This window comes from Peteryoungia aggregata LMG 23059 (assembly GCF_030814435.1).
In the GTDB taxonomy this organism is placed as follows: Bacteria; Pseudomonadota; Alphaproteobacteria; order Rhizobiales; family Rhizobiaceae; genus Allorhizobium; species Allorhizobium aggregatum.
Genome location: NZ_JAUSUW010000010.1, coordinates 1 through 53,496, shown reverse-complemented (window position 1 = coordinate 53,496; position 53,496 = coordinate 1). Strand labels below are relative to the sequence as shown.

Sequence of the window (53,496 nt, the reverse complement as noted above, 5' to 3'; positions counted from 1 at the left end):
TCACTTTGAGTTCGTTCTTGTCGGTCGCCTCTACCGAGATCTCGTAAAGAGGCGGTTTGGAAAGGACGGAGAGTTCCGCCGACAGTTCCTTGATCAGGCCGAAGGTGACGGGCTTGCCCATGTACTTCTGGACGATGGCCTCGATCTTCGGTTTGAGGGTTTCGGCGAGGAGCGCTTCACCGATGGACATCATCGGCGATCGCCTCCTCGATTGCGGTCACCGTCAGGTCATCCATGCTCTCCTCGAGGAGGTCGATGGTGACGGCTTCGCCATTGCTATCGTGCTCGATGACCTTGAACGCAGTGGCCAAAGTGCCGCGTCTCTGCATGTGGGCGAAGGCTTGCTGTGCAGCTTCGCGAGGGTTGGCGACGTCGAAGATGTCGATCTCCCAGTTGACGAAGTAACTGGGCATTCAAGCCTCCCTTGGTGCCGGCGTCACGCGCACGGCCTTGATGTCCCCGTCGTCGAGTTCGGACGAATACAAGCATTGTTCGTTGATGAGGGTCCGGACTTCACGCCTTGCTTCCGCTGCGCTCAGATGCTCCGGGACTGAAACTGTGACCAGCATAGTCACGCGCTTCTTGCGGGGCATGTCACTCCTCCTTTGCCGTGATGGTGCCGCCGCCGAGGCAAGCCGGGCAGTGAAAACCCGTGTCAGCGAAGGCGCCCAGACCCTTGCAGTCAGGGCAGGGGGACTCCCATTCCGCCGGGTCGTCGTAGTGGGCGATCTCGTCCGGCAGCGCCTGACCTGCATGCTTTGCGCGGAAGGGTACGCAGGTGCCAGCGAAGGCAGCGCCCTGGAAGGTGGCGGACTCGCATTCGATGTCGAGTTGCAGGCAGATGGCGGAGGCGAGGATGTCGGCCGTGGCCTCGACCAGCTGGGTGAACTGCAATGCAAGGGGGTGGCCGGCGTTGCAGAGAGCGTCGAGCATTTCGTCGATCTTTAGTTGGTAGGACAAGGTGGTCTCCTGTTGCCATCAGTGGCGGGTTGCAGAGGGTTAGTCGGAAATGTTGACGAGCTCGCCGAAGGGAACGGAGAGATTGTCGAAGTCCTTGGTCCGGCCATGCACGGCCCAGAGGACAGGCATGTCGGGTTCGTCGCCGTAGTCGCAGACGAAAAGGTCGGTGAGATAGATCGTCGCGACGCCGGTCTGGTACCGATCGCGGATCATCCGGAAGGTGTCGGAGAAGGCAGTGCCGCCGCCACCCTTGGGGTGAAGGTCGAGTTCGTCGCCGGCCTCGAACTCCTCGACGTGCTGCACCTTGGCGTCGGCATAGAGCACCGACATCCGATCGACAGCGCCGTCGCCAAAGGCTGCCCGGATCTCGGCAGCGAAGGCGTTGAGGATCTCGCCGTTGATGGAGCCGGAGGTGTCGACCGCCACAACCAGATGGCTGATGGAGTCGGACACGAGGCTCGGCGTGATGATGCGATGGGGGATCAGCCGGCGGTTGGGCGTCGACCAGGCATAGTCACGGGTGGCGACGCCGTCGATGAACTTGCGAAGGATCGCGCGCCAGTCAACCTTGGGCTGGAGAAGGCGATCGATGAGACGCTGAATGGAACCGGGCAGGGAGCCAGCCTGCGCACCCTCCGCCGCCATGGCAGCGCCGCGAACCTGGGCCTGCAGCTCGGCTCGAGCGTGGTTGACGGCAGCCTCGTCGCTGGGGTCACAGGCATCCTTGATGCCGCCGCAACCGCCGAGATCCGGGCCGGGTTCGGGCTCGATCTTGACGCCGCCGGCCATGGCGTGGCCGTTCTGCTCGATCTCCTGTTGCAGGTGGCGGTAGATCTCCTCCGCGCTCATCCCCTCGAACTGCGCATCGATCAGGCCACCGGCTGGCATCTTGGGCTTCACGCCCTTGGCTTCCTCGAAGGCCTTGGTGAGTTCGAGGTTGATGGCGAAGTCGCAGGCCACATTCCAAAGGCCGGGGTTGCGGTTCTGCCGGCGGAGGTGGTGCTCGAGGGCGTTGTGCATGATCTCGTGAGCCAGGACGAAGATCATCTCAGCCTTGCTCAGGGAGAGGACGAACTTGCTGTCGTAGAACAGATGCTTGCCGTCGGTCGCCATGGTGTCGACCGTTGGGTCGTCGGTGGCGTCGACCTCGAGCAGGTGCATGGAGAGGACGCCGAAGAAGGGCGAGTCCCAGAGCAGCGCGGTGCGAGCCTGGAGAATGTGGTTGGACGCGGAGGTCATGGGTTATCCTTTCAGTGCGATGGCGAGCTTGCCGGTCAGCCGGGCCGCGTTGATGTTGGCGATGTCTTCCGTTCGCAGGTGCTGCTTGAGGATGTTCGAGATGGTGTCGCCGGAGGAGACGGGTGTCGTGTCGTGCTCGATGAACATCCGCTCGTGGACGACGGTCGGCTTCCTGCTGCCGTAGATGACAGAGCCCATCGCCCTGACCTTGCGGCCGAGGCTGTCCTCGTTCTGGTCACCGTTGACCGCCGTGTATTTGTTGGTCTGCGGGTAGCACTGGAGGGTGTAGTGGCAGGTGGTGTAGTCATCGCGGATGACGATGAAGTGCCACTGCAACTTGTCGACGCGACCGTTGCTGGTCTCGAACATCGGCTTGAAGGGGCCGAGCACCTTCCTGAAAATTGGCATGGTCATCCCTTGTAGGTGAGCGCTTTCCCCAGGGCGTCGGCCACGTCCTCGTCAGTGAGGAGGGCTTTGAGGTTTTGCGCGGTGGTCTTGCGGAGATCCACGATGAACTCCGGGTGGACATGGTCCGACTTGAACAGGTCGCCGGTTGCCATCTGCTCGGCGTAGCGCTGAGCGTCATTGTGCTGGACCGTCCGGGCGACGAAGCGCCTGGTCTTGTAGTCGAAGTGGAGCTTCCAGACGTGGTGTCTGCCAGCCTCATCCGTCCCGATGAACAGCCATGACTGCCCGCCCAGCCCGAAGCCATTACGGAACGGGCCGAGCATGTGTTTGATGGTGGCGATCAGCATGGGTCACCTCTGGGTGAGGGAGATACCGATCGCCTCGGCCACGCCGGCATCACCAAGCATGGCCTCGAGCGCCTTGGCTGTGGAGCCTTTGGGCAGCATCGATCGGAGGACGGCAGCCGGGCGATAGATCTCGCCCAGCTCCTTGGCTTTCGTCTTCTCCCAGTCTTTGACGGCGAGGGAGTTGGCGGTGAAGGCCCGTGTTTCAGTGCTGAAACGCAGGCTCCAGCGGCGGAAGGTGCCGTCGTCCTCCATCCCAACGAACTCCCAGCGGCAGGCGTCGACGATGCGGCGCCCGTCCTCGAGGAGGCGCCAGGACTTTTGGTAGCCAATGGGGCCGGTGATCCAGACGACGGCCATGGCTCAGGCCCCGATCGTGACGTCGCGGTTGGCGGCGCACCAGTTGATGAAGGTCATGGTCGAGGTGAGCGAGTTGTCGTGCCGGACGGCGTCGACCATGAACATGATCTGATACTCGCGGGGCAGGCGCTTCATGTAGGTGTAGGCCGGCTCGATGGTGGAGGCGTCCACCTTGCGGGCCAAGGCTGCCGAGAGGGCGAAGCGGGCGCTGGTTTCGGTGGGAACCTCGGTCGACTCCGGCGAGCGGAGAATGCGGTCGATCGACGGCAGCGTCAGGTAGACCCGGAGGAATCCTTCCAGCTCAGCCGCGGGGCCGGGGCCGACGATGCCGGACACGGCCTGCAGCCGGAGGTGATCGTCGATGTTCAGCACCTTGGACACCTGCTCCCAGGAGCGGGGCGTGGGGAATGCCCGGAGATCCTGACCGTCCATCATGTGCAGCAGCCCGGGGCGGAAGCGGAGGAAGGCGATCAGGCGAGGGTCAATGCCGATCGAGTAGAAGTGGTCGACCGAGGTGTCGAGATCGGGCTCGATGTCGATGTGAGCGAAGCGGTTGGCGAGGGCCGACGGCATGCGCTGGGCGGCAGCCTTGTCAGACTGGCGGTTGCCGGCGGCGATGACGCGCCAGCCGGGCGGCAGGGTGTAATCGCCGACGCGGCGATCGAGGACCAGGCCGAACATCGCAGCCTGCATGGAGGGGGCGGCTGCGTTGATCTCGTCGAGGAAGAGGATGCCCTCGGGGCCATCACGTTCAACCTGCGGGAACTCGTCGGGCACCTTCCACTTGGTCGTCTCACCGTGCAGATCCGGCAGGCCCATGAGGGCGACGGCATCGCGGGTCGAGGCGCGGAAGTCGATGACCTTCTGATTGCGGTTGGCAGCGAGCTGCTCGACAAGCGAGGACTTGCCGACGCCGGGCGCACCCCAGAGCATGAAGGGGATGTCGTGCGTGAGGTAGGTGGATGCGACGATGGCTGCGGACTTGAGGTTCATGCTGGTCTCCTGTTGGTTCGCATGATTGCGGGGTTACTTGAACTTCTTCGGCACACCGATGAGCCGATAGCAGAGAAGGACGGCGGCTTGCTCGTCCGTGAGGAGGGGCAGGATCGCATCGTGGATGCGGTCCCGGGGGAAGCGAGGGTAGCAATCGCTTCGAAGGTGGGAGAGGTCATCGGGTGGCAGGAAGTCGAAGAACTGGGCCTGATGTGACGGCGCTGGGCCGTCGAATATCGGGCGCTGTCGTGTCGACATCTGGCCATTGGGAAGGATGAGGACTTCGTAACGCTTGATGTTGGCGTCGTCGTCCTTCCGCATTGGTACCCAGAATTTCAGCCTGTCCCCGGTAAACTGATGGGCATACGGCCCATAGAGAATGCCGGTTGCCATGGCTCAGCCGAGGATGGAGAGCCAGCCCCGGACCTCATCGGAACCGGTGAGGGGAGGGACGCATTCGTGCTGGAGGAAGTGCGTCCGCTTGATGAGATCGCGGACAGCCTGCTCGCCGCCTTCGTCCAGTGCTTTGATGACCGCATCGCGCGGGACGGTGTTGCCATCGGGGAAGGTGTGCGTCTCGCCCTCGTGGATGACGGTGGTGCCGGCGTCGAAGCCGCCGCCTCTGCCGAAGCTGATCTCGCAGGACAGGTGCTTGCGGTCTCGGACGAAGGGCTCGATGTTTTCTAGCTGGCCGCTGTCAACCTCATATGCTTCCGCTTCGATCGGGTCTTCGGTGGCGATCGCCTCCTTGAACAGGGCCATCGCCTCCTCGTTGGTGTCGAGGTTGGTGTCGAGCGCCAGCGCTTCGATCAATTCCTCCGCCTCTTCGATCGACTGCAGGCAGCCGCCTAGTCTCAGGTAGACAGACACTCTGTCGCCCATGGTTGTGTCCTTTCATTTCATGGTGATCGCTATGCCGATGGCCTCGGCCATGGCTTCGGGTGGGAGCGCGGCTTCCATCTCGTCAGTCCATGCGGGGGCCGGGATCATCGGGCCGTTGCCGGACCTCTTCGCTTCGAGGGTGCGGGTGCGCAGGTCAAAGACCAGGAACACCCGCTCCGTCCGTAGCCTGTCGTAGAAGGCCCACTCGATTCTGTTCGAGAACCGAGAGGCGATGTGCTGATACAGGAAGCGATCGGTCACGCGAGGAAGTCGGCGACCTGATCGAGGATGGCCTTGGCCTCGGCTGCCACGCTGCGGCGGAGGTCGGCGCTGCTGCGGAGATCGTCGGCGTCGTGCTCGGCCAGCGGCTTGAGCTTGTCGGCCATGGCTGCGAGCTGCGGGTCGCCAAGGATGTTGAGCGAGGGCAGGATGCCGATGAGATCCCGGACGTTGCCGACGAGGGAGTCGCGGAACTGGCCCTCGGTCTTGTCGCCCGGCTTGGCGGCGGGCTTGTAAGCGTTGAGCCTGTCGACCATGCGCTCGGCCACGTCATGCACCCGGCGGTAGATGTCCTTGATTGCGATCGAGGTGGCCTCGGTCACGGTGTCCTCGATCTGGCGGCGGATCAGGTCAGCCTGGGCCTCGGTCATCTCAGCGCGGAAGTCGTTCGAGGTCGGTACCGGCAGGACGTTGGTCGACATCGAGAACTTGGCGCGCAGCTCAGCCTTGGTGGGGTAGTCGTTCTGATCGAACATCGAGCCCAGCCGCTTCTTCGCATCGTTCACATGCTTGTCGTAGTCGGCGAGGAACTCTTCGACCTTGTCCTCGAACTGCGCCCGCTGCTTGCGGATCCAGCTGGTGTGGTTGAGGTAGGCATCGGAGGACATGACACGCTGCCCGTCGTCGAGCCACGGCAGGGTGCGTTCCAGGAAGCCGGAGCGCGTGGCGCTGACCACCTTGGTGATGCCGGCGAGGGCGTCGGGTGGCAGCAGCAGCTTGTTGACGCGGGAGGCGTCGGCCGCAGCGCTGTGCTTGTCGTTGACTTCCTTGGTGATCGCCCGATCGAGCCGCCGTCCGGACCACTGGCTGATGCTCAGCGAGACGAGGAGCGCGCGGGTCGAGAGGGTGGCGGAGGTCGAAACGATCTTGGTCATTGCGTTCATGGGTGCAGTCTCCTGTGTTGTGCCATGGTTGGCGGGGTCAGTTGATGAGGGTCTTGGCGATGGCCTCGGCCACCTCTTCCTGCGGGGCTAGGTCGAGCATGACCCGCAGGAATTTCTTCGGAAGGTAGGCATGCCACTTCCATGGCTCGGTGGGGTCGGTGTGATCATCGCGGCATCGAGTGCCGCCGACCTCCCGCGTGTCGCTGATCCAGACGAAGAACAAGCGGTTGCGGTAACGCCCAGCCGGGCGGAACACCCACTGCTGCATGTCATCCGCGCCGGGCACGAGGCGGGCTCTCGTCGACAGCTCCTTATTGTAGACGAGCAGTTGTTTCAGGCGCTCGTCTCTCAATAGATTGCCTCCCCGTCCTCATCGAACTTCATCTCTTCGAGATACTGGTCGATGACCTCGTCGGAGGTGAGGTGCTCGTGTTCCTCCTCGAGCAGGCCATACATCCAGTCCATGAAGCGGCGGAGGAGGTCGCTGACCTCGGTCTCGAATGCCTCGTCGTCGAGGTCGAGCTTGGTGCGGAGGCCATCGAAGACCATGTGCTGCAGCTCGTTGCCTTCCTGGATATGGATGGGCATCGGCAGGTCGATGTCGTAGCTCACGCTGTTGGAGTGATAGTACCGGCTATTGTGCTCGACCTTCACGCGAGCTTCGGGGATGAGCTGGTTGCACCGCTCGGACAGGTGGGCCAGGCCGAAGGCGATCTCGTGCAGATCGGCGTCGTTGGGGGCGTGGCCCATCACCTTGGTGAGCGAGGCGAGCGGATCTTTCTCGGGGTACCAGTTGCCCTCGAAACAGGCGCCGTCACCCTGACACCAGAAGCCGGAGAAGTAGATGGCAGGGACGCTCTTGTTCTTGCCGTTCATGAGGGGCACCTGCTTGGTGGCGATGCAGATCCCCATCATGTCGGCGATCTTGTCGAAGTCCTCGTAGCTCGAGTCCCACCAGCCATCGTCGGGGTAGTTCTGGCGGTAGTTGTCGCGGGCCTTCTCCTTGGCCCGGTCGGACAGTTCGTCGAAGCTGAGCTCGGTCTGCTTTTCCTCGTCGTCCGGGATGGCGATCGATACTGCGATGTTCATGGTGGTCTCCGGGGGCGCATGGTTGCGGGGTCAGCCGAGGTAGGCGTCGCGCGGGGTGAGGTCGAACTGCTTGCCGAGTTCATAGGTGATCTCGGTCGGGGTCTGGCCTGCCTCCATTGCGGCGGTGATGTGCTCGGGGTGGTCGGACACGAGGTCGCCGTATCCCCACTGGCGCTCGGCCTCGGCGCGGCAGGCCTTGATGTAGTCGTCGGCCGTCATCTCCTCCTTGTGGAAGAGGCGCTTGCCCGGCTCGACCGTGGCCATCTCAGCCGTGATCAGGACGTTGACCAGCTCGTCGATGTTCGGGTCGTAGCGGCCATTGTTGTACTGGTTGTCATTGAACAGCGCGTTCCAGTCGAGGTGGCGGCAAACATCGGGCACGAACTCCCAGTCGTAAGCGCCGGTGAACTCGTAGCCGAGAGACTCCATGTGCTTGAAGGCGCGGTCGCAGATGTCGCCGGCTTGGACCGCGACCATTCGCATGGCTGACCATCCGAACCCTTCGAGCAGTTCCTTGTAGGGTTCCTCGTCGCGGCTCTCGATGATGTGCTCGAACACGCAGAGGGCGCCCTCAACCTGGGCATAGTCGAAGCTCTGGGTGTCGGCGAAGCGGGCCTTCTCACCCTTGTCTGGGTAGACGTCGCCGGGCTTCACCTCATGGACGAGGCCGATCAGGTCGACCTCAGCGGCAACGTCGGCGGCGAGATCCTTGGTGATCTGGGTGGCGATGTCATGGGTGGCGGTGGTGATCTTGGCGCGGACGATAACTTCGCCGATGAACTGGGCCATGGGTGTCTCTCTTGTGCATGTTTGCGGGTAGTGGGGGGCGCTTCCCCTTGCGAGGGCAGGCAGGGAAGCGCGTTGTTCCTGCCGGTGGGCTACATGGTTCACCTCCTGTTTAGTGGGACGATAGACAGCCGCATGGGGCAACCGTGTGGGGGCACGGCTGCGGCTGAAAGGGTTAGAGCTTTTCCCAGGTGGGGCGACCGTAACGACGCGGCTTGCCGCTCTTCCAGACCACAAGGATGCCGGTGTTGCAGTAGGTGCCGGACTCTGCGAACGAGCCAGCGGGTAGGTCTGACCATTCTGCGCCGAGCTTTTCCATCAGGTCGCGGAAGGCGATCGACTTCTTCGTCTCGCGAAACTCGGTGCCCGCCGACATGATGGCGACGAGCTGGCCCTCAGGTTTCAGGAACTCGAAAGCGTGCATCACATGGTCTATGTCACGCTCGCGGTCGAACGGCGGGTTCATCACCACTCGGTCGTAAAGGCGGGACGGGTCGGGCTTGACGGTGAGGAAGTCAGCGCAGGTCACCCTATTGTAGATGCCTTCCGCCTCCAGCTGGTGGGCCAGGTGCGGCTGGATCTCGATGCAGTCGACGGCGTGGTCGAAGCGGTGGTCCTTGAACTTCTCGCGCTGCCACTCTGCCAGATCGTTGCCGACGGTGGCTGCGCGGCGGGCCAGTTGGCCGGTGCCGGCGGACGGTTCGAGGATGCGCAGGCGATCGTTGGTTGCGGACTGCCAAGTGTTGAGCTTGCGGAAGACTTCTTCGGCTGCCGCGTCCGGCGTGGGGAAGAAGCCATAACGCTTGGCGGGTGTGGTCTTCACATCCTTGAGCGGATCGGCTTCCTTGGTCATGCCATCGCCCAGCGTTTCCCCGTAGTGCTCGGCGAGGATCTTGTTGATCCTTTCCACCAGATCCTTGCGAGTAAACCAGAGGTGGGCGTTGCCGTTCATGAAGATGCGCACCTTGAAGTATGCGTTCTCATGCTCAGACCGGGCGCGTTCGAAGTTCCGCCGCTCGCGATAGATCTTATTGGCAATGCCGTAGAACCCGGCGTGATCGGCGTTCCCCTCCAGCACTCGGAACGCCCGCTCGACGTCACTCAGACGGTCGGCGCGGTCGCTCGTTGTACTGAAGTAACCGTCGCTGTTGCAGAGGTAGTCGAGGATCATGCGTGAGCCGACCTTGAACCCGTCGTGTGAGCGGAAGCGGCGGTCGAGCTTCGAGAAGACGTTGACGATGCCGCGCCGGAAGATCATCTCCGCGTCCGCCTGAAAACGTTCGAGCGTGGCATAGACATTCTCGGGGGTGACCTCGGGAAGCATGCGGTCGATCTCATCCTGATTGATGATCTCGCCATCTCGGCCGCGGCGCTCGGGGACATACCGCATCTGCGATCGAAGCTGATCCTTCGCTTCCTTGTCCATCAGGTTTTCAATGCCGGTGTGCTGGATCACATGGGTCCACACGGTAACGTCGATCAGGCGCTTGGCTGTGCGCAGGTAGATGTCGCGATCGGGCAGGCTCACCGCATTCGAGAACGACTCCACCTCCTGATTGAGGTTCGAGTAATAGCCGGGCTTGCCCGGAGCGGCCCCTTCCCAGAGCTTATGGGCTTGGCGGATGGCGTCGGACGCCTCCTCGATCTTCTCGAATGCGTTGCTGAATTGCTTGATTGCTTGGTCGCGGAAGGCGCAGATCTGCTCGACGGTTTGGCGGGTGACGATAGCGTTCATGGTCATGCCTGCTCCGAATAGGCGGAGCGCTCGGCCCACTCGATGATGTAGCCGGCGCAGGCGGCGAGGGCTGCGGCCAGGACGAGGACGAGGATCGCCACCATCAGGACGAGGGTGCGAAGCGGGGCGGCGGGCGGTGCCTTGGTCATGGGCTCGAGCCGGACGACGGTCGGGCGTCCCTCGACTTGAAGGCGGGCGGGCAGGATCTCAACAGGCATGGGTGTTTCCTCGTTTGCCATGGGTGGCGGGTTAGGCGGCGCACTCGAACAGGTCGGGTGTCTCCGGGCAGTGGTAGGAGAGGGTGCCGAGGGACAGAGCCTCTGCGAACGGGTAGAAGGCATGCGGGACAGAGGCGACGATCTCGGCGAACTCGTCGGGGTGGTTGACGCGCCAGTGTGCGACGGCCTCAAGGTCATCCTCGATCCAGTCTGCAAGCGGCTCGGCGCGGGCCTCGGTGCGCTCAGCCTCAAACTTTTTCCAGTCGACGGCGTTGCTCCAGGCGCGGTGAAACTCTGACTCTTCGGCCATGGCGGTGGCGCACTGGTTCTCGATCTCCTCGACGCCGTAGAGGGGCAGGCAGGCGGTGAGCAGGCGCCAGCAACTGTTTTGGCACCAGTCGGTCAGCGGGGAGGCCAGCTCTTCGTCGGGGTCGTGGCCGTCGTCGTCGATCAGCTCGCGCAGGCGCTTGTGCCAGTCGATGCGGGACCGGATGAAGAGCAGCTCGACCACGGGCAGGGGGATGGTCGCGTGTATCCAGTCGGTCTGGGTGGTGTAGTTGCCACGCGCGGAGGTGAAGGTCTTGAGCTCCAGCCCCACGGTGTCGCGGTCGTAGGTATGCGGCACCATGGTTTGCGTCTTGTAGCAGTAGCGGGTGCCCTCGGTCGGGACGGACAGGCCCATGGCCTCGCCGAGGATCGCGTCGAACGTCGGCACGAAATCCTTGGCGATGGCCTCGCGGGCGGCATGCTGGTCGGTGACCTTCGACAGGATCTCGTGGAGCTTTTCCGCGTCGAGGCGCAGGCGCTCGGGCCACCATGCCTCCTGCTCCTTGTCGCTCTTGTCATGGTTTTCGGTGCGGTACTCGACGAAGGAACTCTCCTCGTGGTCCAGCTCGTGCGACCAGACGGTCTCGTAGAACCCGGAGAAGGGCAGGCGCACGTCGAGGCGGGGCGCGGCGGGCGAGGTGTCGATCATGTCGGTCTCCATGGGTGCCATAGGTGGCGGGTCAGTCTGGGTCGGGCAGGCCGACCTTGGTGATTGCGAGGATCGGGACGGCTGCGGCGGGCGATGCCTGCACGGCGACCATGCGCGCGGTGATGAAGCGGTCACCGCTGCCCGATTTGACGGCCATCGCCTGAACTTGGCGATCCAAGGGGGTGCTGTGTTCGCGCGGGTCGTCGAGATACATGGTCTCTCCGGGGCGCAGAGCGGCGAGCTTCGAGGCCAGGGATGTGGGGCTCTTTGCGCGGGTCTTGGCCATGATCATGCGGCGGGCTGGCAGGCGGACGGGTAGGCGACGGCGAGCGCGGCCTCGAAGGTCAGGCGGGTGCGCTGATACTCCTCATAGGCGGCGCGCAACGGGCTGCCCTCTTCACCCTGGGCGCGGTCGGTGTAACGGACGTCACCGGCCCACTCGCGAGGGTAGGCGGCGCGGATCTCGGCCATCCAGCGCTCGTCAGCGGCGGCGTGGGCGGCGTGGGCGTCGTTGAAGGTCATGGGGAGTCCTTTCGCAAGAGTGATGCGGCGGTGCAGAGGGCGATTTGTTCGGGGGTGAGCTTGTCGATGTAGGGGCGGGCGCGCGGTCCTGTGATGGGATTGCATCCGTGCCCGTATCGGCCCGTGTAGAGGGTGAAGCCGCGATCCCGGGGGTCAAAGATGATGTATCTGTTGCTCTCTCGGTCTTCGAACCCGACGAGATAGCCGACCCTCATGTTTTCGATGGCGGTGAAGGCCATGGGTCACCGGATCGAAATCGAGAACGTGAAGGCGACGGGCTCCGCCACGCGGCCGATCGGCAGGGGGCGGGGCGTGGGCTTGCGACGGGTGCGCGGCTTGGCCGGTTTGGGGCGGCGAGGCGGCACGGGGGCGAGCTTTGGGATGTATGCGGCCCACTCGTCGACCACGGGCGCAGGCGCAGAGGCCACGGGCGCGGATTTGACGGGGTGCGGGGCGCCGAAGGGCTTGCCCGTGTCAGCGACCGTCGGGGCGGGCGCGAGGCGGACGATGGCGAAGATAATCAGCGCCATGGTCGTGATCGGGGCGGGGCGGATCACGGGCGCATCCACCGGACTTCTGACGGGGCCAGGACGCGGGTGCTGGTGCGCGTGGCGGAGGACTCGTCGCGATCCATGATGATTGCGCCGTCGGTGGACAGCATCGCGATGGCTTGGCCATTGGCGAGGGCGGAGCGGCGCATTGCGCCTTGCCATGTGCGGACACCGAGGGCGGGGGCGGCGGCTTGCCACTGGGAGATGGTGCGCACGGCGGGGGATTGCGGGTCGAGGCGGACCATGGCGCACCTCAACCGATCGAGGACAGGCGGAGGCAGGGGGTGCCGTCCTCGGCCAGAAGCGTGGCGGCATAGGCCAGCCGGTCGGATGCGCGCGGGAGGGCGAGCGAGACGAAGGCGTCGAGGTCGAGGTCGAGGCCGTCGTCATAGTGCGGATCGAGCAGGGGCGCGACCTGACGGTGACGGTCGTCGGGGGCATAGGCGGACTTCACCCGTGGCATGGGGCGGATCTCCTTTTTCGCATGGTTGCGGGTTAGCGGGCGGCGAGCGCGTAGACGATACGGGCCAGGCCTTCGGCAATGGTGCCGACGGGCGTGTCCATGAGCAGGACGAGGGCCATGATCGGCAGGCAGGCGAGGGCGAGCGAGACGGACGGATGCGGGGCCATTGGTCACCACGTCGCGGCGGCGAGGGCCGGAAGCATCCGGCGACCAAGCAGGGGCGCAATGCGACCGATCAGGTACGCACGGGCGAAGGAACCGCACACGATGCCGGACTGGCGGCGGTTCTCGACAAGCCAGCGTCGGGGCGCGAGGGGGCGGATACGCATGGGGGTGGATCTCCGTTGGGGCATAATTGCCGGGGTGGCCGTGCGGCCATGGAAAGGCGGGGCAGAACCCGCCCTTGCATAGGCGCACGAAAGGGGGCGACTAGCGCCGCCCCCCCTGTATTACCGTGAACCGGTCCCCCTTTCAGGCTGCGACCAGATCGAGCTGCGGGGCTTCCTGCGTTGCGACCGGGGCAGGCTTGGCCGGGGCCTTGGCCTTGGCCGGGGTCTTCGCCGTGGCCTTGGCCTTGACCATGTCGACCACGACGGCGCGCTTGTGGTGCTGCAAGAAGGCAGCCAGCGCCTTGGCAAGGGCGAGATCTTCCGGCGTGGCGGCTTCATCCTTGATCGTCTTCGCCGCCGCGTTTTCCAGCCGTTCCATGAGGGTCTTCGCCGTCTTGTCGCCGCCGGTCTTCGCCGCCTTTTCATAGTCGGCAGGTGCGACGGACTCCGCCCCCGGAAGATCCGACTTCTTGCCCTTGGCAAAGGCGAAAACCCGTTCCTTTGCGTCATAGGTCACCTTGCCGTAGGCCACGGCCCACAAGACCAGACCGCGCCGATAGTTGGCCGGGGTGACGGACAGAAGGCCGTTCAGGTGGACGACGTCCGAATGCTGCTCGACATGGTGAAGGCAGGAAGTCGCAAGCTGATGTTCACGTTCCTTGAACGTTTCGACCTGAGCCGCGCGGCCCTTGATAGCCGATGCAAGAGCCTTGCCGGTGATGATGGTGAATTTCGTCATTGTCGTTGTTTCCTATGTGGCATGATTGCCGGTTGAAGCCCTTGGCTTCCCTAAGCCCACGGCGCTAACCGTGGGCTTAAGACTGTCAAGGTCACCAGTTATGAGGCTTCACCCCCCTTTCATTGCAAATCCGGTTCGCTTCCCGCTTGCCGCTAACCGCGACCTTTTCCGCATTGTTGAACGCTTCCCCGGTGCAAGGTGCATCGCAGATAGTGAGAACAAAGCCGCTTTTGGTCTTGTTTAGATAACCGATCATTTCCGTTTCCCTTCGTTTCAACGCCTAAACCGCCTAACCGGCTTAGGTCTTGAAACGTGAAAGACCGGCCAGATTGCTCTAGCCGGTCTTAGAAACTTGTTGCACGTTTTGCCGATTGGTTTCCGTTCTGCTCAATTCGATACGTGCTAACGAATTGTTCACAGAACTATCTAGCCGCGGCTAGGGACTTCCCTATGTTGAAAGGCGTTTTTTCGAAACTTCAAAAGGCTATTGCCTGCCCTGTATTGCCAACCGTGGTTATCTATCTTTCCGTCAATCATCTCGCTTGTAGTTCGCATTTAGAGCGAACGTCAATACCCTGTATCTCTTCACAGGTAAGGTTGCCTATACAGTCACCGCCGTTCAGCCGGTTAATGAACCGGCCTTATCGTGTCTTCCATATAGATCTCAGATCCGGAACATTTGATAATGTGCTATTATTAAGTCATCCCGCTACATAGGGACCGCAAAGCTAACTTTGCCAATGACCGGTGCATTGATACCCAAGTATCTAACCCGCCTTTTCACTCAAGAGGAAAACCTTACGGCAAACCCCCGTCACTACATGGCGGATCTGAGACCCTGATACCTGCTTGTCAAAGAACCCAAACCGCAAGGCCGAAACCCCGGAACCGGTTTGTCAGTCACCAAAATTTCGTTTGGCTTGCCCCCTTCATAAATGCGGTATGCATTGCCGTCAATACGTTTCGCTTGAAAAACATACGTAACGAATTGACCGAGAACCTAAGCACCTGATTTGATTGAAATAAATCTGCATGCTTGCTACACCTGAAAGCCAGCCAAGCCAAGCCAGAAAAGCCAATGAAAACAGGCAGGCAATCGCCAGGTACGCTAACCGGCCTCTATTCAGATTGAATTACCCTATTCGGCAAATCACCCAAATCACCCCGCATTAGCAGGTCTAAACCCGCCGGATTTAGCGCCGTTGACGTTTCAACCGCCGCGAGTCTAAAAGCGAATCAATAACGGCGAATCTCGACTAGAAACCGCCGCCGATTCTCCCCCGACATTGCCAAGCCTGCCGCCGCATAGCGTGGCCACGGCGCACCATATCCAGCCCCTGTCGGTAACCCCGGCGGGGGAAGGGGGAAGCCGTGGCCAGATCCTGCCAGCCGACAAAGCCCCGGCGGGGGTGCCCAGAAGAGGCAGGCAATAACCCGCATAGCGTCGCCAATATCTGCCAGCCGGTGACAGCTGGCCAGCACCTGCCAGCCCTTCACAGTCCGCCGCTTGTCTCCGCCCCCCACGGGGGGAAGGAAGGGGGAAGCCGTGCCGATAGGCAGGGAAGGGGGGAAGCGTACCCCCGGCCATGTCCTGCCGCCTGCCTGCCTGCCTGCCGTCGGTCTAGCGTGGCCACGTCCTGCCAGCCTGCCAGCCTACCGCCTGCCTGCCTGCCGTCCACCCCTGCCAGCCTGCCGCCGGTCACCCCCTGCCGCCGCCTGCCGCCATGGCCACGCCTGCCGCCTGCCTAGCCTGCCAGCCAGCCCCCGCCACCCCTGCCGCCCATGGCCCGCCGCCCCTGCCTACCCCCCGGCGGCCTTAGGTTCTTCGCCCCCCAGACCCCCCGACCGCGGGCGAGCGGCAGCGCAGCATTTGAGCGATTTCGGTGTTTTCAATTTCAGGCTTCCGATTCCTGGATCCGGGGCCGGCCGGGCGAGGAATGGATTTGCTCAGATCGCGCAACGAAATGGGGTGATGCCACCGGGCGGATAGAAACGAAATTCCAATAGGCCACCGGTACCGGGGCGATCTGTAGAACAAACCGGTCGTTTGGTGGGTGGCCGGTTGCATGCCGATGGAGGGCTGAAACGTGTACGTTGTACGGAGCGGCTCCAACCTTTTGCTGGTCACCAGGATGGCTCGAGCTGCAGAGCAGTTGGCATCCCCCAGAGCGCAGCGAGAGATGTACCGGGGCGTTGTCGACGCCGGCCGAAAAATGAAGACGGTGGTCCAGAAGACGGTCACCAAGCAGATGAACCTCAAGGCCGGTCAGTACCAGTCCTATGTGGTGGCCAACACCCGGGGCGTCGGTCGGCAGGGCATCCTGGCTTACGACATCTTCTCGGTGAAGGGCGGTATCCGGGCCGAGAACTACAAGGGCCTCCGGTCGGTCGCTGTTAAGTCCAGGCTAAACAGCAAGATCCAGATCAGCGATCGAGGCTCGGTCAGGTCGGACGTCTGGAACAACCCACGCATCTTCAAGCGATCGTTCGCAACCAAGGGCGGCTTCTACATGATGCGCTCCAGGGAGGCGGGGGTGAAAGCCCCTCGAGTCCTTTGGACCCATGACAGCCGATCCTGGCAGCCTCGATCGGCAAGAGGCCGGTTCGCATCGACGGGCACCGGGCCGAAGTGGGGCAAGATCCGCCGGCTGTTTGGTCCGGCTCTCCGAGAAGAAATCCCAGATGGCGACTCCGCCTCGATCTTCATGGCGCAGGCTCCGGCCGTGCTCGAGGAGGCCGTGACGAAGCGCATCACCAAGCTGATGAGGTTCTGATGGCGAAGGCGCCAGCCCCCAAGACGAAGCCGAAGCCGAAGGCCAAGGCGGCGAAGGCCATCCCGGTTGCAGAGCAGATGCTCTCTCAGATCGACATGGCGGCGGTCCTCAAGATCTCGTCGCGCTTCCTTCGAAAGCTGCAGAGCGACGGGGTGATCACCGCCGAGAAGGGCAAGTTCCATGTGGCCAACACCGTCCGGGCCTACTGCGATTTTTTGAAGGACGGCAGCGAAAAGAAAACCGGTAGCGCCAGCATCGACAAACTCAGGGACGAGAAGACCCTCGAGATCCGGATGGCCCGTGCCCGCAAAGAGAGGGAGCTGATCCCGCTCGAGGAGGCTGACGGCGTCCTCCAGGAGATCGTGGGTGACTTCAACGCCTACCTGTCGGGCTTGCCTGCCGAGATAACAGGGGTGCCGACAGAGCGGCATAGGCTCAATGAAATCATCGATCGAGGACGGCTCCGATTGGCAGATCGCCAAATCAAACGTCTCCAAACTCTTCGAGTCGGCAGCGAGGCTTCTGAGGCCGAGACCGAGGACTAACCCGGTCCAGTGGGCGAGAGAGAACCGGACCTATCCTTCGACATCCGGCAAGCCCGGCCCGAGAGAGCCGAAGGTCACGCCCTACATGATCCCGTTCGCCATGGCGGTTCATGCCAAGACGCACAAGCGCGCCGTCATGGTTGTGTCGGCCCAGTCGGGCAAGTCTGAAACCCTGCTCGACATCATGGGTGAGCGCCTCGACACCTCGCCGGTACCGATGATCTATGCCGGCCCGTCCCGCCAGTTCCTGGTGGAGCAGTGGGCTCCGCGCATGGAAGACCTGATGCAGAACACCTGCCTGGTCGACCGGTGCGCTCCGAAGAGCAGGCAGAAGGTAACCCGCAAGCTGATCAACGGTGTGCCGGTTCGTCTGGCCCACGGTCGATCCTCGACGGCCCTCAAGTCCGACCCGTTCGGCCTGGCGCTGACGGACGAAGCCGACGAGATGATGGCGCAGCTCAACGGTCAGGGTAACCCGATCGGCCTGATCGACGCCCGCGGCGATAGCTACGCCGACTTCGTCCATGCCATCACCTCAACCCCGAGCTTGGGGAGCACCGATGTGGAGCGCGATCCCGAGAGCGGTCTTGAGTTCTGGGCCGACAGCGACCCGGAGGAAATCCAGTCGGTTATCTGGCGTCTCTGGCTGACCGGCACGAAGTACCATTGGGCATGGCCGTGCCCTCACTGCGGCGAGTTCTTCATCCCGAGGTTTCAGTGCCTGGGGTGGGATAAGCCGGTCGACGAGCACGGCAGAGAGATGCCCTCCAGCGCCTCGTTGGCCAAGCGCACGGCTCACCTTGTCTGCACCAACGGGTGCGTGATCAAGGAGAACGACCCGGTCACCGTGACCAACTCGAACTACCTCGCCAAGGAATGGATGAACGAGCACGGCGTCTACGTCGCGCCCGGTCAGAAGATCCTGCCCGGTGGGATTGTCGACGGCCTGCCGCCTGAGAGCACCACCATAAGCTTCTGGGTTTCAGGTCTCTGCTCTCCCTTTGTCTCGTGGGGTGAGCGCGCCTCACGCTACGTTGAGGCCGTCCGATCGGGTGATCCGAACGCTATCCAGTCCGTTAAAAATCAGGGCTTTGGCGAGCTTTACTCACCCGGCGGTGGAGCGGTTCCCGAGTGGGGCGAGGTCATGGACCGCGCGCTGCCGGACTACCGCATGCGGGAAGTGCCAGAAGGTGTCCGCCTCCTGACGCTCACCGCCGACGTCCAGAAGGACCGGATCTATTACACGGTTCGAGGGTGGGGAGCATTCGGCACGTCCTGGCTGATCGACGCTGATCAGCTGTACGGCCCGACCGAGGAGCTCGATGTCTGGAACGATCTGGCCCAGGTGGTCACCGGCACATACGACGGCCTGCCCATCCGGCTCGCCCTCGTCGACTCCGGCTTCCGCCCCGGCAAGAAGTTCCTGGTACCGGAACACCGCGTCTACGCCTTCGCCCGTCGGTTCCCGAACCTCGTCCGAGCGACGAAGGGTTCGTCGACCACGATGCGGAAGCCGATCGTCAGCAGCAAGATCGACGTGAAAATCGACGGCAAGGAGTTCAAGCAGGGACTCGAGCTACTCCGCCTGGACACCGACTATTTCAAGTCGTGGGTCCAGCAGCGGGTGAGGTGGCTCGACGATCAGCCCGGAGCTTGGCACCTGCCGGAGGACATCACCGAGGACTACTGCCGGCAGATCGTCTCGGAAGCCCGGACCCGTGCCCCTGGGGGCAAGGTCAAGTGGGTCCAGAAGGCGAGGGACAACCACTACCTCGACTGCGAGGCCATGCAGGGCGCAGCCCAAATGATCCTCAACCTCGGCAAGCTTCGAGACGGGCCGGCTAGACGCCGCGCGCCGGAGCCCGAGCCACAGCAACAGCAACAGTCCACTCCGCCTCCCGCCAAGCGAAAGCCTGGTGGGGGCTGGATGCAGGGCAGCGGGAGTATCTGGGGATGAGCAATCCTTTCCTCGACGAACTGTCGCCGGAAGAGAAGCAGGCGTTCCTCCGGGATCTTGCCGAGGCCTACTACTCCGGCGCGTCTCGTGTCCGCTTCCGAGAGCGTGACGTCACGTATCGGTCGATGGACGAAATGAAAGCCGTGCTGGACGAGCTGACCACAGCCGTTCGCGGGAAACGCCGCAAGCACGTCATCTTCACCACATTTTCAAGGGGGCGCTGATGGGGAATCCCCTTGATAAGCTGATCGGTTGGTTCAACCCGGAGGCCGGCGCAAAGCGCATGGCGAGCCGTCGGAAGATGGAGTTGCTGGGTGGCACCCGTGGGTACGAAGCGGCCAAGAACGGAAGGCTCAGCAAGAACTGGGGCAATTCGCGCGGTACAGCGGATAGCCACGTTGCCCGTGACGGGGCGACGCTTCGTGCTCGATCGCGCGATGCTGTCCGCAATAATCCGCTCGCGGCAAAGATCGTAACCACCCACGCCGACAACCTCGTCGGCCCCGGCATCATGCCTCGGGCCAAGACGGGGAACCCGACCTGGGACCAGTTCATCGACCAGCTCTATGCCGAGTGGGAAAAGGTGGCGCACGTTGAGGGCACCACCGGAGCCAACGGCTCGGTCTACACCCTCGCTCGAATGATGGTGCAGGACGGCGAAGGCTACCTGCGCCGCCGCCGTCGTCGCCTCACCGATGGGCTGCCGGTCCCCCTGCAGATCCAGGTGCTCGAGACCGAGTTCTGCGACTGGAACAAAAACCAGCTGCCGAGCAACGATACCAACGCGATCGTCGATGGCATCGAATACGACCGCATCGGCCGGCGCCGGGGATACTGGATGTTCCCAGCGAACCCGGAAGGCGGTCGCATGACCTACGGGCAGTCACTCGTCAGCTCCTTCGTGGACGCTGCCGACATCGCCCATATGTTCGAGCCTCAGACGGCGCAGAGCCGTGGCGCTCCTTGGACTTCTCCGGTTCTCAACGAGATCCAGGAACTCAAGGACTACGAGCTGGCTGAAAACGTGCGCAAGCGCGCAGAGGCCTGCAACGTCGGCGTAGTCATCCCCGGCGATGACGACGACCTCGGCGAGGATCCCAACATCGGCCTCGACGAGACCCAGACCGGAGACGGTGACGCCGTCCAGATGCGGGACATCTACGGCAATCCCTATGAGCGGATGGAGCCGGGCATGTTCCTGGTCGCCCATGGTGGCCGGGATGTGAAGTTCAACACGCCTGCCATCTCGGCGGGCATCGAGGCTTACATCCGCACCCGGCATCGCAGCATCGCGGCAGGCGCTCGCCTTCCATACGAGCTGATGACCGGGGATTTCAGCCAGGCCAACTTCGCATCCGGCAAGCTGGGGCTGCTCGCATACCGGCGCTTCGTCACCGACATGCAGTGGCACTTCATCATCCCGCAGGTGATGGAGAAAATCTGGGGCTGGTTCATTCAGGCAGCCAAGGAAGCCGGGAAGATCCCGTTCGACCTGGTCGTCAATGTCGAGTGGGAACCGCCGGAGTTCGACGAGATCAACCGCCTCGACGAGGCACGGGCTGATCTCCTCGAAATGCGCATGGGCAAGCGCTCGCCGCAGGAAGTGATCGGCAAAACCGGTCGCAACCCAAAGGAGGTTCTCAAGGAGTTCAACGAGTGGTTCGCGGAGGTGGACAAGACCACCTCGGGCCTCGTCTTCGACTCCGATCCTCGGAAGGTCTCAGCGCAAGGCCAAGCCCAAATCACAACGCAGAGCACAGGAGACGGCGATGCCGAAAGCTCTTGAGGAAACGATCCGTATTCCGCGGAGCTTCGCTGACGTCGAAGTTCGCAAGGATACGGTCAACGAAGCGGAGCGCACGGTCGAGGTCGTTTGGACGACTGAGCACCCTGTTCGCCGCCGCACCTGGAACGAGGGGGACTACATGGAAGTCCTCGCATGCGACCCGAAGGCGATCCGGATGGATCGGTTCCGGGGTGGCATGTCCCTCCTCGATTCCCACGACAACTGGTCTATGGCGAACCGGCTCGGAACCATCGTCCCCGAATCCGTCCGCATCGAAGGGAAGAAGGGCTACGCAACGGTGAAGTTCTCCCGGAGCGGCCTGGGCGACACCCTTTTCCAAGACCTTCTGGATGGCCACCCGATCCCAATTTCGGTGGGCTACCGGATCCACAAATTCGAGAAAGCCGAGGGCAGCGACAAAGCTCTCCCGACGTTGCGAGCAACGGACTGGGAGCCGCTTGAGATTTCCGCTGTCCCCATCCCGGCGGACCCGAATGCCTACACTCGTTCCGACGACGAGCGCAGGCGAGAAGACAGCTACGAGGTCGTCCTGATCCGTCAGGCCGATGACGAAGTCCAAGAACCCGTCCGCGAAGCGGCACCCACAAAGGAGACCCCCATGAACAAGCGCGCAGCCGCCAAGACCCTCAAGGGCAAGGAACTCGAAGTCCTCGCCCTGGGCGCAGGACTGGTCCGCAACGAGAACGAAACCGACGACGCGCTGAGCAAGCGCCTCCTCGAGGCCTACGACGAGGAAGACCGCGTCCGGGCCGAGGGCGAGGCTGCAGCTCAGCGCGCTGCGGAACTCACCCAGCAGGCTCAGCAGACCCAGCAGACGCAGTCCCGCAACGAGCAGACTCAGCCGGTCAACGGCCTGACCACTGCCGACGTCGACACTGCCGTCCGCGCTGCACAGGAGCGGGAGCGCAAGCGCGCCTCCGAGATCTCCAGCCTCGCTCGTGAAGCCGGCGTTTCCGAAACGGAAGACTTCGTCCGCACGGCCATCTCCACCGGCCAGGACACCGACGCCTTCCGTGCCGCTCTGCTCGATCACCTGATCAAGCGTGAGAACACCGCGCCGACCTTCCCGATCTCCAGCACTCGCGGCATGCGCGATGCGCAGGAAACGACCCGTGGCCTGATGGTGAACGCCATCATGCACCGCTCCGCCCTGACCCAGACGCTGATTGCCGGCGCTGAGCTTTATCGCTCGATGTCGCTGGTTGACATCGGCCGTGAGCTGCTGATGCAGCGCGGCGAAAACTGGCGCGGTGCTCCGGTCGACATCGTGAAGCGTTCGCTGCACTCGACCTCGGACTTCCCGATCATCCTCGGCGAAATCACCCGCCAGACGATGATGAACGCCTACACCCTCGAGCAGGAGCAGAACACGTTCCAGCTCATCGCAAGCCGGAACGTCATGCCGGACCTGCGTGAGGTGAAGGTGCTCGAGATGGGTAACGGCCCCGAGCTCGAGGAACTGACCGAGAAGGGCGAGTACCGCCGTGGCACGATCAAGGAAAGCCAGGAAGGCTTCTCGATCCGCCACTTCGGTAAGATCATCGGTCTCACCGAGGCCATGATCATCAACGACCAGCTCGGCGCGTTCGCGAACGTCATCGCCAACTGGGGCCGTGTCGTTGCTCGCCTCGAGGGCAACATCGTGTGGTCGGTCGTTCTCGACAACATGAAGCTCAAGAGCGACCAGCTGGAACTGTTCCACGCCAGCCGCGGCAACCTGGTCGCCGGTACCGCTCTGACCGAAGCCGCTCTTGTCGCCGGCCGCGTGGCCTTCCGCAAGATGAAGGACATCGACGGCCAGCAGATCTCGATTGCTCCGACCTACCTCTTCGTGGGTACGGACAACGAAGTGCCGGCGCAGAAGCTCATCCAGGGCATCACCTCGCCGACCACTCCCGACCAGGTCGTCCCCCAGGCGGTCAAGTCGCTGCAGCCGGTCTACGAGTCCCGCATCGACCGGAAGTCCTCCAAGGCCTGGTACCTGTTCGCGACCCCGCAGCAGACCCTCGGCCGCGGCCTGCAGTATTCGTACCTCTCGGGCTACGAAGCGCCGCGCACCATGGAGCGCTACGGCTTCGAATACGACGGCGTCGAGTACCGCCTCGACCACTACTTCGGTGCTGGTCTGACGGACTACCGCTTCGGCTACAGCAACCCGGGCAACTGATCGCCTAGCGATCGGACCTGACCACGACGCCGGCTCTCACCAGGCCGGCGTTTTCTTTTTCTTGAAACGGGAGAAACCCCCATGAAGACTTTTGTCCAGCCCGGGAAGACCCTCACCCTGACCGCTCCGGCGGGTGGCGTCGTGTCCGGCAAGTTCTACAAGATCGGCGCGTTCTTCGGCGTGGCCCATCAGTCGGCAGTCGCAGGCGCCAAGTTCGACCTCGAGTGCGGTGGTGTCTATGGCCTCGAAAAGGTGGCCGGCAACACCTTCGCGGAAGGCGCTGACGTCTACGCCACTCCGGCCGGTCTCATGACCTCCGTTGCCTCCGGCAACACCAAGGTCGGCGCAACCACCGCGGTCGCCGCTGCCGGCGATGTGAACGCCCAGGTTCGCCTGAACGACAACTTCTGATCATAGGGAGATCGCGATGGCCATCTTCGACCGTCTTGACCGCATGCTGAGCAGGACGGTCGACAGAACCAACGCGATCTCCTTCGAACTCACCCCGTATGTGTCGACCCCGAATGGTCGGCCCATGCCTGACCCGAACCGACAGGTGATCCGGGGCAAGGGGATCTTCGACTACTTCTCCACCGAGTTCGGCATTCAGCTCGGCGTCCGTAAGTCCTACCGAGAGGCGAACGACCTTCGCTCTCTGCATGCAGGCAGAGACCCGCAGCTATCCGTCGACCGCATCTATTTCCCCATCGGCGTCCAGGAGCCCAAGCAGGGCGACATCGTGTCGTTCCCTGACCGCCCGGAGCTTCCCGAGTTCGACGTGACCTCCGCCCAGCGTGACGGCATGTCGAGGTTGGTTCTGATGCTGGCACAAAGAGGAGCGCAGGGATGACCATCAATCGTGTTCTGACGCGGCTGGCAGCCGTCTGCGCCCTGAACAATTTCATGCAGGCCCCGTGGCCGACACTGGCCGGGCCGAACATCTTCGATTCCAAGATCGAGCCGGTCGAAGACATGGCAGCCGATCGCGCGTTCCCCTGTTGCGTGGTCTACACCGACTACGACAGCCAGCACTGGAACAAGGGTGGCGGCACCTTCAAGGACCGCATGCTGACGGTCACGCTCGAGCTGCTGGTGGTGCAAGCCGCCAAGGTCGAGAGCTCCGGGGAGATGGCGTCCTATTCGCTCGACTGCCCGGTCACTGACCCAGAGATCGAGATCACGCTCGACGCCTTCGAGCATCAGGCCTTGAGGGCGCTGCAGGCTGACAACCCGGCCGCGCAGCTCTTCAACCATCTGAACGTGACCTGCACCAACGTCATCTCCCGCCGTGGCGCGTCGATCGAGGGAGGGCAGCGCTTGGCAGCGCGCCAGATCACCCTGGAAATGAAGTGCCTGCGAGAGCAGGTGACGGGCCTGGTTCATCCCACCGTTGAGACCTTCCTCCAGAGGATGGAGACGTTCAGCGACTACTCCCAGACGGTCGACGATCTCCGGGGCATGATGGACTACATCACGAACGGCCCGGACGGCGAGGTCTATTCCCGGACCTTCGGCTACACCAACAGGGTGCTCGACATCCTCGGCACCCCCAGGAGCCCCGGCGGCGTCCTGCCCCCGAACATCGTGTTCCTGACCCCGACGGGAGGGACACCCTGATGTCGGAGGCGCTTTTCGCTCAGCTGATCAAGCGCCTTGTCCACCTCGAGCGTGTCGTCCAGCGCCAGCAAATGCGGATCAACAATATGATCCGTGAGGCCAAGGTTCTGGAAGTGGACCCAGCCACCGGCATGGCGATCGTGGACGCCCACGGTGTCGTGTCTCCCCCGATCCCATGGCTGCAGCAGGCAGGGGACGTCGTCGACTGGGAGCCGCCCGCGGTTAACCAGCGCATGATGATGTTCTCGCCGAACGGCGACATGGGGCGCGGCTTCCTCCTCCCCGGTGGCTACACCGAGCAGGTGGGGCAGCCCTTCGCGGAAGGGGCCATGTTCGGCCGGGTGATCGGCAACACCAAGCTCACCGGTAGCGCCTCTGGCTACATGGTCGAGACGCCCACCTTCACGATCAAGGGCAACGTCCTCATCGATGGCGACGTCCAGATCAACGGCTCGAGCCTGCGGCACAACGACAAGAACGTCGGTTCCACCCACACGCACGTCACTGCGCCGCCTGGACCTCCGGGCGTCCCCAGCTAAGCGGAGCCCTCCATGGCACAGATCTCGAGCAAGCTGCGAAGCCTGCAAGGTGGCCGGCTGGCCTTCTACTGCCCGGGGTGCCGGGAGATCCATCAGATCACCATCGGGGCCGGACCTGGTCCCCGGTGGCGGTTCGACGGGAACGCGGAGTCCCCGACGTTCGAGCCGTCCATCCACGTCACCTGGAAAGAGCCAAGCAATGTGCCGGAAGAGTTCGACGACGAGTCGAAGGACGTCGCGCACTGCTGCCACTCCTTCGTCCGCAGCGGGCAGATCCAGTTCCTGCCCGACTGCACCCACCACCTCTCGGGCCAGACAGTCGCGCTGCCCGACCTCCCCAACTGACAGGAGCATCCCGTGAAGACTTATTACGCAGCCGTCGAAGGCTTCATCGAAGGCGCCTACCGCAAGGTCGGCGAGTCCGTCGGCAAGATGACCGATGACCAGGCCAAGTATCTCGTGATGGCCGGGCACGTCACCGACGTCGCCCCCGCCGCCAAGGACGAGAAGAAGGACAAGTAAGCATGGCCCGTGTCGGCGTGAATGCGGAGACCGGCCAGCTCATCTACGGCTGGAGCCATTGCGTTCAGTCGATGCGGGAGATCCTCGAGACCGAGATCGGCTTGAGGGTCCAGCGGCGCACCTTCGGGTCAGAGCTGACCAGAATGATCGATCGCCCTCAGAACATCGAGACGATCATCGACATCTACTCGGCCGTCGCCGAGGCCCTCGAGCCGCGAGTGGTGGAAGGGCGCCAGTATGGCGAGCCGGGCTTCGTCCTTCTCCGGACCAGCCTGGACGCCAGCGAGCCGGGGCACGTCATCCTGTCCCTCGGCGGCGTCTTCTTCGAGAACGGCCACCTCGGCGACTACAGCAACCCCACTGAGCAGACGCTCTCGTTCGCGATCACCGACACGGGGTCCGGCATCACAGTCGAGGTCATGCAATGAGCACCACCAGCACCAACGTCGACCTGTCCCAGCTCGCTCCCCCGAAGCTCGTGCAGGAGTTGAACGTCGAAACCATCTATGACGAGATGGTCTCCGACTTCCTCGTCAAGTGGGCAGAGAAGCGGGTGGCCCGGCCCACGCTCCCCGAGATCACGACGCTCAACCTCGAGTCCGACCCGGTCGCCGTCGCCTTCGAGGTGGCTGCGGCCCGTGAGTTGAAGATCAGAGCGCGCATCAACGACGCGGCAGTGGCCCGCCTGCTCGCGTTCGCCACCGGTTCCGACCTTGACCACATCGCGGCCAACTACGGCGTCGTGCGCCTCGTGGTGCAGGCTGCGACAGCCAACACGGCTGCCGTCATGGAGGCGGACGAGCGGTTCCGCCGCCGCATCCTCTTGCGCATGGAGGCCTTCTCCAGCGCCGGGCCGGCAGGTGCCTATGTCTATTACGCTCTGACAGCGGACCCGACCTTGCGGGACGCCTCTGCCATCACGCAGAGCCCTGGCAAGGTGACGGTCACGCTGTTGAAGTCCTATGCCGACCCGATCCCCAGCAACGCCCAGATCGCGGCGGTTGCCCTCGCGCTGAGCGAGGAGGATGCCCGCCCGCTCACCGACATGGTCTCGGTGAATGCCCCGCAGGTGGTCTCAACCCCCATCGTGGCAGAGCTGACGATCTACCCGGGCCCGGACGGCAACGTGGTCCGGCAGAAGGCGGTCGACCAGCTCAACGCCTTCCTCCTCGCCAACGCCTATCTCGGCCGCAACCTGTCGCGCTCGGCCCTGTTCTCCAAGCTTCACGTCGAGGGGGTCATGGGTGCTCGGCTCATTTCGCCGGCACAGGACATCGTCATCGACCAGCGTCAGGCAATCCAGATCTCGTCGGTCAGCGTGACCGTCACAGGAGTTGACACATGACGTTCAAGCCTCTCCACCCGAGCAACGTTTCGCCGCTGCGCAAGACGGTGGAAGAGGCGATGGTCCGGGCGTTCGAAGTCCAGTTCGACCTTCGATCGATCGACGATCCGGAAGTCACTCCCCCCGACTTCGTTCCCTTCATTGCATGGGGCGTGTCCACGGATCTCTGGGATCGCAACTGGCCCCTGGAGCGCAAGCGCGCGGTGGCCAAGGCATGGTTCCGCCTGCACTCGAAGAAGGGAACCCTGGCCGGCATCCGGGAAGCGGTCCGCTACTTCGACTCCCTTGTCGTCGGCGTTCGCCGGCCACCGGATGCAGCCTACCCAGACCCGACACTGACCAAGGTCGAGCGTGAAAACTACCTCGCTCGGTTCAAGCAGCTCCGCTTCTATTCCTACCGGGAGAGGGGGATTGCCCAGTTCGGCGCCTACCTCTGCAGCGGCTACCGGCTTCCCCGGCTATTCCCGGGCGGCAAGGCTTTCCCCTTCGTCTCGGATGCAGCAACTCGAGTTGGACCTCGAGTCTTTGTCTTTGACCCGGAGGTGGGCCGAGAGATCCCGGTGCGCCGTGTCCAGCGCACGGTGGAGCTGGAGGAGAGAGGCGCTGTCGTCTTCGACGAAGTGGATCTCCCCGGCTCGGCAGGGGTCGCTGCATTCGTGGGGGCACCGCCCAAGGCTAAGACCTACACGGTCGATACAGGGGCCAGTGGGCGGCGCTACTCGGTCGAGATGGACACGACCTATCTCGAGCAGATCAGCGAATACCACCTGACCTCTGTTCTGCCGACCGAGGATCCCGTCTCTGTCCGCCCCCGCAAGCAGTATGTCCGGGGGCAGCGCAACATCGGCCAGCTCTTCCCGGCGGCGAGATCTGTTAGGCCCCAGTCGATCAACCGACCCGACGACGGGATCAAGCGGACATTCCTGCCGGCCACGTCCGCAGGGCTGCGCATCTTCGATCAGATCTTCCTGCACGACAGGGACCGGCAGGTCGACAAGCGCGGGGCTCGAACCTTCATCGGCGCTGTCCGGCTCGGCATGCCGCCTTTCCACGCGAGCCTGAAAATCCAGTCGCAAGGGAGGATCTCCCGCTTCGCCGTCCAGCAGTTCGTCAACGGGTTCTTCGTGAAGACCAGCAAGGCGAAGCTAACCAACACGATTGAAGCGGTGCGGCTCTCGAAGTCGCTGCGCGACAAAATCAACGTCACCGCCAAGACCATGAGGCCAGCCACCGTCGCTGACCGCATCTCGATTGGCACAATCAACGTCGACACCTGGGTGTCGGACTTGTGAGGAACACATGGAAAAGCAGGTACAGTTTCGCGACCGGCAGGAGCTCCAGTCTGGAGACCTCTCGAACATCGGCGTTTACGCCCAGGAGGCTCTTGACCGCATTGTCGGCGAGGGCCTGACCGACGAGAAGAAATATACGGGCTTCTCGATCGCCAAGACCGGGGCAACGCAGATCACCATTGACGCCGGCACCTACTGGACCGGTGGCAAGCGCTACATCCGGGAAGAGGCGACCAACCAGGACTTCCTGTCCAACCTCCCGCTGCTGACCAAGCGTATTGCGGCGGTCCTCGTCGTCAATGCTGACGTCGATACCGAGGTCGAGCCTCGCGACTTCCTGATCGACGTCGAGACCGGCGCGACGGAACCGCAGTCGGTTGCGATGCAGAAGCTTCGCTATGCCCAGTTCCAGACGCAGTTCGGCATCGAGAACGCATCGCCCCAGAAGCCGACGGTTTCGACCGACGTCCTGGTCATCGGCTGGGTGACGCTCAACACGACCGGCGTCGAGTCCATCGAGATGGCGACCGACAACGAGTTCATGTCGATCAAGAAGCTCGATGCTCGTGCAACCGAGCTGGAAGAGTGGAAGGGGCAGGCCGGTGAGCAGATCACCACGCTCGGTACCGACATCACCGGTCTGGCATCGCGCCTGGCGCAGTCGGCTGACACGAGTCAGCTGACCCGCGTCTTCGAGGACGTCGCCCGCATCAAGGAGCTGCTCGAGCTCAAGGATAACTATTCCGGCTACGGCGCGGACTCGTTCCTGAACTACGATCTCAGCTGGTCGGACAATTCGCAGGTGGGCTACTACGCAAAGGTTGAAGAGGGCATCCGCTTCGCCGACGCAAACGCGCTGAACACGGCGATCACCCTGTTCAACCCGATCGACCCGTCGGTCTCCGTCGCTTCGAACGGCCTGTGCCTGCCGAAGTATTCGCAGGTCCGCCGCATCTCTGTCGACTCCTACCGGCAGCCGCTCTCGATCTCGCAGTATCAGTTCCAGACGGTCGCCTATAAGCAGATGGCTATGTCCGTCTCGCGTATTCGCTACGGCAGCTCGTTCAGTGTCTGCACGAACAGCGAGTTCTGGCGCACCGGTCGGTATGACTCCGCTTCGGGCGTCTTTACCGATCGCCTCGGCCGCACCTACCAGTTCGAGTCCGGCAACCCGAACAAGAACCACCAGTGGGTCCGTCTCAAGCGCTTCTGGTACGACACCGAGACCGTTTACTACGAGAAGCGCGTTGCCACCGACTTCTCGGTCAACGGCTCCATGGTGGCGCAGACCTTCCTGAACACTCAGGGCGGCTGGCTCACCTCGCTGGATCTGTTCTTCACTGACAAGGACGCCAGCGGCAACGTGACGGTCCTGCTGACCAAGACGGATGCCGGTCGACCGGATCTCACTCAGGTGGTTGCGGAAACCACGCTGCAGCCGGCGAACATCATCAAGGGTTCTTCCCCGAGCGTCGCGGCACAGTGGACTCGAGTGTCCTTCGTGCCGACGGCTCTGGCTGCCGGCGAGCGCTATGCGATCGTCCTGGTCACGGGCGGCAACCACTTCGTTGGTCTCGCCAGCGGCGTGGCTTACGCGGCCGGAACGCTCTTCTATTCGACGGACGGTGCCTTCTTCCAGGGCGACCTCACCCTCGACATGATGTTCCGCGCCAACTTCGCGTCGTTCGAAAACCCACGGCTCGAGGTCGACCTTGGCTCGATCAACCTGTCGGGCGGTATCACCGATATCGACATCGCATACGAGGGGATCGTTCCTGACGGTTGCACCCTCGCATTCGAGGTTCGGCCGCAGGGTAGCCCGACGTGGCGCACGATCTCGGAGCTGGACACGGCGGCGTTCAACGGACTGCCTGCGCTCTGCAGCTTCCGGGCTGTCTTCGTCGGCACCAAGGATCTGATGCCGGGCTTCAAGCTGACCGGCAGCTCTGTCCTCGTCAGCCGACCCGCGACGAACATGCTGCACTTCTCCGGCACTCTGACGATGCCGGCGCCCACGCGGAGCATCCAGGTCATTGCCATCCTCGATTATTTCAAGGAGGCAAACCATGACTTCACCGTTGCGCTGATCGACGTCACGAACGCGAACGCTGTCCGCACCGCGGCGACTGTGGTCGACGAGCTGCTCGATGACCGTGGGGATGACCTCCGGCACATCCGCAGGACGTTCACCTTCAACGCGACCAGCCTGCCCGTGAACACCAGCGCCGTGCGCATTCGCAGCACGGGGGCGGCTCTGGCTGCAACCGAGGTCTTCCACGTCGAGCGGATGACGTTCCTGTCGTTCTAATTTGGGGTGGGCGGCGAACCGCCCCCTCCAGCCCTCAATCCTCACAGACGGAAAATGCACATGAGCAAGCGCGAAGCCGCTCCTGCGATCGACCCCGATCGCCTCTACCGCATCACCTTCTCCAAGTCCTTCGAATACGAAGGGGAGAAGTTCATCCCCCGCACGGGCTCCAGCCACAAGGTCAGCGGCGCGATGCTCGAGCTGATCAAAGACCACCTGGACGAATACGAGGCCATCTAAATGTCTCTCTATACCGACACCGCCTGGGGCCGCAGCACCAAACTCAGTCAGGAAGAGCTCAACAAGCGAGCCAAGATCATCGCCGATGCCATCGAGGAATTGCGCGCGTTCGCTCCGAGCTGGGAGGCTCAGGTTGAGGCTTTGCGCGCTGTCGGTTTGGAGCGCATTAACGATGCCATTCTTCCGGCCTATGAGCAGCTCATCGAGGCTTCGAACCTTGGCGCTCTGTTCTCCGCAAACTCGGACTCGAGCGTAGATATCGGCCTCGGCTCCCGGACATTCCTCATCCGAGAGACCCAGCGGCGCAACTTCGCGCCGACGCCTTTCGTCATGGCCTATGCCGGCGGCGAGTATGGTCAGTCTGTGGTCGGCACCGTCTCCAGCTACGACTCGGAAACGGGTGAGCTGGTCGTCGCCGTGGTGTCCAGCATTGGCACCGGGACATTCGACGACTGGACGATCGGCCCCATCGCCACCACCGCAGATCTCGAAACTCTCCGCACCCAGGTTCTCGCAGCGCAGACCGACGTCGCGGCGAACAAGGCGGTGGTTGACACGAAGCATGCCGCCGTCGTCGCCATCGGTAGCCTCTACTACGGTCCATTGGCTGCGCCACCGGTAGCGACCCCGCCTGCGGTTATTCCACTTGGAGCCAAGTTCCTTGACACTTCGGTCACGCCGAATGTCGAGAAGGTGCTGACGACAACGGGATGGGCGCCGACGGTTACTGTTTCGGTCGGCGGTCGCAGAACGCAGGACTATGTCGCAGCAACCACGGGGCTGAAAGGCCCCTTCACCGTGGATGGTGGCTACTCGACCGGTGACATCTACGTCAACGGCGTGATGCTGCGGGCGCCGGCAGAAGTGACCCTTGCCCCAGGCCCGACAGGAACGTTCACGTTTGTTGAAGGGCTGGCAGCTGGAGACATCGTGTCCTTCCGAGGCTTCCTCGCGAACGATGCGACTGACATCTACACCAAAAGTGAAACCAACTCCGGCTTCATCAAAAGCTCAAACCCGGTCGCCGGTCTCAGGAACAAGCTTCTCAACGGCGACTTTCACATCTGGCAGCGCGGCGTTGGCACGTTCACCATCGGGGACACTGGCTCCCAGTACACAGCCGACCGGTGGTGGCTCAAGGGCGGCTCGGGCAGCGGAAGCCAGGTCGGGCGAGAAGTCCTCACGGCCGAGGATGTCGAAGCCATTGGCGGTGCGTCAGTGTTCGGCCTCTTCTGGGCTCGAACAGTTGCAGGCTCACTTCCTACTCACCTGATGCAGCCCATCGAGGGCGTTGAAACCCTCGCCGGGAAAAAGGTCACGGTGACCCTTTGGGCTCGGGCGGCATCCGACACGCAGCTGACCATCGATGTCGAGCAGTATTTCGGCACTGGGGGCAGCCCGTCGGCCGCAGTGATCTCGACGCCGGTCACCATAACGGCCACTAGCGTCCTCACCAAGTTCACCGCAGTGCTCGACGTCCCGAGCATTGTTGGCAAGACAGTCGGCACCAACGGCAACGACTGCCTTCGCCTTCGACTTGGCCGGCCTACGGACTCTCCGAACCCGCTGGTCAGGATTGTCCTTGCGCACGTCTCGATGGTTGAGGGTGACGCTTCGAATGAGGCGGACCCGGGTGGGACGCGCGGCGAGATCTTTGAAAGGATCCTGTGCCGTCGGTACTACGAGACTGGCGCCTTTGGCCATGTCAACGGCGTTGCCAACGCATCGATCGCCGGTAGCGTCTCGTCCTACGTCTACTTCCAGACGACCAAGCGAATCGTCCCTTCCGTTATAGGGACCGAGACCCTTGGGACATTCGCGGCGACCAACATCACCGTTGACGGAATGACCGCCGGCCGATCGAACGTTGTGGCAAACCGCAGCAGCCTGGGGACATTCACTGCAGATGCGGAGCTCTTCCCATGATTATTGTCCATGGTTTCAATGAAACAGGAGAGATCGTCGCTGCGATCGACGGCTCCCTCTATTTCATCCCAGACGACATGGCCAACGGCCACCGTCGGATGATTGCAGAATGGGAGGGGGAGGGGAACACCATCCCTCCCTACCAGCCTCCCCCGCCGCCAGTGCCTCAAGAGATCTCGGATCGCCAGTTCTTCCAGGAGCTGGCGAACATGGACCTGATCACCGAGGAGGAGGCGGAAGACGCCGTCGCCTCGGGCACGGTGCCGGCAGCGATGCTGGCTCTGGTTGATCAACTCCCGGAGGGTCAGCGGTTTGGCGCCCGCATGCTGCTCAAGGGGGCGACCACGTTCGAGCGAGCCCACCCGATCACTGCCACCATCGGCCAGATCTTCGGGATTGATTCCGCCGCGATCGACGAACTCTGGCGGCGCGCTAAAGCGCTTTAAGAAAGGCAACCCATGGGTATCCCAAGGCAGGCTGCCAGACTGGCGAGCCTCTACAATTCAGGCGGTCTGCTGGACGGACTGAGAAACAAGCTGCTCAACGGGGCTTGCTCCCTGATCCAGCGCGGCTCCCGGACCATCGCGGCTGGCGCATCCGGCTATGTCCTCGACCGCTTCCTCGTGACCAACGACACCAACCAGCCGGTGACGGTGTCGCAGCATAACCTGGGGCTGGCCAGTGGCTTCGCCCCGGGCGGTCGCCATGCAATGCGGCTTGCCTTCGCGACGGCTCCCACCACGGGGACGCTCCGGATCGAGCAGCGCATCGAGGGCGTCGACACCATCCGTCCGGATCTCTGGACCTTCATCGCATGGATGACGGGGCCGGCGGATCTGGAGACGGTTGCGGCCGAGTTCGTCCAGAACTTCGGTACCGGCGGCTCTCCGTCTGCAGCCGTCACCACGGCCATGACAGCCGCAGGGGATAGCCCGACGACAATCAAGTCCGCCACGACCAACCGGCGCTCTTGGTTGGTGCAGGTGCCGGCGCTGACGGCCAAGCTCCTGGGCACGGGCAACAACGACTACGCCGCTCCGGCGATCGTCATGGCGCCGAGGTCGGTGGGCAACTACGACGTCACCTGGATGTCCTTCGTGGAAGGGGATGCAACGGGAGAGTTCGACCCGTTCAACCCCCGCCACCAGGCGCAGGAGCTCTGGTTGTGTCAGCGGTACTTCGAAACGTGCGGGCAGATCCGTGGATCCCAGGCGGCAAGCGGCGCGAACGGTTTCGTCAACTGGCTGTTTAAGGCGCAGAAGCGCGCGACGCCGATCTTCGTTGCGGGCGGCGGGTCATCCTTCACCGCTTCGTTCGCCCGTGCTGATGGTGTCGAGCTGCAGCACACAGGAGGCGCCGTTCCATCGTTCGCCGGGACGTCGACAGCCGACGCCGAACTGACCTGACCCCAGCCACATAGCCAAACCAGACCCGCCCTCGAGGCGGGTTTTTCTTTTTCAACCATCCCGGCGCGACCGGAACTCGGGAGACCCCCATGGCAGACATCTATCTTCACGGCCTCGAAACCATCGAGCAGACCAACGGCCCGCGCCCGGTCCAGACGGTTGACACTGGCATCATCGGCCTGATCGGCACGGCCCCGGATGCGAACGCAACGCTCTTTCCGCTGGACACCGTTGTGCCGATCTACGGCGCCAACGCCGACTACTCCGGCCTCGGGGTCAACGGCACTCTGGCGGACTGCCTCGAAGGCATCTTCGACCAGGCCGGCCGCGTCTCGCAGACCGTGCTTGTGGTCCGCGTCGCTCCCGGCGCCAACATCAACCAGACCATGCAGAACATCCTGGGCAGCGCGACCATGCGCACCGGCATGCATGCCTTCCGGAACGCTCCCGGTCTGCACGGCCTCACGCCCAAGCTGCTCATCGCCCCCGGCTTCACCTCGCAGCGTCCGACCGACGGCGTCGTCAGCATTGCTGTCGGTGGTGCGGGTGGCAGCAACTACACCGAGGCCCCGACGGTGGAGATCACTGGCGGCGGCGGTACCGGCGCAGAAGCGGTGGCAATCATCGACAGCGTCACGGGCAAGGTCATCTCGATCCTCGTGACCAAGGGCGGCGTAGGCTACACCTCGGCCCCGACGGTCGCCCTGACCGGTGGCGGCGGTACCGGTGCGACGGCGACAGCAACCCTCGGCACGGTTTCGAACCCGGTTGTCGCAGAGCTGCTCACGCTGGCACGTCGATTCCGCGGCACGGTCGTCAAGGACGCGCTGGCTTCGACCACCTCGCTGGCGATTTCCGATCGCGGCGACTACGACACCGACCGCCTGTTCATCGTCGAGCCGATGGTCAAGGTGTTCAAGAATGCGGTCCCGGTCAGCCAGCCGGCCTCGGCCCGCGTTGCTGGTCTCCAGGCGCGTGTTGACTACGAGGAGGGCTTCTGGGTCTCGGCCTCGAACCATGTGATCGAGGGCGTCATCGGCGCGTCGCGCATCATCGAGCATTCGTTCAACGACCCGGCAGCCGAGTCGCAGTTGCTCAACCGCAACGCTATCGCCTGCATCGTCCGCGCCTCGAGCGGGGGCTATAAGCTCTGGGGATCTCGCGTCCCGTCGTCCGACAGCCTCAAGCAGTTCTGGTCGGTGCGCCGTGCCCACGACACGATGATCGACTCGATCGAGATCGCGGCCGAGCCCTTCATCGACAAGCCGTTCAGCTTGCAGGTTCTCGTCGACATCGCCGAGACCGTGAACTCGGCCCTGCGCCGCTGGCAGACCCTCGGCGCCACCCTTGGCGGCAAGGTCTGGCTCGATGCTTCGCTGAACACGAAAGAGACCTGGGCCAGCGGCCATCTCTACATCCACTACGATGCAGAGGCGCCGGCCCCGATCGAGCACATCACGTTCATGTTCAACCGCAACACGGGCTACTACGAAACCCTGGCGCAGAACGCTGTCCGCGAAATCGCTCGGCTCCAGAGCACCGCTCTGACCGCCTAAACCACACCCGAACGAAAGGGAGAAAACTCCAATGCGGCACATTCTGCAGGGCTTCACCATGTATTTGGATGGGCTCGACTTCGGCATCGATACGGAAACGATCGAGCTGCCGTTCCCCGTCCCCGTGATGCAGGAATATCGCGGCGGCGGCATGGACCTCGCGGTCAGCCAGCCGATGTCGGCCATCGAGGCGCTCGCCATCAACGTCAAGATGGCGGGCCTCAACCCGGACATCATGGCGCGCATGGCGCTCGCCCCGGGTCAGGTTAACCGCCTGACCTTCCGGGCCGGTGTTCTGACCGAGGCCACCGGGTCGATCGCTTCCCACCTCTGCGTTGCCGAGGGCCGGATCAACGGCAACTCGCGCGATACCTGGTCGCGTGGTGAAAAGGCCGGCTTCGACTTCTCGATCAACGGCATCATCTACATGCGCTACGAGGCCGACGCTCGCATCATCCACGAGCTGCAGGCTTGGCCCCCCAAGCGCATCGTCAACGGCATCGACCAGCTCGCCACTCTGAACGCAGCGCTCGGCTACTAAGCCGGGCGTCAACCAAAAACGCAGGGGATAGAAAATGGATCACGTCGTTCAGGCGGTACCCAAAGAGCAGCTCGAGGCATTCGAGCGGAAGAAAGCGGAGGAGGCGCGGCTTGCGGCCATGGTTCCTCCGCAGTTCGTCGACAACGAACGGAGCGTCACCATCCCGCTCAGCTTCCCGGTCACCTACGACGGGAAGACATACGCCGATGTGACCATCACCCGGCCCACCATCCGCCAGTGGCGGAAGTATATGCGCGAATGCGCAAAGGCGGCGCTTGAGCACGGTGAGGATGGCGCGGATCTCGTCGACCCGCCGTATCTCGACATGCCGGCAGTCGTCTACAACAGCCTCGACTTCTCTGACGGCACGATTGTCGACGCAACGGTCGACGGTTTTTTCGGCGCGTCCTCGTCTCCAGAGGAGGAGGCCGAGGACGAGACAAATTCCTCTACGTCAACGACTGGCGAACCGTCGCCTTCGTAGTCATGAGAGCCACGCAGGGCGGGATCACTCTCGCCGACATCGACGACATGACCTTCCACGAGCTGGTCGCCTGGTGGCTTGAAGCCCAGCAATTCCAAAGGATGAATCAATGACGTCGCGCGTTGCCTCGCTGCGCCTGCAGCTCATCGACTCCGTAAGTGCGCCGTCGAAGAATGCCGCCGGGGCGCTCAAGGGTCTCGACGCCGTCATCAGCAAGCTGGGGAAGGGCGCATCGCCCGAGGTCAAGCGCCTCGTCAAACAGCTCGAGTATCTCAAGAAGAAGTCCGGCGCGATCGACGACTTCACCGGTACCAGCAAAGGGCTCAAGGAAGTCGGCCTCGCGCTGAAAGCGGCAAGGTCCGAGGTGTCGAGGCTGGAGGCGGCGCTCAAAGCCACCACCAACCCTACGAAGAAGATGCAGCAGGATCTTCTCAAGGCGAAGGCGGCGGTCAAGAACGCGAACGACGCCTTCAACATGCAGAAGCAGTCGGTATCGGCTGCCGAGCGGGCGCTCCGGTCCTACAGTGTCAACGGCGCGGCGAACATCGCCAGCTCGCAGCAGAAGATCCGCCAGCAGGTGGCTCAGACCATCCGCGAAATCCGGAAGCTCAATCAAGAGCAGAAGGTGGTGAACCCGCGCAGGCCCGCCAGCCCCGCAACGCCGTCTGGTTCCGTCAGCGCTGGCCCAGGAGTGGGCACGGCGATCGGCGGCGGGTATGTTGCCAACGAGGGAAAGAACCTCGCTCAGCGGTCGTTCTTCGAGGCGGTCAACTTCAACGAGGCGGCTGCCTATCAGGCCGCTCTTGGCAAGTTCAACAAGACCGATCGCGCCACGCTCAACCGACAGGCCGAAGAGATCGGTGGCGACACCCGGTTCTCGAACGTCGATGTCGTCCGCGCGCAGACCTCCATCCTCCAGGGCGGTATCCGCGACCCGAAGACCATCATGGATCTGACGGGCAAGGTCACCGACTACGCCCTCGCCATGGGCGTGACGCTGGAGGAGGCGGCGGAAACCGTGAAGGGCTCCGCTCTATCCAAGCGCGTCAATCTCAGTGATGCGGACGCGATCGGGAAGTTCGTCGACAACCTGGTCTGGATGGCGAAGAACGGCGGCATGTCGGACGAAGACGTTCGTCAGTTCATGAAGTTCGGCGGCGCGTCCACCACGGGCGCAGGCCTGCCGGATGCGAACGCCGCAGCGATCGGCATGATCCTCCGGCGCTCCGGCGTCCGGGGTGACGAGGCGGGTGTTTTCGCGCGCTCGATGTCGGGCAAGCTGGTTGCTCCCACCAACAAGGGGCGCAACGCGCTCTATGCCATGGGCCTCGACTACAATGACTTCGTCTCCCAGGACGATGCCATGAACACGACGGGCATCGGCAAGATGTTCCAGAACGAGTTCGGTAAATCGATCCCTGCGGAAGTCATGGCGCAGATCCAAGACGTCCTCGATAACGGGACGTTCGTCGGCCAGGACGGCGAAGAATATTCCGTCGCTTCTGACAGCGGGCAGTTCAACGAGGCGCTGAGCAGCTTGCTCGTCCCGCTCCTCGAGAAGGACGGCAAGGTCTCCGGTCTCGATCGGAAGGCGCTGTCAAAATCCCTCGGGGACTTCTGGAAGAACTCGGTCGACAGCGTCGATACCCTCGGCCTGTTCGACGCGATCATGAAATCGAACCCGTCGCTCGCCCAGCTCAACGCCTTCTTCACCGAGAGGCAGGGCGGTCGCGCCAACATGATCGCCCAGCAGTACGGCCTCTATCAGGAGATGGTGGGTCTGATGAACAATACCCCAGGCGGTATTGCGAAGCAGATCGGCACGGATGCCAACTCCGAACTCTACGGTGACTGGACCAAGCTTGTCGGTACCTTCGAAACCACCCTGACCCGCATCGGGCAGGACTTCGAGAGCATGACTCGTCCGGTGATCAACTTCACCAACGACATGCTGGACGGGTTCCTGGAGCTCGAGCAGTCCACTCGTCAGCTCATCGTCGCCTTCGGGGCGGCGGCTGCCACCTTCGCAGGCTTCGCGGCTATCCGCGGGCTTGCCGGCATGTTCGGCGGCGGCGCTGCCGGCGCTGCTGCTGGCGGGGTGGCGGGTGCAGCTGGGGCGACGGTGAAAGGCGTGGCCGGCGGTTTCCTCACGAGGAACCTTCTGACTGGATCTGTCGCTGCTCAGGCCCTCCTCTGGAAAGAGGCGATCACCCAACTCTCAGCGGGCTACGCGAACGATGAGAAGCAGGGTGCGCCCAGACAGTACGACCAGGGCGAGGCTCAGAACCGGGCCAACTACCAGCGCCAGTTCGGAGGCATTGCCTTCGAGGGCGGGCGGCACCGTGTCGGTCTGGGTGCTGCGCCAGCGCCGGGGCAGGCCAGCCCCTATGGCGAATACACCAGCCTGAAAAGCGGTGGCGACACACAGGTCAACACCCAGGTCGAGTCCCCGGTGAGCATCCAGCTCCACGGGGTCGGCATGGACCAGATGATCCAGATCATCCGGACGACCACATCCCAGGCATTCAGCGAGATGGCTGGGAAGCTGCAGGGCGCCCTGTCGCAGCAGCTTAGTCGCTCCTCCCAGACGAACTTTGGAGGAGTGAAACCTTACGGAGATTGATCATGCTCATGGCCTTTGGACCGTTCCGGTTCACGGTACCGACTTACTCGGTCGAGACGCTGCGCCGCTCAGTGCAGCCCCGCGTTGAAGCCCAGCCGGTGATTGGCGCTCTGCCGACCCTTCACCGGCTGGGGCCGGCCAACGAGCAGATCACTCTCAGTTCGACCTTCCACCCGCACCACCTGAACGGCCGAGGGCTGGCTCAGTTGAGCGGGATCCGGCAGGTGGTCAACGCGCTGCAGCCGATGATGCTAACCCACATCGACGGCGCGCGGCCGAACGTCTTCGGGCTCTGGATTGCCGCGGGCCTTGAGGACGAAAGCACGATGTTTGACCCCTCCGGCAAGCCGAGCCAGGTGACCACGACCTTGACGCTGTTGCAGTACGGCGGCGGGGCTGCCAGCGCGCGAGCGATCGCAATGGGCGTGGTCGCCGGCTCGCTTGGGATCTCCGCATCGATCGGGGCCGGCGGGATCAGCGTCAGCGCCGGTATCAGCGCCGGTATCAGCTTTGGCGGCGTCAATGTCAGCGCCGGGTTCAAGATAGGTTTCTGATGCCACAGGTTGTCTTCTCCATCTCTGCCGGTGGCGTAGACGTCACCGAGAATATCCGTGGTGTCCTCATGTCGATGACCATCACGGACTCCGAGGGCCTCGAGGCCGACACCCTCAACCTCGTGATCGACGACGTGGATGGCTCGGTCGAGCCTCCCACCCGTGGTGTCATCCTCAACCCGCGAGGCGGGTATGCAGGAGCGATCCGGGACTTCGGGCAGTTCTCTGTCGACAGCGTCGGCTATACCGGCTGGCCCCAGCAGATCACCGTCAGCGCGCAGTCGCTCGCAGCCAAGGAGCTGGCAAAGCAGAGGGAACCGAAGTCGTTCCCGAAGAAGGACTTCCCCACCTTTGGTGACGTCTTCCGCGCCGTCGCAGGGGCGGTCTCTCTGCCCGTCGTCATCGCTGCCCGCATCGCCCAGGTGCCCAACCATTTCGAGGCCCAGGCCGAAGAGAGTGCGATGGAGTTCCTGACCCGCATCGGGGAAACGCTCAACGCCTCGGTCACCATCAAGTCCGGTCGGATCGTGGTCATGGAGAAGGGATCCGGCATTGGTGCCGGCGGCTCGGTTCTCCAGACCATCAACATCCGCCGACCGGGAAACTTGCTCAGCTACAGCGTGGGTGAGAAGGATGAGCCCCGATACAGCCAGGTCGAGACCACCACCTACGATCGCGCGAAGAACGAGCGCAAGTCGGTGATCGCCACCACCGGGCTCGAGGGGCCGACCTTCCGCATCCGTGCCCCCTTCCAGACCGAGGACGACGCTAAGCGCGCAGCCCAGGCCAAGACGAAGGAACTGGTCCGGGCGCAGGCAGAGGCGAGCTTCACGATCGACGGCGACGCCTTCGCCCAGGCCGAGGCCTTCGCCGATGTGCGGGGAGTCCGCAGCCGGGTCGACGGCCTCTGGAAGGTGAAGACTGCCACCCACAATTTCTCAGGCTCCGCCACCTACACGACGGAACTGCAGTGCGAGGTTCCCTCCCCATGAGCAACCGATACATCACCCTATCCGACGGGGCGGTCGCCTATGTGACCGAGGACGGGGACATGGTCGACCAGATCGCCCGCCGGTACTACGGCGAGCACAAGGACAAGGCCGAACTCCTCTACAGCGCGAACCGTGGGCTTGCCGATCAGGACATCCACCTGCCGGCGGGCCTCGTCATCCGGCTCCCAGCCGTGACCCAGGAAGAGACCCCGACGTCGTTCAAGCGTCTCTGGGACTGACACCCACACCAACCCGCCGAAACCTTTCAGAACCCGCCCGCCGCGGGAAGGAGAACCCATGATCACTTCCAAGGACTTGCTGTTCATCGCCGGCACGAAGAAGGGCAACGAGGTCACCGACCAGATTGCCGCCGCCGTCAACAAGTATGCCGCCCTCTATGGCTGCACCAATCGCGACCGGCTGGCCGAGTTCCTCGGCAACGTCGCGCACGAAACGGGCGGCTTCACCCGCTTGGCCGAGAACCTCAACTATTCGGTGTCTGGCCTGCTGACCGGATTCGGCCGTCACCGGATCTCGAAGGTTGACGCGCAGGATCTCGGCCGCACGGCCAGCCGCCCAGCCAACCAGGTCGGTATTGCCAATGCGATCTACGGCGGAGAGTTCGGCCGTAAGGAGCTGGGCAACACCAAGCCGGGCGACGGCTGGAAATACCGTGGCTCCGGCCCCGGCCAGATCACCGGTCGCGCGAACTTCGAGACGGTCGAGAAAGAGACCGGCGTCCCTGTCGTCGAGAACCCTGACCTCCTGCGAGATCCTGACATCGGCACCAAGGCCGCGCTGATCCTCTGGCAAAAGTGGGGCTTGAACGAGATGGCCGACCGCGGTTCCACCACCCCGATCCGCCGCCGCTGGAACGGCGGAGAGAAGGGCTTGAAGGAAGTCACGGCAGCCGTAGCCCGCGCGAAGACGCTCAACCTGCGCGTCCCGGTCAAGCCGGCACCCGCGCCGGTACCGACGCCGAAGCCTGACCTTCCCAAGGTCGAGCTGCCGAAGATCGAGCTGCCTCCCGTGAAGATCCCGCAGAAGTCGGGCACTCCGATCGGAAGCGGCACGGCTGTCCTCATGGCCATCGGTTTCGGCGCCGCTGCAACGGTCGCCGGGTGGTGGCACGACTTTTCCACCTGGATCGGAGGGGTCTTCCAATGAGTGTCCACGCTCGCATCATCCTCTTCATCATCGCCGGCTGGCTCTATGGGTCCGGCTGGATCTCGGAAGAGGTCAAGAACATGCTGACCACCGACCCGGAAGTGGCCGCCTATGTGCAGGGGCTCATCGCAGCCCTCACCATCGCGGTCGGCTACGTATGGCGGTGGCTCGCAAAAAAGGTCGGCTGGTCGACCTGATCTCCGCCCGCACTCCATCCAACACTGAAAGGAAATTCCCATGGCTCTCACGGGCGTACACGTCGCATGCTGCTTTGCTGGCTCTGAGCGGGGGCAGGAGCGCCCTGCGGAAACCCTCCGCAAGCCGGAATGGTCAGAGACCATGGCGTCCGCCGGCACCACCACGAAGTCCGCTCCGGAGGCGGCTGATAATGGCAACCCGCTGTATCACGTCGCCTCCTCGCTCGACATCTTCTGCGCTGCCGGCAAGGCCCCAGACCCAGTCAATGGCCCGCGTCTCTTCGTGAAGGCTGGGGAACCGGCCAGCTTCTACGTTTCCCCCGGAGACAAATTCGCCTGGGTGGCTGCGTAAGATGGGCGCCCTCAAAAATCTTCTCGGGGGGCTGTCTGCCGTGAAGCAGGTGGGCGTCCCCCTCTCCAAGGGTGGTGGGTTTGTTGAGCCTGAAATCCAGGCGGAAACAACCGCGCTCGTCAACAAGATGGCGACGGATGGCGTGACCGCTCCCAGCGCCGACGCGCAGACCTACTATAACCGGCTGATCTATGCGCTGAAGCAAGGTGGGGTGTGGTCGAAGCTGGACCGCCTGTTCTTGGCGGTGACAGAAGTCGAAGCGCAATGCCGCTATGACCTGATCAATGCTGTAGTCGGCCTGACCGTGACTAATGCGCCGACCTTCGTCGGAAACGGCGGCTTCTACGGGAACGCTGCCAACCAGGCTTACACGACCAATTTCACGCCGAGCACGGCAGGCGGCAAATTCCAGCGCGATAGCGCCTTCATAGGTTGCTATCAGCTTGATGCCCGCAACAGCAACGCGGACGACTGCGGCAATACGAACGTCACCCTTCGCGGCTCTTTCCGCCCATCTGGCGACGAGACGATGCCGGTGCGCATCAACCAGGCGACGTCAACAAGCGTTCCGCTGACGCGTAGTCAGGTCGGCGCTGGTCTGGCGTGGGCGTCCCGTGATGACGCAACGACTATTCGCGCTGGCAAGGGTGCCACTAAGATCGGAACATACACGGTTGCTTCCACGGCTCTTGGTGCAAACCCGATCCTTTTTGGTGGCGGGCGTGCGACTTCGAACCCGAACTACAGCCCACGCCGCCTTGGCGCTTTGATCATCGGGCAAAGTTTGTCTGACGCCGAAGTGGCGGTGCTGTCGAATGCGCTCGACGCTTATATGGTTGGGATGCTGACAACCACACTGACGCTCGACACGGCAACCACTGCGCAGACGATCCTTGGTCTTGGATTCGAACTGCAGTCGGACAGCATCGAAGGCGACGGCGGCGGCATTCAGGAAAGCAACACGTCGTCGCTGCCTCTCGATCTTAGTTCATCTGAGCGCACGCGCTTCGCGAGCCAGATCGTCGGCCTTGGCGCTGGCTGGGTGGATTTCCGTCTTGCTGCCGGCTTGTACTATCGCGGCACGACGTCGGACGGTAAACGGTTCACAGAGCGCTTGCCGGGGCAAAATGCTGCCATCAAGGAGCTTTGTGACGCGACTGGTGTCGGCATCTGCTTTACGCATTGGTCGCCACCGCCGTTCTACAAGAAGAACGGTGTTTACAGGGGGTCCACAGACGTGCGCCCCGACCCCGTTGCTGACCCTTCAGGTTACAACACCTATCTGCGGCGCTTGCTTCAGGGCGGGTATCTCGACGCGCCAGACAAGGTGGCCGATCCGACTGGTTATGCCGCGTGGATGGCAGATTTCGCCGCCAATACCGTTCTGTCGATGGAGTATATCCATCAGAATTGTGGCCCTATCCGTAGGTTTGTTGCTCAAAACGAGCCTCATAACCGCACGGCTTATCCGTCCTGCGAATGGACGAATGAGCAGATGTATGACTATCTAAAGGAAATCGTGCCGCGCATCCGTGCGTCGTCAATCCTGTCGACTTATGGCGGGCAGGCGAACACCGTCAAAATCTGCTCGGATGACTATCGCGGCCCGACTGGCTTCGGTGGCGCCCTAATCCGTGCTGACAGCGCGTTGCTTGCTGAAATCGATAGCTGGTCCGTCCACTACATCGATGACTGCGCCAAGGATGCCAATTTCGTTGTGGACAGTGTCGCTACGTTGCAGGCCAACCTTGCCGGCAAGGCCATGTATTCGTCAGAAAACGAGTACTTCGATCTTCGCGTCGATCCCTCGCAGACGAACGATTACATGGAACCGGGTCACCGGATGACCAACCTTGCTATGCAGGTTCTGACCTGGATGCGTGCCATGTCTTCGCCAATCTGGTATCCGATCCACATCGGCAAGCCAAGCACCGGGCCTGTCTTTGAAACCATCGGTCGCGCGCAAACCATCTGGCGTCCGACTGGCGCACCAGTTCGCGATGACTACCCATCATTGGCAGAAGGCACGTTCGACACGGTGCCGGTCAACTGGCACGCCATGCGCGGGTTCTTGGAGCACATGCCGAAGAATTCGGTTCGTGTGTCTTTCGGTGCCGTCGCGGCGCAGCTTGAACGTGAGTGCTATTCGATGGGCTGGACGTCGCCAGGCGGCAAGGCCGGTATGTGCATCGTCAATCGGTGTCGAAAGGCAAACGGCATCAAGCTCGCAGGGTTGCCGGCCGGGACTTACAAGCGCTACCGCTACAACCTCGGCAGCGCTGGGGTCGACATGGGCGTGATTGCGAACGGAACTCGCTTCAGCATCCCTGCCGATACGATTGAGTTTGTAGTCCAGCAGTAACCCCACCACCCCATCATCAAAAGTACGCAGCCGGCCGGGGGTGACTCCGGCCCGCTTTCATATCGCGGTCGGACATCCTGCCCGCACTAACAGCACGATCGACCAAGGGCGGCGGAGATGACCGACAGCACGGAATTTAAGTTGGGCGAAATGTCTGGGCAGATAACGGCTCTGATCGAGAGCGTGAGGGAGCTGGCGAGGAAGTCAGACGAGAATAGATCCCGGACATACAGCGCGATCGAGCAGCTTCGGCTGGAGAATGCCGAGATCAAGAGCGAGATCAAAGAGCTTCGCAAGGCGCTCGATGATGAGACCAAGGCCTTGCGCGCGGATCTCCTCGCGCACGAGCCAACGATCCAGAACATCAATAAGTGGCGCGAGCGGTTCAATGGGATCGTGATGGCGGTCGCTGTGATGGGCTCGATCGTGGGGGCGATCTTCGGGGCGGTCTTCGCCCTGGCCTCGAAATGGATAGCCGCAAAGCTGGGGCTCTGAGCGGTTAAGGTTGTGAATGCCCCGCAGTTCAACGACGCACTTAAGGGGTGTCCAGCATGCCAATGAAAGTATTGGGCGCAGGCGGTAGCGGCCTGACAAGCGAGCAGAAGACGAAGCTCGATTCGATCGTAGTGACGAACCCGACGAACATCTCGCCCTCCGGCCCTCCGACCGCGAAGGACGACACCACCAAGGGGTGGAAGGTCGGATCTCAGTGGGTCTACAACGGCGTCACCTACGAGTGTTACGACGCGACCAAGGACAAGGCGGTCTGGTCGCCTGTTGGGGACACGGTGTATTTCGAGGACTACCCTGCGCTTGTGAGCGCCATCGTCGGGGCCTCACGCGCCACCTACCTCAATAAGCTCTGCAAGATTTCGAACGCGAACGGCTGCGCTGCCGGTGGAACTTTCACCTTCTCGAAGAATGTGGAGACCCCAACGGACGATCCCGCTACCGTCCCAAACTTTCCGGACCCGGCTATCGCCGATGGCGGTGACGCGACGGTGCGGGTGAAGGCGGTGGCTGACGCAAACGGCGACGGCTACAGCTACGAGGTTATGCCGCGCGCCACGAGCGAGCTGCGCATCTCCAAGGTAATGACGACACCGGAGCCCAAGCCGACGGCCGAGGGCTCCTACATCTTCAACGTCGTGCCGACCGACGGGCTGCCCAACGGCATCCTGCGTGGTGACATCTGCAGCCTGAAATCCGGGGTGTGGGCGCGAGCCTTCTCTTTTGCCGCGGCCCCGGCCTGCATCCAGGTCGGCGAGATCGCCTCGGACGTGGCGTCCTGGACAAAAGGCGTGAACGCCTGGGTGTCCCCCGGCGCCAAGATCTATGCGCAGCTCTACGCGACCGTCGACGAAATGGTCACCGCGATCAACGCGCGAGCGGAGAGCGTGGTCGAGATCATCTGGCCCGAGAATCGGACCATGGAGATCAAGTCCAACTGCACCATCAGCAAGGTTGTGCAGTTCGCTCGGACCATCGGCGCGAAGATCATCGGCAAGTTCAACCTCACATTCGCTCAGCGCGCTATCGTGCTGGGCGGCGTGACGTTTGCCACGGGCGGGGTGGTGACCTTTGCCGGTGCTGACTCCATCTTCTGGAGCAACGCGGTCGAGGACACGCAGATTGTCGTCACCGGACAGCGCAGCCTGATCCGCGACAACGTCATTTCCGTCTTGGCGGGGAACGAGAAGTTCCGCACCGCGCAGTTCACCGGCTCGATCAGCGGCACCACGCTGACGGTGAGCGCCGTGGCCAATGGCACCCTCGCCGTCGGGACGCACATCACCGGGGCAGGGATTGCCAAGGGCACCCGCATCACGGCTCTGGGCACGGGCACCGGTGGAACCGGCACCTACACGATCAGCCTGGACCACGGCACAGTTACGTCCCGCGGGCTCGAGGGATACAGCTTCCCGCTGACATCCCTACTGCGTCTGCAGGCAAACCGGTGCGAGGCCTATGGGAACAAGTTCGAGATTGGTGACACCTGGTACTCTAGCTCTACGCCGTCGCTCAACGGCATCGAGTTGGTCCACGGGTTTAACCAGCTCTATGTCCTGAACAACTCGTTCTCAGGCTGGAGTGCGGTGAAAAACCACATCGCGGCGATCGCCAATTCGACCCTCGCGGCGACGGACTGGCGCGTGAGCTTCAACGTGTTCAACAGCCCGTTCCACAACGCAGTCGTCGATCTCAGCACGACCGAGGTGAAGTGGTATCCAACCATTCTCGGGAACGTGGGCGAGTTCTACGGGCTGCACGCCAACTGCGGCGACTCCTCGATTGTATTCCAGCTGAGGAACACTCCGAACGCCATCATCGAGCACAACAACATCCAGAACACGCCGCGCAACCTGATCAGCGTTGTCGACGCCTGGGATGTGAGCTTCAAGAGCAACAAGGCCCGCGGCCTCGGCACTCGCGCCAGCAAGGCCCGATACACCGCCACGGTCTCGGGCCGGGTGATGAGTGTGACTGCGATCAGCGACGGGTGGGTGCAGGTCGGCCAGCCGGTCTACGGCGACGGCGTTGCCGCCGGCACAACCATCGTTGGTCGGATCACGGGTGATGGTGGTATCGGCACCTACCTGCTCAGCTCGAGCAACACGGTTTCGACGGCCACTACCATGTCGTCGCTGATCGACCTGACAGCCTCGATCTCGGGCACCACCATGACGGTGACTGCTACGACAGGCCGGCTCATGGTTGGCCAGCGGATCACGGGTGTCGGCATCAACGGCTCAGGCATCACGATCACCGCGCTCGGAACCGGCACGGGAGGAACAGGCACCTACACGGTCAGTGTGAGCCAGACCCTTTCGAGCCGAGGCTTGTTCGCCCATGGCAACGAGACAGATCCGAAATTCTGCACCTTCGACTTTGTCCGCTACCTGTCCTTCTCGGGCAACTTCCTCATGTCGATCCGCGAGATGCGGGCCGGCGCTCGGATGCTGTCGCTGACGTCTAGCGCCGGCGTCAGCACGTACCCGAAGATCACCGACAACCATTTCGATGCAGACGGTGCGCTCGGGATCAACAACACGATCGCTGTCTCCATGAGCGGGGTGACGGGCAAGGTCGTCATCCGTGGCAACAGCTACTACGGCTTCGAGAAAAACACCTCGGGCTGCGCGGAGTTTCCTCTCCGCGTCCACGCGCAGAAGGGTGGCACGAACATCAACATCGGGGGCTCGATCACCACGGTGGCCGATATGTTCGTGCCGGATGAGTACAAGTGCAACGGCAAGGAGTTCTTCACCGACGCCAGCGCTGAGTTCAAGGCGCCATACGACATGGTCGTCCAGGTCGCCGGGCAGGTGACGTGGGAGGAGGGGGTCGTCAACGTGGGCAACGCCATGGTGTACGCCTACGTCAATGGGAACGAGCGGGGTCGAGGGCTCTCGCAAATCACGGCGTCCAACGCCACCGATAGCGACTACGCAGCTACGCTGCCGCCCATAGCGATCCCCCTCTCGAAGGACGATGTGCTGACCTTGAGAGCGGCGCTCCCGAGCAGCAAATTGGTGCGAGCCTACTCGAACACCTACCTGTCGATCATCCAGCTTGAGTGACAAAGCTCGTCGGCTTCGGCCGGCGGGCACCTCCTACCCACGACCTGAAAGGAAGCCAGCATGGCAACCGTAAAGCAGACTATCCCCGGCGCGGGCTGGACCAGGCTCTCGCAGAACAAGACGCTCCTCCTCGAGATCGATGGCGGGGGCGCGGTCTTCGCCCACATCGCGGAGACGGCGGCAACAGCGCTCACCCTGACGGACGCGACGCCGGGCCACTTCCTGGATATGTCGACGCCCCTCTCGCTGGGTGCTGCCGGCTATGACGTCTATGTGCGGGCAGCTCACGGTGTCCCCGTGAACCTGATCTACACCGCAATCTAAATCCCCTGGCCACCCCTCGAGGTGGCAGTTTGCCCCGGCGCTTCGGCGTCGGGGTCTTTTTTCGTTTCAGCCCCACAGACGCGCTCCAGCCAGCTCCAGCCCTCGTACCTATCGCCGGTACCGCGAACGTGCGTGTAGCGCTTGAGCGACCCCCAGGAGCGGTGCCCTGACACGGCTGCGGCATGGGGGATGGAGTTGCCCATCTCGAACAGCCGGGTCACCCCCTCGTGCCGCAGGTCGTGGAAGTGCAGATCCTCGATGCCGAGCTGCTGGCAGGCGCGGGTGAAGTTGGCCCCGATCGCGTCGGTCGAATAGGGGAAGATCTCCGGCTTGGCCTTCGGCATGGAGCGGATGACGCGGAGCGCCGGCTCCGGCAGATCGCACCAGACATGGTTGCCGATCTTCTCGCCGGGGTTCTTCATGTCGCGCACGAGGATGCGGGTGTGCTGCTCCTCGAGGTCGGCCCACTGGATCCGCGTGATCTCCTCCAGCCGGCGCGTGGAGAACAGGGCGAACACCACGACCTTGGTCATCGGCAACATCTGAGGGACTCGCCTGCGCCTCTCCTCGAAGTGGGTGAGCAGGCGATCGAGTTCGTCGAGGGTCGGGCGGCGGTCGCGGCTGGCGGACTTCCTCACTGCGCCCATCTTCTTCGAGACCGTCACCGCGTCCTTCATCGCCCCCTCGTCCAAGGGGATGCCCCATGCCGGGCGAGCCACGGCGAAGACAGCGCGGAGGTGGGAGAGGTAGTTGTTTACGGTCTGCGGTTTCTTGTCCGCGCCCAGTTCCTTCACCAGCTCATAGATGTCCGAGCTGGTTATTTCCTCGCAGGCCATGTCTGCGATTGCATAGTCCTTGAGAGAGCGCAGCACCTGGGCCTTGGTCCGGCCGATGCTGTCGCCCTGATCTTGGACGTAGAGATCGATCGCGTCTCCCAGGGTCCGAGCCCTGTCCTTTGCCTTCACCGCCTCGACCCCGCCCGGAGCCTTGAGCTCCTTCTCCAGCTTTGCGATCCAAGCTGCGGCGGTCTTACGGCGGTTAAAGGTCTCGTATTCCTCGAAGATAACCTTCCCGGCTTTTTTGACTCGGACTCTCGCCAGATATGCGATAGTCCCGTCCGCGCGTTTCCGCTCTACGATCGTGCCCATGATTTCCCCGGGGTGACATTAATGCGTTCCGAAGTGACATTTGTAGCCCCGGGATATCGAAACGGTCAAGAACGGGCCTGAATAGTGGTAAACAGGTGGAAGCCCGATATGGCGACAAGCACTGAAAATGCGGGGATCTATGGGAAATCCAAGGCCAAGGTTTTCGCCATTGCACCCATGATCGACTGGACGGATCGGCATTGTCGGTTCTTTCATCGGCAATTGTCGGCGCGTGCGTTGCTGTTTACCGAAATGGTGGTGGCGGATGCGATCATCCATGGGCCGCGGGAGAAGCTCTTGTCGTTCAACGGTGAAGAGCATCCGGTGGCGCTGCAGCTCGGCGGGTCGGATCCGGGCAAGCTGGTCGAGGCGGTCAGGATTGCTTCCGACTACGGCTATGACGAAATCAACCTGAATGTCGGCTGCCCGTCGGACCGGGTGCAATCGGGGACGTTCGGCGCTTGCCTTATGCAGACGCCCGAGGTGGTCGAGGCTTGCGTTGCCGCGATGAAACAGGTGGCGACGGTGCCGGTGACCGTCAAGTGCCGGATTGGGGTGGATGACCAGGAGCCGGCCGAGGTGCTTCCTGATTTTCTCGCCCGGATGATCGGGGCGGGGGCGGATGCGATCTGGATCCATGCCCGCAAGGCCTGGCTGAAGGGGCTTTCCCCGAAGGAGAACCGGGAGATCCCGCCGCTGGATTACGAGCTGGTCTATCGGATGAAGCGGGAGAACCCGGGTGTATTCCTCGGCATCAATGGCGGGATCACCGATCTCGACCAGGCTGTGGAGCATCTCTCCGTCATGGATGGGGTGATGCTGGGGCGGGCGAGCTATCACAATGCGACGCTGCTCACCGAGGTTGATGCGCGCATCTATGGCGAGGCGGCCGTGGCCGTCGACTGGGATCAAGTGCGCGACGTCATGATCGGCTATGCGGAGCGGGTAATCGCGGGTGGCGGGCGGCTCAACCATGTCACGCGGCATATGGTCGGGCTGTTCCAGGGCTATGCCGGCGCGCGGCGCTATCGGCAGATCCTGTCGTCCGAGGCGACCAAGCCGGGTGTTTCGCCTGATCTGATTGCCGAGGCCTTTGCGGCTGTCGACATATCCGGTGGGCCGAAGACACAGGGCGCTTCGAACAGCTCTGCCGCTGCGGAATAGGTTCTAGCGCGGCTTTCCGGCGTTTTTATGCCCTGAAATCGAAAATGGCGTCCCGGGGGACGCCATTTGAAATCTGTAATCAGGCAGCCTGGATGTTGACGGCCTTGGGGCCCTTGCCCATGCGGTCCGGCTCGGTGTCAAAGGTGACCTGCTGGCCGTCCTGCAGGGTCTGGAGACCCGAAGCCTGGAGCGCGGAGATGTGGACGAATACGTCCTTCGCGCCGCCTTCCGGGGTGATGAAGCCGAAGCCCTTGTCCTGGTTGAAGAATTTAACGGTGCCCTTGGTGGCCATGGGAGAGTTCCTTGTTCCCGAATTTCTTGTCGTCTGCGCCGCGGCCGGCGGACCGGAAGCGGCTGGTTGAAGTTCCGCCGAAACGGAACCGTCGAGTGGTCGCGATAACGGGGAAAGAACGTCTACCGGCGGGAGAAGGCCCCCATGACCGCAAGCGCGGTCCATACAAGTCAGTCCAGTCTCCGGGATCTTTGGTGCCCGAACGGAGAAAGAGGTAGGGGCATTTTCGGACCTTGGCAAGTATGAAAAGTCACACTGTGCGGTGCAGCAGCGTGGCAACGGGCTGAAATCCTTGAGTTTTGAGGGGTGGCAGTCGCCTCTGACCGCCCTCCTGCCACCCCCTCGGCCCTGCCGGTCACCGATTTTTCGGTCGGGGACAGAGCGGTGTTCCGTCTTGAAGCAGCCGCCATCCGGGTTTAGGGGAGGGGTGGCTGGGCGCGGGAGTGGATGAGTATGGCGAAGACGGGTGCCGCAGTGATCGACCCTTATGAGCTCCTGGGCGTGGCCCGCGATGCCGACGAGGCCGCCATCAAGGCCGCCTATCGCAAGGTGGCGAAGACCGCCCATCCGGATGCCGGCGGCGATACGGAAGCCTTCGCCAAGATCTCCGCCTGCTACGAATTGCTGAAGGATCCCGTGCGCCGCCGGGTCTTCGACGATACCGGCTATGATCCGCAGCTCGCCGAACCCACCGATCTCAAGGGGTTGATGGTGCTGGAGACGCTGATCAACGACATGATCCTCGACGAGCGCGAGCCGGGCTCGTTCGATCCCGTCGCGGGGCTGCGGCGCAAGCTCACCGACGACATCCTCAAATGCCGCTTCCACATTCTCGAGCTGGAGCGCCACCGGGCGCGGGTGCGCAAACATCTCGACCGGCTCGGCCGCCGGCCGGAGACCGACGTGCTCGGCTCGATGCTCCGGGCCCGGGCGCAATCCATCACCGATGCCATCAAGGCGTCTGAGGTGCAGATTGGCGCGATCGAGCGGGCCTATTCCATGCTCGAGGGCTATTCCTACGAAATGGAGCCGCTGCCCGTCGAGGTCGAGGCCGAGGATCTGCCGAAGGCGGCGGAGTAGCATCATTCCCTCTTCTCCCCAGCGGGGAGAAGTGCCGAGCACAGCGAGGCGATGAGGGGGCCGTCTGGCCGCAGCCTTTGCAGTCCAATCTTGAAAGTTAATGGCTGCCGAAGCGTGCTTTGCCGGTGAGCTTCGCTCCCCCTCATCCGGCCCTGCGGGCCACCTTCTCCCCGCTGGGGAGAAGAGAGGACGCGCCCTCATGCCGCGGTGCCCTGAGTGGCGGCGTTGGGCTTTTCCGGTTTGCTGTGATGCCAGGCGAGGCGGTAGAGGGCGGTGGTGTGCGGGTCGGGGTCGGTGGCCTGCCAGTCGGCAAGCGCTGCCCGTTCGCTCTGTGGATGCGGGCCGGGGCGGGTGTGGATGCGGTGGAGCATCGCCAGGGCCAGGCGAAGCTGGGCGGCGGCCTTGGTGTCTTCGGGCCATTGGCGGGGCTCGGTGCTGGAGCCGACATGCGGCTGCAACTGGCCAAGCTGGGTCTGAAGCGCCACGTGCGCCTCGGGTTTGGCCTTGGCCGCGCAGGGTGGCAGGCCTGCGCCCGAGGCCAGCGGCCGATCGGCGCGCTGCGCCTCCCCGCAGCAGTGCCGGTTGCGCCGGCATTGGCGCCGCCGGCAGGCGAGGGGGACTGCGTGTTCGTCGAGGACGTCGCGCAGCAGGCGCAGGTCCAGCGGTTCGGGCTTGGGGTCGTCGGCGGTTGTCGGTTCGGGCATGTCGGCCTCCTTGTCGTGAGGTGTTTCGGGAATTGGCGAAATAGGGAAATTCGGGAGGCGCGGGTGAGGGGTGGCCCCTTGTAACTTCCCAAAATCCGCATTGGAGGCTGTAATGCCTTTTGCGGTGGCGGATGGGAGACCGAAGCCTCTTTGGGACACTAAGCCCGTGGGAG

At 63.0% G+C, this 53,496-nt stretch carries 67 protein-coding genes (1 of these 67 only partly in view); 36 read left to right on the top strand and 31 right to left on the bottom strand.

From position 1 onward, the window contains the following. The 28 genes from J2045_RS16695 to J2045_RS16560 all read right to left on the bottom strand — a co-directional run. Nucleotides 1–193, bottom strand: the 5' portion of a protein-coding gene (locus J2045_RS16695; RefSeq protein ID WP_307374789.1) for a hypothetical protein. It extends 44 nt beyond the left edge of the window; only the first 193 of its 237 coding nucleotides appear in the window; the start codon lies at nt 191–193; its stop codon lies beyond the left edge, outside the window. After that, on the bottom strand, nt 177–413 hold the full coding sequence (locus J2045_RS16690; RefSeq protein WP_307374787.1) for a hypothetical protein: 237 nt from the start codon (nt 411–413) through the stop codon (nt 177–179). Before J2045_RS16690 ends, J2045_RS16695 begins: the two co-directional genes overlap by 17 nt. Next, nucleotides 414–593 (bottom strand): hypothetical protein, encoded by a 180-nt coding sequence (locus J2045_RS16685; protein ID WP_307374785.1) that lies wholly within the window; start codon nt 591–593, stop codon nt 414–416. A 1-nt stretch (nt 594) separates the two neighbouring features. Continuing rightward, nucleotides 595–960 carry a hypothetical protein gene (locus J2045_RS16680; protein ID WP_307374784.1) on the bottom strand — a complete coding sequence of 122 codons (366 nt, stop codon included), beginning with the start codon at nt 958–960 and terminating at the stop codon, nt 595–597. A 39-nt stretch (nt 961–999) separates the two neighbouring features. Continuing rightward, the gene (locus J2045_RS16675; protein WP_307374782.1) at nt 1,000–2,199 is read right to left on the bottom strand and encodes a vWA domain-containing protein; all 1,200 of its coding nucleotides are present in this window, start codon (nt 2,197–2,199) and stop codon (nt 1,000–1,002) included. Between the two features lie 3 nt (nt 2,200–2,202). Next, nucleotides 2,203–2,607 carry a hypothetical protein gene (locus J2045_RS16670; protein WP_307374780.1) on the bottom strand — a complete coding sequence of 135 codons (405 nt, stop codon included), beginning with the start codon at nt 2,605–2,607 and terminating at the stop codon, nt 2,203–2,205. A gap of 2 nt (nt 2,608–2,609) precedes the next feature. Beyond that, on the bottom strand, nt 2,610–2,954 hold the full coding sequence (locus tag J2045_RS16665; protein WP_307374778.1) for a hypothetical protein: 345 nt from the start codon (nt 2,952–2,954) through the stop codon (nt 2,610–2,612). Nucleotides 2,955–2,957: 3 nt separating this feature from the next. Further along, on the bottom strand, nt 2,958–3,311 hold the full coding sequence (locus J2045_RS16660) for a hypothetical protein (protein WP_307374776.1): 354 nt from the start codon (nt 3,309–3,311) through the stop codon (nt 2,958–2,960). Between the two features lie 3 nt (nt 3,312–3,314). After that, nucleotides 3,315–4,304: an AAA family ATPase gene (locus J2045_RS16655; protein ID WP_307374774.1), complete on the bottom strand. Its 990-nt coding sequence runs from the start codon at nt 4,302–4,304 to the stop codon at nt 3,315–3,317. A 33-nt stretch (nt 4,305–4,337) separates the two neighbouring features. Next, the gene (locus J2045_RS16650; protein ID WP_307374772.1) at nt 4,338–4,697 is read right to left on the bottom strand and encodes a hypothetical protein; all 360 of its coding nucleotides are present in this window, start codon (nt 4,695–4,697) and stop codon (nt 4,338–4,340) included. 3 nt (nt 4,698–4,700) lie between these two features. Next, a complete protein-coding gene (locus J2045_RS16645) occupies nt 4,701–5,186 on the bottom strand; it encodes a hypothetical protein (protein ID WP_307374770.1) in 486 nt (161 codons plus the stop codon). 12 nt (nt 5,187–5,198) lie between these two features. After that, nucleotides 5,199–5,447 carry a hypothetical protein gene (locus tag J2045_RS16640; protein WP_307374769.1) on the bottom strand — a complete coding sequence of 83 codons (249 nt, stop codon included), beginning with the start codon at nt 5,445–5,447 and terminating at the stop codon, nt 5,199–5,201. After that, complete coding sequence (locus J2045_RS16635) at nt 5,444–6,349, bottom strand: DUF3150 domain-containing protein (RefSeq protein WP_307374767.1); 906 nt, start codon at nt 6,347–6,349, stop codon at nt 5,444–5,446. Before J2045_RS16635 ends, J2045_RS16640 begins: the two co-directional genes overlap by 4 nt. Before the next feature lie 37 nt (nt 6,350–6,386). After that, the gene (locus J2045_RS16630) at nt 6,387–6,701 is read right to left on the bottom strand and encodes a hypothetical protein (protein ID WP_307374765.1); all 315 of its coding nucleotides are present in this window, start codon (nt 6,699–6,701) and stop codon (nt 6,387–6,389) included. Continuing rightward, entirely contained in the window at nt 6,698–7,438 is a 741-nt protein-coding gene (locus tag J2045_RS16625; RefSeq protein ID WP_307374763.1) for a DUF8835 domain-containing pootine, read from the bottom strand. Before J2045_RS16625 ends, J2045_RS16630 begins: the two co-directional genes overlap by 4 nt. A 30-nt stretch (nt 7,439–7,468) precedes the next feature. Beyond that, on the bottom strand, nt 7,469–8,227 hold the full coding sequence (locus J2045_RS16620) for a DUF1700 domain-containing protein (protein ID WP_307374761.1): 759 nt from the start codon (nt 8,225–8,227) through the stop codon (nt 7,469–7,471). A 172-nt stretch (nt 8,228–8,399) separates the two neighbouring features. Then, on the bottom strand, nt 8,400–9,965 hold the full coding sequence (locus J2045_RS16615) for a DUF4942 domain-containing protein (protein WP_307374759.1): 1,566 nt from the start codon (nt 9,963–9,965) through the stop codon (nt 8,400–8,402). Then, nucleotides 9,962–10,177, bottom strand: a complete 216-nt coding sequence (locus J2045_RS16610) for a hypothetical protein (protein ID WP_307374757.1) — start codon at nt 10,175–10,177, stop codon at nt 9,962–9,964. The genes J2045_RS16615 and J2045_RS16610 overlap by 4 nt, the downstream gene beginning before the upstream one ends. A 31-nt stretch (nt 10,178–10,208) precedes the next feature. Further along, complete coding sequence (locus tag J2045_RS16605; protein WP_307374755.1) at nt 10,209–11,153, bottom strand: hypothetical protein; 945 nt, start codon at nt 11,151–11,153, stop codon at nt 10,209–10,211. Nucleotides 11,154–11,184: 31 nt separating this feature from the next. Beyond that, complete coding sequence (locus J2045_RS16600; RefSeq protein WP_307374754.1) at nt 11,185–11,367, bottom strand: hypothetical protein; 183 nt, start codon at nt 11,365–11,367, stop codon at nt 11,185–11,187. Nucleotides 11,368–11,441: 74 nt separating this feature from the next. Next, a complete protein-coding gene (locus J2045_RS16595) occupies nt 11,442–11,675 on the bottom strand; it encodes a hypothetical protein (protein WP_307374752.1) in 234 nt (77 codons plus the stop codon). Beyond that, a complete protein-coding gene (locus J2045_RS16590; protein WP_307374750.1) occupies nt 11,672–11,914 on the bottom strand; it encodes a hypothetical protein in 243 nt (80 codons plus the stop codon). The genes J2045_RS16595 and J2045_RS16590 overlap by 4 nt, the downstream gene beginning before the upstream one ends. Nucleotides 11,915–11,917: 3 nt before the next feature. Beyond that, entirely contained in the window at nt 11,918–12,232 is a 315-nt protein-coding gene (locus J2045_RS16585) for a hypothetical protein (RefSeq protein WP_307374748.1), read from the bottom strand. Continuing rightward, nucleotides 12,229–12,471, bottom strand: a complete 243-nt coding sequence (locus J2045_RS16580) for a hypothetical protein (protein WP_307374746.1) — start codon at nt 12,469–12,471, stop codon at nt 12,229–12,231. The genes J2045_RS16585 and J2045_RS16580 overlap by 4 nt, the downstream gene beginning before the upstream one ends. Before the next feature lie 8 nt (nt 12,472–12,479). Continuing rightward, a complete protein-coding gene (locus J2045_RS16575) occupies nt 12,480–12,689 on the bottom strand; it encodes a hypothetical protein (RefSeq protein ID WP_307374744.1) in 210 nt (69 codons plus the stop codon). Nucleotides 12,690–12,721: 32 nt separating this feature from the next. Then, nucleotides 12,722–12,856, bottom strand: a complete 135-nt coding sequence (locus J2045_RS16570; protein ID WP_307374742.1) for a hypothetical protein — start codon at nt 12,854–12,856, stop codon at nt 12,722–12,724. Nucleotides 12,857–13,160: 304 nt separating this feature from the next. Further along, a complete protein-coding gene (locus J2045_RS16565) occupies nt 13,161–13,757 on the bottom strand; it encodes a hypothetical protein (protein WP_307374740.1) in 597 nt (198 codons plus the stop codon). Between the two features lie 91 nt (nt 13,758–13,848). Continuing rightward, entirely contained in the window at nt 13,849–14,013 is a 165-nt protein-coding gene (locus J2045_RS16560) for a hypothetical protein (protein WP_307374737.1), read from the bottom strand. 1,957 nt (nt 14,014–15,970) lie between these two features. Here J2045_RS16560 and J2045_RS16555 point away from each other — a divergent pair. The 34 genes from J2045_RS16555 to J2045_RS16390 all read left to right on the top strand — a co-directional run bounded on the left by J2045_RS16555 (nt 15,971) and on the right by J2045_RS16390 (nt 48,935). After that, nucleotides 15,971–16,531: a hypothetical protein gene (locus J2045_RS16555; protein ID WP_307374735.1), complete on the top strand. Its 561-nt coding sequence runs from the start codon at nt 15,971–15,973 to the stop codon at nt 16,529–16,531. Beyond that, entirely contained in the window at nt 16,531–17,076 is a 546-nt protein-coding gene (locus J2045_RS16550) for a hypothetical protein (RefSeq protein ID WP_307374733.1), read from the top strand. Before J2045_RS16555 ends, J2045_RS16550 begins: the two co-directional genes overlap by 1 nt. Then, the gene (locus tag J2045_RS16545; RefSeq protein WP_307374731.1) at nt 16,970–19,033 is read left to right on the top strand and encodes a terminase gpA endonuclease subunit; all 2,064 of its coding nucleotides are present in this window, start codon (nt 16,970–16,972) and stop codon (nt 19,031–19,033) included. Before J2045_RS16550 ends, J2045_RS16545 begins: the two co-directional genes overlap by 107 nt. Beyond that, on the top strand, nt 19,030–19,257 hold the full coding sequence (locus J2045_RS16540; protein ID WP_307374729.1) for a phage head-tail joining protein: 228 nt from the start codon (nt 19,030–19,032) through the stop codon (nt 19,255–19,257). Before J2045_RS16545 ends, J2045_RS16540 begins: the two co-directional genes overlap by 4 nt. Further along, entirely contained in the window at nt 19,257–20,819 is a 1,563-nt protein-coding gene (locus J2045_RS16535) for a phage portal protein (RefSeq protein ID WP_307374727.1), read from the top strand. Before J2045_RS16540 ends, J2045_RS16535 begins: the two co-directional genes overlap by 1 nt. Further along, nucleotides 20,803–23,007: a prohead protease/major capsid protein fusion protein gene (locus J2045_RS16530; protein ID WP_307374725.1), complete on the top strand. Its 2,205-nt coding sequence runs from the start codon at nt 20,803–20,805 to the stop codon at nt 23,005–23,007. The genes J2045_RS16535 and J2045_RS16530 overlap by 17 nt, the downstream gene beginning before the upstream one ends. An 81-nt stretch (nt 23,008–23,088) precedes the next feature. Continuing rightward, the gene (locus tag J2045_RS16525) at nt 23,089–23,418 is read left to right on the top strand and encodes a DUF2190 family protein (protein WP_307374723.1); all 330 of its coding nucleotides are present in this window, start codon (nt 23,089–23,091) and stop codon (nt 23,416–23,418) included. A gap of 16 nt (nt 23,419–23,434) precedes the next feature. After that, nucleotides 23,435–23,857 carry a hypothetical protein gene (locus tag J2045_RS16520; RefSeq protein WP_307374721.1) on the top strand — a complete coding sequence of 141 codons (423 nt, stop codon included), beginning with the start codon at nt 23,435–23,437 and terminating at the stop codon, nt 23,855–23,857. Next, the gene (locus J2045_RS16515; protein WP_307374719.1) at nt 23,854–24,624 is read left to right on the top strand and encodes a hypothetical protein; all 771 of its coding nucleotides are present in this window, start codon (nt 23,854–23,856) and stop codon (nt 24,622–24,624) included. Before J2045_RS16520 ends, J2045_RS16515 begins: the two co-directional genes overlap by 4 nt. After that, nucleotides 24,624–25,163, top strand: coding sequence for a hypothetical protein (locus tag J2045_RS16510; RefSeq protein WP_307374717.1), 540 nt, complete (start codon nt 24,624–24,626; stop codon nt 25,161–25,163). The genes J2045_RS16515 and J2045_RS16510 overlap by 1 nt, the downstream gene beginning before the upstream one ends. A 12-nt stretch (nt 25,164–25,175) precedes the next feature. Further along, entirely contained in the window at nt 25,176–25,508 is a 333-nt protein-coding gene (locus tag J2045_RS16505; protein ID WP_307374715.1) for a ubiquitination-like system serine protease family protein, read from the top strand. A 12-nt stretch (nt 25,509–25,520) separates the two neighbouring features. After that, complete coding sequence (locus J2045_RS16500; protein ID WP_307374713.1) at nt 25,521–25,685, top strand: hypothetical protein; 165 nt, start codon at nt 25,521–25,523, stop codon at nt 25,683–25,685. Nucleotides 25,686–25,687: 2 nt separating this feature from the next. Next, nucleotides 25,688–26,113: a GPW/gp25 family protein gene (locus J2045_RS16495; protein ID WP_307374711.1), complete on the top strand. Its 426-nt coding sequence runs from the start codon at nt 25,688–25,690 to the stop codon at nt 26,111–26,113. Further along, nucleotides 26,110–27,030, top strand: a complete 921-nt coding sequence (locus J2045_RS16490) for a baseplate assembly protein (RefSeq protein ID WP_307374709.1) — start codon at nt 26,110–26,112, stop codon at nt 27,028–27,030. The genes J2045_RS16495 and J2045_RS16490 overlap by 4 nt, the downstream gene beginning before the upstream one ends. Then, nucleotides 27,027–28,322 (top strand): phage tail protein I, encoded by a 1,296-nt coding sequence (locus J2045_RS16485; RefSeq protein ID WP_307374707.1) that lies wholly within the window; start codon nt 27,027–27,029, stop codon nt 28,320–28,322. The genes J2045_RS16490 and J2045_RS16485 overlap by 4 nt, the downstream gene beginning before the upstream one ends. 7 nt (nt 28,323–28,329) lie before the next feature. Further along, nucleotides 28,330–30,630: a hypothetical protein gene (locus J2045_RS16480; protein WP_307374705.1), complete on the top strand. Its 2,301-nt coding sequence runs from the start codon at nt 28,330–28,332 to the stop codon at nt 30,628–30,630. 60 nt (nt 30,631–30,690) lie between these two features. Next, nucleotides 30,691–30,870, top strand: a complete 180-nt coding sequence (locus tag J2045_RS16475) for a hypothetical protein (RefSeq protein ID WP_307374703.1) — start codon at nt 30,691–30,693, stop codon at nt 30,868–30,870. Next, entirely contained in the window at nt 30,871–32,796 is a 1,926-nt protein-coding gene (locus tag J2045_RS16470; RefSeq protein ID WP_307374701.1) for a hypothetical protein, read from the top strand. It abuts the gene before it with no gap. Continuing rightward, nucleotides 32,793–33,242 (top strand): hypothetical protein, encoded by a 450-nt coding sequence (locus J2045_RS16465; protein WP_307374699.1) that lies wholly within the window; start codon nt 32,793–32,795, stop codon nt 33,240–33,242. Before J2045_RS16470 ends, J2045_RS16465 begins: the two co-directional genes overlap by 4 nt. Before the next feature lie 12 nt (nt 33,243–33,254). Next, nucleotides 33,255–34,202 (top strand): hypothetical protein, encoded by a 948-nt coding sequence (locus J2045_RS16460; RefSeq protein WP_307374697.1) that lies wholly within the window; start codon nt 33,255–33,257, stop codon nt 34,200–34,202. 89 nt (nt 34,203–34,291) lie between these two features. Then, on the top strand, nt 34,292–35,758 hold the full coding sequence (locus J2045_RS16455; protein WP_307374696.1) for a phage tail sheath subtilisin-like domain-containing protein: 1,467 nt from the start codon (nt 34,292–34,294) through the stop codon (nt 35,756–35,758). A 31-nt stretch (nt 35,759–35,789) separates the two neighbouring features. Continuing rightward, a complete protein-coding gene (locus J2045_RS16450) occupies nt 35,790–36,299 on the top strand; it encodes a phage major tail tube protein (protein ID WP_307374694.1) in 510 nt (169 codons plus the stop codon). 34 nt (nt 36,300–36,333) lie between these two features. After that, nucleotides 36,334–36,783, top strand: a complete 450-nt coding sequence (locus tag J2045_RS16445) for a hypothetical protein (protein WP_307374692.1) — start codon at nt 36,334–36,336, stop codon at nt 36,781–36,783. Nucleotides 36,784–36,892: 109 nt separating this feature from the next. Further along, nucleotides 36,893–39,406 (top strand): phage tail tape measure protein, encoded by a 2,514-nt coding sequence (locus tag J2045_RS16440; RefSeq protein ID WP_307374690.1) that lies wholly within the window; start codon nt 36,893–36,895, stop codon nt 39,404–39,406. A 2-nt stretch (nt 39,407–39,408) separates the two neighbouring features. Further along, a complete protein-coding gene (locus J2045_RS16435; RefSeq protein ID WP_307374689.1) occupies nt 39,409–39,960 on the top strand; it encodes a phage tail protein in 552 nt (183 codons plus the stop codon). Next, the gene (locus tag J2045_RS16430) at nt 39,960–40,952 is read left to right on the top strand and encodes a phage late control D family protein (protein ID WP_307374688.1); all 993 of its coding nucleotides are present in this window, start codon (nt 39,960–39,962) and stop codon (nt 40,950–40,952) included. Before J2045_RS16435 ends, J2045_RS16430 begins: the two co-directional genes overlap by 1 nt. Further along, a complete protein-coding gene (locus tag J2045_RS16425) occupies nt 40,949–41,191 on the top strand; it encodes a tail protein X (RefSeq protein ID WP_307374687.1) in 243 nt (80 codons plus the stop codon). Before J2045_RS16430 ends, J2045_RS16425 begins: the two co-directional genes overlap by 4 nt. Before the next feature lie 58 nt (nt 41,192–41,249). Beyond that, complete coding sequence (locus J2045_RS16420) at nt 41,250–42,119, top strand: glycoside hydrolase family 19 protein (RefSeq protein WP_307374685.1); 870 nt, start codon at nt 41,250–41,252, stop codon at nt 42,117–42,119. After that, nucleotides 42,116–42,316 (top strand): Pam3-gp28 family putative phage holin, encoded by a 201-nt coding sequence (locus J2045_RS16415; RefSeq protein ID WP_307374683.1) that lies wholly within the window; start codon nt 42,116–42,118, stop codon nt 42,314–42,316. Before J2045_RS16420 ends, J2045_RS16415 begins: the two co-directional genes overlap by 4 nt. A 40-nt stretch (nt 42,317–42,356) precedes the next feature. Beyond that, a complete protein-coding gene (locus J2045_RS16410) occupies nt 42,357–42,668 on the top strand; it encodes a hypothetical protein (protein ID WP_307374682.1) in 312 nt (103 codons plus the stop codon). Between the two features lies 1 nt (nt 42,669). Continuing rightward, entirely contained in the window at nt 42,670–45,030 is a 2,361-nt protein-coding gene (locus J2045_RS16405) for a hypothetical protein (RefSeq protein ID WP_307374680.1), read from the top strand. Between the two features lie 117 nt (nt 45,031–45,147). Then, the gene (locus tag J2045_RS16400; RefSeq protein WP_307374679.1) at nt 45,148–45,525 is read left to right on the top strand and encodes a hypothetical protein; all 378 of its coding nucleotides are present in this window, start codon (nt 45,148–45,150) and stop codon (nt 45,523–45,525) included. Nucleotides 45,526–45,581: 56 nt separating this feature from the next. Continuing rightward, on the top strand, nt 45,582–48,611 hold the full coding sequence (locus J2045_RS16395) for a hypothetical protein (RefSeq protein ID WP_307374677.1): 3,030 nt from the start codon (nt 45,582–45,584) through the stop codon (nt 48,609–48,611). A gap of 60 nt (nt 48,612–48,671) precedes the next feature. Beyond that, nucleotides 48,672–48,935: a hypothetical protein gene (locus J2045_RS16390; protein ID WP_307374675.1), complete on the top strand. Its 264-nt coding sequence runs from the start codon at nt 48,672–48,674 to the stop codon at nt 48,933–48,935. Here J2045_RS16390 and J2045_RS16385 read toward each other — a convergent pair. Further along, entirely contained in the window at nt 48,932–50,083 is a 1,152-nt protein-coding gene (locus J2045_RS16385; RefSeq protein ID WP_307374673.1) for a site-specific integrase, read from the bottom strand. The genes J2045_RS16390 and J2045_RS16385 overlap by 4 nt on opposite strands. A 108-nt stretch (nt 50,084–50,191) precedes the next feature. Between J2045_RS16385 and dusA the strand changes: the two genes are divergently transcribed. Then, nucleotides 50,192–51,247 (top strand): tRNA dihydrouridine(20/20a) synthase DusA, encoded by a 1,056-nt coding sequence (dusA, locus tag J2045_RS16380; protein ID WP_307374671.1) that lies wholly within the window; start codon nt 50,192–50,194, stop codon nt 51,245–51,247. A gap of 79 nt (nt 51,248–51,326) precedes the next feature. Here dusA and J2045_RS16375 read toward each other — a convergent pair whose 3' ends face one another. Next, nucleotides 51,327–51,539, bottom strand: a complete 213-nt coding sequence (locus J2045_RS16375) for a cold-shock protein (RefSeq protein WP_006724570.1) — start codon at nt 51,537–51,539, stop codon at nt 51,327–51,329. A gap of 453 nt (nt 51,540–51,992) precedes the next feature. Between J2045_RS16375 and J2045_RS16370 the strand changes: the two genes are divergently transcribed. Continuing rightward, entirely contained in the window at nt 51,993–52,619 is a 627-nt protein-coding gene (locus J2045_RS16370) for a J domain-containing protein (RefSeq protein ID WP_370873153.1), read from the top strand. A gap of 197 nt (nt 52,620–52,816) precedes the next feature. On the opposite strand, the gene J2045_RS16365 is transcribed toward J2045_RS16370, so the two are convergent. Further along, complete coding sequence (locus J2045_RS16365) at nt 52,817–53,323, bottom strand: hypothetical protein (protein ID WP_307374664.1); 507 nt, start codon at nt 53,321–53,323, stop codon at nt 52,817–52,819. Nucleotides 53,324–53,496 lie beyond the last annotated feature (173 nt).

Bases quoted from the DNA above. Each gene is read 5' to 3' on its own strand.
- J2045_RS16690 (WP_307374787.1), bottom strand. From the start codon at position 413: ATGCCCAGTTACTTCGTCAACTGGGAGATCGACATCTTCGACGTCGCC.
- J2045_RS16685 (WP_307374785.1), bottom strand. From the start codon at position 593: ATGCCCCGCAAGAAGCGCGTGACTATGCTGGTCACAGTTTCAGTCCCG.
- J2045_RS16675 (WP_307374782.1), bottom strand. From the start codon at position 2,199: ATGACCTCCGCGTCCAACCACATTCTCCAGGCTCGCACCGCGCTGCTC.
- J2045_RS16670 (WP_307374780.1), bottom strand. From the start codon at position 2,607: ATGCCAATTTTCAGGAAGGTGCTCGGCCCCTTCAAGCCGATGTTCGAG.
- J2045_RS16665 (WP_307374778.1), bottom strand. From the start codon at position 2,954: ATGCTGATCGCCACCATCAAACACATGCTCGGCCCGTTCCGTAATGGC.
- J2045_RS16660 (WP_307374776.1), bottom strand. From the start codon at position 3,311: ATGGCCGTCGTCTGGATCACCGGCCCCATTGGCTACCAAAAGTCCTGG.
- J2045_RS16655 (WP_307374774.1), bottom strand. From the start codon at position 4,304: ATGAACCTCAAGTCCGCAGCCATCGTCGCATCCACCTACCTCACGCAC.
- J2045_RS16650 (WP_307374772.1), bottom strand. From the start codon at position 4,697: ATGGCAACCGGCATTCTCTATGGGCCGTATGCCCATCAGTTTACCGGG.
- J2045_RS16645 (WP_307374770.1), bottom strand. From the start codon at position 5,186: ATGGGCGACAGAGTGTCTGTCTACCTGAGACTAGGCGGCTGCCTGCAG.
- J2045_RS16635 (WP_307374767.1), bottom strand. From the start codon at position 6,349: ATGAACGCAATGACCAAGATCGTTTCGACCTCCGCCACCCTCTCGACC.
- J2045_RS16625 (WP_307374763.1), bottom strand. From the start codon at position 7,438: ATGAACATCGCAGTATCGATCGCCATCCCGGACGACGAGGAAAAGCAG.
- J2045_RS16620 (WP_307374761.1), bottom strand. From the start codon at position 8,227: ATGGCCCAGTTCATCGGCGAAGTTATCGTCCGCGCCAAGATCACCACC.
- J2045_RS16615 (WP_307374759.1), bottom strand. From the start codon at position 9,965: ATGACCATGAACGCTATCGTCACCCGCCAAACCGTCGAGCAGATCTGC.
- J2045_RS16610 (WP_307374757.1), bottom strand. From the start codon at position 10,177: ATGCCTGTTGAGATCCTGCCCGCCCGCCTTCAAGTCGAGGGACGCCCG.
- J2045_RS16605 (WP_307374755.1), bottom strand. From the start codon at position 11,153: ATGATCGACACCTCGCCCGCCGCGCCCCGCCTCGACGTGCGCCTGCCC.
- J2045_RS16600 (WP_307374754.1), bottom strand. From the start codon at position 11,367: ATGTATCTCGACGACCCGCGCGAACACAGCACCCCCTTGGATCGCCAA.
- J2045_RS16595 (WP_307374752.1), bottom strand. From the start codon at position 11,675: ATGACCTTCAACGACGCCCACGCCGCCCACGCCGCCGCTGACGAGCGC.
- J2045_RS16590 (WP_307374750.1), bottom strand. From the start codon at position 11,914: ATGGCCTTCACCGCCATCGAAAACATGAGGGTCGGCTATCTCGTCGGG.
- J2045_RS16580 (WP_307374746.1), bottom strand. From the start codon at position 12,471: ATGGTCCGCCTCGACCCGCAATCCCCCGCCGTGCGCACCATCTCCCAG.
- J2045_RS16575 (WP_307374744.1), bottom strand. From the start codon at position 12,689: ATGCCACGGGTGAAGTCCGCCTATGCCCCCGACGACCGTCACCGTCAG.
- J2045_RS16570 (WP_307374742.1), bottom strand. From the start codon at position 12,856: ATGGCCCCGCATCCGTCCGTCTCGCTCGCCCTCGCCTGCCTGCCGATC.
- J2045_RS16565 (WP_307374740.1), bottom strand. From the start codon at position 13,757: ATGACGAAATTCACCATCATCACCGGCAAGGCTCTTGCATCGGCTATC.
- J2045_RS16560 (WP_307374737.1), bottom strand. From the start codon at position 14,013: ATGATCGGTTATCTAAACAAGACCAAAAGCGGCTTTGTTCTCACTATC.
- J2045_RS16555 (WP_307374735.1), top strand. From the start codon at position 15,971: ATGAAGACGGTGGTCCAGAAGACGGTCACCAAGCAGATGAACCTCAAG.
- J2045_RS16550 (WP_307374733.1), top strand. From the start codon at position 16,531: ATGGCGAAGGCGCCAGCCCCCAAGACGAAGCCGAAGCCGAAGGCCAAG.
- J2045_RS16545 (WP_307374731.1), top strand. From the start codon at position 16,970: ATGAAATCATCGATCGAGGACGGCTCCGATTGGCAGATCGCCAAATCA.
- J2045_RS16540 (WP_307374729.1), top strand. From the start codon at position 19,030: ATGAGCAATCCTTTCCTCGACGAACTGTCGCCGGAAGAGAAGCAGGCG.
- J2045_RS16535 (WP_307374727.1), top strand. From the start codon at position 19,257: ATGGGGAATCCCCTTGATAAGCTGATCGGTTGGTTCAACCCGGAGGCC.
- J2045_RS16530 (WP_307374725.1), top strand. From the start codon at position 20,803: ATGCCGAAAGCTCTTGAGGAAACGATCCGTATTCCGCGGAGCTTCGCT.
- J2045_RS16525 (WP_307374723.1), top strand. From the start codon at position 23,089: ATGAAGACTTTTGTCCAGCCCGGGAAGACCCTCACCCTGACCGCTCCG.
- J2045_RS16520 (WP_307374721.1), top strand. From the start codon at position 23,435: ATGGCCATCTTCGACCGTCTTGACCGCATGCTGAGCAGGACGGTCGAC.
- J2045_RS16515 (WP_307374719.1), top strand. From the start codon at position 23,854: ATGACCATCAATCGTGTTCTGACGCGGCTGGCAGCCGTCTGCGCCCTG.
- J2045_RS16510 (WP_307374717.1), top strand. From the start codon at position 24,624: ATGTCGGAGGCGCTTTTCGCTCAGCTGATCAAGCGCCTTGTCCACCTC.
- J2045_RS16505 (WP_307374715.1), top strand. From the start codon at position 25,176: ATGGCACAGATCTCGAGCAAGCTGCGAAGCCTGCAAGGTGGCCGGCTG.
- J2045_RS16495 (WP_307374711.1), top strand. From the start codon at position 25,688: ATGGCCCGTGTCGGCGTGAATGCGGAGACCGGCCAGCTCATCTACGGC.
- J2045_RS16490 (WP_307374709.1), top strand. From the start codon at position 26,110: ATGAGCACCACCAGCACCAACGTCGACCTGTCCCAGCTCGCTCCCCCG.
- J2045_RS16485 (WP_307374707.1), top strand. From the start codon at position 27,027: ATGACGTTCAAGCCTCTCCACCCGAGCAACGTTTCGCCGCTGCGCAAG.
- J2045_RS16480 (WP_307374705.1), top strand. From the start codon at position 28,330: ATGGAAAAGCAGGTACAGTTTCGCGACCGGCAGGAGCTCCAGTCTGGA.
- J2045_RS16475 (WP_307374703.1), top strand. From the start codon at position 30,691: ATGAGCAAGCGCGAAGCCGCTCCTGCGATCGACCCCGATCGCCTCTAC.
- J2045_RS16470 (WP_307374701.1), top strand. From the start codon at position 30,871: ATGTCTCTCTATACCGACACCGCCTGGGGCCGCAGCACCAAACTCAGT.
- J2045_RS16465 (WP_307374699.1), top strand. From the start codon at position 32,793: ATGATTATTGTCCATGGTTTCAATGAAACAGGAGAGATCGTCGCTGCG.
- J2045_RS16460 (WP_307374697.1), top strand. From the start codon at position 33,255: ATGGGTATCCCAAGGCAGGCTGCCAGACTGGCGAGCCTCTACAATTCA.
- J2045_RS16455 (WP_307374696.1), top strand. From the start codon at position 34,292: ATGGCAGACATCTATCTTCACGGCCTCGAAACCATCGAGCAGACCAAC.
- J2045_RS16450 (WP_307374694.1), top strand. From the start codon at position 35,790: ATGCGGCACATTCTGCAGGGCTTCACCATGTATTTGGATGGGCTCGAC.
- J2045_RS16445 (WP_307374692.1), top strand. From the start codon at position 36,334: ATGGATCACGTCGTTCAGGCGGTACCCAAAGAGCAGCTCGAGGCATTC.
- J2045_RS16440 (WP_307374690.1), top strand. From the start codon at position 36,893: ATGACGTCGCGCGTTGCCTCGCTGCGCCTGCAGCTCATCGACTCCGTA.
- J2045_RS16435 (WP_307374689.1), top strand. From the start codon at position 39,409: ATGCTCATGGCCTTTGGACCGTTCCGGTTCACGGTACCGACTTACTCG.
- J2045_RS16430 (WP_307374688.1), top strand. From the start codon at position 39,960: ATGCCACAGGTTGTCTTCTCCATCTCTGCCGGTGGCGTAGACGTCACC.
- J2045_RS16425 (WP_307374687.1), top strand. From the start codon at position 40,949: ATGAGCAACCGATACATCACCCTATCCGACGGGGCGGTCGCCTATGTG.
- J2045_RS16420 (WP_307374685.1), top strand. From the start codon at position 41,250: ATGATCACTTCCAAGGACTTGCTGTTCATCGCCGGCACGAAGAAGGGC.
- J2045_RS16415 (WP_307374683.1), top strand. From the start codon at position 42,116: ATGAGTGTCCACGCTCGCATCATCCTCTTCATCATCGCCGGCTGGCTC.
- J2045_RS16410 (WP_307374682.1), top strand. From the start codon at position 42,357: ATGGCTCTCACGGGCGTACACGTCGCATGCTGCTTTGCTGGCTCTGAG.
- J2045_RS16405 (WP_307374680.1), top strand. From the start codon at position 42,670: ATGGGCGCCCTCAAAAATCTTCTCGGGGGGCTGTCTGCCGTGAAGCAG.
- J2045_RS16400 (WP_307374679.1), top strand. From the start codon at position 45,148: ATGACCGACAGCACGGAATTTAAGTTGGGCGAAATGTCTGGGCAGATA.
- J2045_RS16395 (WP_307374677.1), top strand. From the start codon at position 45,582: ATGCCAATGAAAGTATTGGGCGCAGGCGGTAGCGGCCTGACAAGCGAG.
- J2045_RS16390 (WP_307374675.1), top strand. From the start codon at position 48,672: ATGGCAACCGTAAAGCAGACTATCCCCGGCGCGGGCTGGACCAGGCTC.
- J2045_RS16385 (WP_307374673.1), bottom strand. From the start codon at position 50,083: ATGGGCACGATCGTAGAGCGGAAACGCGCGGACGGGACTATCGCATAT.
- dusA (WP_307374671.1), top strand. From the start codon at position 50,192: ATGGCGACAAGCACTGAAAATGCGGGGATCTATGGGAAATCCAAGGCC.
- J2045_RS16375 (WP_006724570.1), bottom strand. From the start codon at position 51,539: ATGGCCACCAAGGGCACCGTTAAATTCTTCAACCAGGACAAGGGCTTC.
- J2045_RS16370 (WP_370873153.1), top strand. From the start codon at position 51,993: ATGGCGAAGACGGGTGCCGCAGTGATCGACCCTTATGAGCTCCTGGGC.
- J2045_RS16365 (WP_307374664.1), bottom strand. From the start codon at position 53,323: ATGCCCGAACCGACAACCGCCGACGACCCCAAGCCCGAACCGCTGGAC.